The organism is Saccharopolyspora endophytica, assembly GCF_018070075.1.
Classification (GTDB): domain Bacteria; phylum Actinomycetota; class Actinomycetes; order Mycobacteriales; family Pseudonocardiaceae; genus Saccharopolyspora; species Saccharopolyspora endophytica.
Window position 1 is genome coordinate 514,868 of record NZ_JAGPXE010000004.1, and the last position, 56,199, is coordinate 571,066.

Below are 56,199 nucleotides of genomic sequence, written 5' to 3' on the forward strand. Positions count from 1 at the left end.
GGCTCTGCGCGTGGACATGCTGCCTCCGATCATGCCGTGGGGTTGGGTGTGGCGAGCAGGTCCTCGATGACGTACCGGATCTGGGCCACCGCTCTGTCGATCCGCAGCCGGCCGTCCATCGCCGGTCCCAGCACGGCGTTGAGCTCGGTCCACAGCCGCGAGCCCGAACCGGCGAACCACACGTCGGGGTCGAGCTGGACGTCGTCGATCACCGAGCGGTACTCCGACTGCGGCTGCATCCGTGCGTAGGCGTCGCCGTTGGTCACCGGCAGGTACGCCGGGATGTGCCCGCCCTCCGCCCACCTCGTGCTGTCGCGCAGCAGGGTGGCGATGAAGTCGTAGACGAGCAGGTGGTCGCGGTCGGTCCGGTCCCGGTGCGGCAGCACGAAGGCGTGCGAATCGGCCTCGGCGAGCGGTGGGCCGAAGATCCCGGGGAAGCGGGTCATGCCGAAGTTCATCTCCGCGGTGAGGAAGGTCTGCACCTCCCATTCGCCGAACCAGAAGAATCCCGCCCTGTCGCTGCTGAACAGCGCGATCGCCCCGTCGGCATCCATCTCGCCGGCGGCCAGGCCTTCCTCGTGCAGACCCTGGACGAACCCCAGCACGTCGGCGACCTTGCGCTCGTCCAGCGCCGATCGGGTGCCGTCCGGGGTGAACAGCTCACCGCCTGCCTGCCGGTACAGGCTCCAGAACAGCCGCCACGGGCCCACGCCGTCACCGGTGGTCTCCAGCAGCAGCCCGGTGGAGCCGGTCACGCCCTTGACCGCGCGGAGGGCTTCCCGGACTTCGTCGCGGCCGGTGAGGGTCCGCAGGCGGCCGTGCTCGTCGAGCAGCCCGGCAGCTCCGCAGACGTCGGTGTTGTAGTACTGGACGAACGGGTGGGTGTCCAGCGGGATCGCGAAGAGCCTGCCGTTGCGCATCGACCGCCTCCACAGGCCCGGCGGGAAGTGCTCGGGCCCGATCCCGGACTGCCGCAGCAGGTCCGGGCGCATCTCGTCGATGAGCCCGCCCGGTGCGAACGCGGGCAGCCGTCCCAAGTGCAGGATGGCGATGTCGGGTGCGCGTTCGGCGGCGCCGGCCATCGCGAGCTTGGTGTAGTAGCGGTCGCCCCACTCCAGCGTCACGTCCTCCAGCGCGACCCCGGGATGCGTGGCGCGGTAGCCGTCGAGCATCGTCTTCATCGTCTCGCCGTCACCGCCGCTGAAGAGGTTCCAGTACCGCAGCGAGTCACCGCCCCGCGCGAAACCGCACCCGCCCGCCAGCCCCGCGCAGCCCAAAGCCGCTGCGCTGAGCAGGGTTCTGCGGCTCACTCCACGTCCGATCACCAATTCCACCTCCGTGACACCGTTGTCCGGGTTTCCGACTTGCGGGCCCGACCTCGTTCGGAGCAGCTCGACGACGAGATCACGGCGAATCCGCAACGGGGAAGCCGATATCCGGCGTCCCGACCGGCGTCCAACCGAAGGCCTGAACCCGGATGTGCGGAGCGGGGACGAACAGCCGCCGCTCGGGCGAGCGCGCCGCGATGGGAGACCACAGGACCGCTCATCGTTGTGCTCCTGATGGGAGTCGTGGCGCCGCGACGCCGGGCGATCAGGGCTGGGTGGGGCGAACTCGCCGGAACGTGACGGAGTTCGGCGGGAACGTGTGGGTGAAGGTGGCGGCGCCGTGAAAGGTCGCCTCCACAGGCCGGATCTCGTCGACGGTCACGACCTGGCGGAACGTCGGCGACTCGGTGTAGGTGGAGTCCTGCGCGGCCGCGTGCAGGACGCCCACGGCGGGAACGGCTCTCGGTCGCAGTCGCGACCTGCGCGACGGACGGGGGACGTCTCTCGCCATCTTCGCTCCTCGGTTCAGCGTGAGGTTCGCGGCACGCACATCTCCGGGATTGAATGTTCGATATTTCGGACAATGTCCGACTTGAGTCGCAGAACAAGTTAGAGGCTGGATCGTGATCTGGTCAATACGCGGGTCAGACCGCTTCGCGGGACGTGGGCGGCGGCGTGCGACGCCCTCACCGACGTGGCCCGCAACCTCAGGGGTCGGACTCCGCCCGCAGCGGGCCCGTCGACGTCCGATCGGCGGCCCGTTGCTGCGTTCCAGGTCAGGAGTCGTACCCGCCAAGCCTCGCCGGGCGCGGGAGGGCGACCGGCGCGACGTCCTGTTCGCTTTCACGCGCACGGCGGTGCCGCATCCAGCGCCACCACATCACCGTGAGTGAGGGGATCGCGATCGCCGCGCACACGGGGCACATGCGGCCGAGTAGGCCGCACGCGGGGCGTCGCGTCAACGCGGCTCTTCGAACGAGTCGCCGGACAACTCCTGGGGGAGGACGACGCGATGGGGCGCGTTTCCGCGGGGACCACCCTGCCTCGGCCACCGGGCCTGCGCGGTCCGCTCACCCGGCGCCGCCTGGTGCGGACCGGTGCGCTCGGCGGTGCGTTCGTGCTGCTGGGGCTGCTGCCGACCCTGCTCGGCGGCCCGGTGTGGCTGCGAGCCGCCGGGCTCGTCCCGGGCTTCGGGATCGTCTACGCGACGCCCGTGCCGGGCTGGTCCGCCGAGCTCGTGCCGTGGCTGCTGCTGCACCTCGTCGTGCTGCTGGCGGTCGTGGCCGGTCTGCTGACGGGGGTGCAGCGCATCATGGCCAAGGGCGATCACCTCACCCTCCCGGCGGTGGTCGTCGCCTCGATGCTGCTGGCCGCGCTCCTCGCCGCCGTGCACGACGGGCACGGGCACGTGCCGCAGGAGTGGGTTCCGGTGGCGGAGGTGCTCGCGGTCGTCGGATTCCCGGCGGCGCTGCTGGTGCGGGAGCGGCGGCGGGAGCGTTCCGCGCGCCGAGTCGGCGATTCCCGCCAGGCCCGCCTGGACGTGGCCGCGCGCGAGGAGTGGCGGCCAGGCCCGGACGAGCGCGCCGACGAGGACGACCGGGCGCGACTGGCGCGGTGGGCCGAAACCCTGGCGCTGCAACCCGCGCACGAGTGGAACGGCTTCGGCCGGTTCGGCGACGAGTACCTCCTTCCGGCCATGCGCTACCGCGTCTGGGCGGTGTTCTTGATGCTCGCGACCCTGCGCCACACCCACACGCCGGCGTACTGCGGATACCGCGACGACGCGCTGCGCGCGCTCGTCCTGCGGATGACCGACAAGCCGGTCTGGCGCTACTGGCTGCGGGAGAACCGCTGGGGGATGCTGCGCGACAGCGCCGACCCGATCGGCTCTCCGGCGAACGTCATGTACTCCGGGTACCTGCTGCTGATGCTCTCGGCGTACCGGCAGGCGACCGGCGACGACAGCTTCGACCGGCCCGGCGCGCTCCGGTTCCGCTGGGACGACCGGACCGAATTCGCCTACAGCCACACCGATGTCGCCGAGCGGGTCAGCGCCAACTTCCGCCGCTCGCCGCTGGTGCTGTGGCCGTGCGAGCCGGGACTGGTGTTCCCGTTCTGCAACTCCGTGGCCATGACCGGCCTGCGGATGTACGACACGTGCGCCGGGACCCGCCACGCCGAGGAGATCGCGCCGAGGTTCCTGCACCGGCTGCGCACCGAGTTCACCGCGCCGGACGGCGACATCTGCACGTTGCAGGCCGGCAGGTTCGGCTTCACGGCCCGCTCGGCTCGGGGCATCACCAACACCGCGCCCATCGCGGCGCTGCTGTCCCCGCTCGACCCGGACTTCGCCTGGCGCACCTGGGAGCTGCTCGTCGCCGAAGAGCTCAACTCCGGCCACTACGCGCGCACCGACCGAGCCGGGAGCCCGGCCCCGACCGACGCGGACTGGGGCGGAGGCGCGAACCGCGCGAACGCCCTGGGCTGGTGCATGTTCCTCGCCCGCGCTCGCAGCGCGCCCTGGTACCGCAGGCTCCGCGACGCCGCGCGGAACCTGGAGAACCCGCCCGCGGAGTTCCGGATGTTCGACGCGTCGGTGCACGCCAACGGGATCCTCGGCCTGGGCGCGGTCACCGACGAACGCACCTGGCGGGACATGCTGCTCACCCCGTCCCGCCACACCGGCCCCCGCCTCACCGAAGTTCCCTGGCCGGACATCGCGGTCGTCACCGCGACCACCGACGGCCGGTCCCACGAGGCGATTCTCCGCGGCACCGACGCCGCTCAGCGCCGCCACCGGCTCGGCTTCGACCGCCTGATCCCGCACCGCACCTACACCGTCGACGGCGCCACCACGTGGGAAGTCACCGCGGATGCCACGGGCAGAGCGGTGGTGGAGATCGATCTCCGGCCCCGCCACCACCTCCGCCTCACGCGGGGCTGACCCGCGGGCGTGTCCGCTCCGCCTCGTCCGGGGCCGGGGCGAGAATGGAGGTCCCGTCTTAGGAGGTCGTCGTGCCGGAGGATCGCCCGCCCTACCCGCCGTTCACCCGCGAGACCGCGCTGCAGAAGGTCCAGGCCGCCGAGGACGCCTGGAACACGCGTGATCCGCAGCGCGTGGCGCTGGCCTACACGCCCGATTCGCAGTGGCGGAACCGGGACGTGTTCCTCAGCGGCAGGGAGGAGATCGTCGCCTTCCTGACCCGCAAGTGGGAGCGCGAGCTCGACTACGCGCTGCGCAAGAGCCTCTGGAGCTTCGGGGAGGACCGCATCGCGGTCCGCTTCCAGTACGAGTGCCACGACGCCGGCGGCCAGTGGTGGCGCAGCTACGGCAACGAGCTCTGGGAGTTCGACGAGCACGGCCTCATGCGACGCCGCGAGGCCAGCATCAACGACGTCGCCATCGACGAGGCCGACCGCCGCATCCGCCGCCCCCGCCCGGAGGCGGAACGCGGCCTCGACATCCCGCTCCGATAGGCAGGAGTCCCTGGTCAGGGCCTTCGCGGCCGGGGAGCGGTGGCGTGCGAGGATGACCGCCGGTGAGCGAGTGGATGAACGTGGGGGAGCTGTGACGGCGCGGATTCCGGTGGTCGTGCTGGCGGGCTACTTGGGCTCGGGCAAGACCACCCTGCTGAACCACCTGCTGCGCAACGACGACGGACGCCGGATCGGCGTGCTGGTCAACGACTTCGGCAGCATCAACATCGACGCCATGAACGTCGCCGGGCAGGTCGACATCGCGATGTCGATGGAGAACGGCTGCCTGTGCTGCGCGGTCGACGCCGACGGCGTGGACCCGATGCTGGAGCGGCTGGCCTACCCGGGTGCCCCGCTGGACGTCATCGTGATCGAGGCGAGCGGCATCGCCGAACCCCGGCAGCTGGTTCGGATGGTGCTGTCCTCGCAGAACCCGCACATCGAGTTCGGCGGGCTGGTGGAGGTCGTCGACGCCGCCGAGTTCGACGACACGCGAGCCCGGCACCCGGAGCTCGACGATCACGTGCGGCTCGCCGACCTGGTGGTCGTCAACAAGATCGACCGCGTCGGGGAGGCCGAACGGGACCGGGTGATCGCCGCGGTCCGCGAGATCGCCGACGGCGCCGTGCTGCCCGCCGAGCGGGGCAGGATCTCGCCGGGCATCCTCTTCGACGACGTCGAGGCGCGCGACTTCGGGGCGAGGCAGCTGTCCTTCGCCGACCTGGAGGAGCACGATCACGACCACGACCAGCACATGCACGCGGCCTACGAGTCGATGGAGTTCATCTCCGATCGGCCGCTGAACCCCTCGGCGTTCCTGCGCTTCCTCAACGAGCGAAGCCGGGGCGTCTACCGCATCAAGGGCCCCATCGACTTCGGCCCGTCCGGCGACGACCGCCGCTTCGTGCTCCACACCGTCGGCGTCTACGCCGCGTTCGAGAAGACCAGGTGGAAGGGCCCGCGGGCCACCAGCCTCGTCCTCATCGGCACCGGTCTCGACACCGAGGACCTCACCCGGCGGCTCCAGGCCTGCGTCGACCCGGACCCCGACACCATCGACGAGCTCGGCATCCTCAACCTCTCCCGCCACCTGGAGAACTGAGCCCACCACGGCCGATCACCGCTCGAACCGACCGGGCACACCGAACCTCGATCAACGACGGTTCGCACCCCAACCCCCCACCGCGAACCACCGACCCCGCCCGTCGCCGGTGAGGGCCGGGACGGCGTCGGTGGTGTCGAGTTCTGCAGCGATCTCCACGTCTTCGAGGTGTCCGATGGCGTTGAGCTCCCGGCCCGAGGCGCAGTTCGCCAGTGTCGAGGGGACGTCGATGGTCGCCTCGTAGGCGGCGCGCGCCGCTGCGGATTCGGGGGAGAGCGGGCCGCAGCCTCGGCCGTGCAGCGCGGCGATGATGGCTCCGGCGCCGAGCAGGTCCTCCAGAGCCGGGCGGAGGCTCCCGTCCGGCCAGCGCTCACCTGCGGCGATCACGTTCACCGGGCGGTCGGCGGTGCCCCACCCACGCGCGGACAGGGCGCGGGCGGTGGCGGTCGCGTTGCGCAGGCATCCGGCGACGACCGGGACGTCATCGGCCGCTGCGACGGCGATGGTCGAGCCGTTGGGCGAGGGCAGCACCAGCCGGTCGGCGAACGGTGCGCGCCGCAGCGCTGCGGGCGACAGCGACCAGGGCGACTCGGCGCTGACCTCGCTGCGACCCACGGCCAGCCGCGCGTCGTGCGACGCCGCGAACGCGGCCGCCGTGCCGTCCCGCCACCGGTAGGGGAAGACGTGCGTCCCGCGCTCGGCTGCGATCGCGACCGACGTCGTGAACGACAGCACGTCCACGACCACCCGGCACCCCGACGCCAGCGCGCTCGCGCCCGAAGGTCCCCACTCGGATCGCACGCCGCAGGAGGATTGCTCGGCCCACTCCGTCGTTGTCATTCCGGGGAAGCTAGTGCAGTGGCAGGCTCGGGGGACGCTGGGAGGGGATGACGTGTATCCGGTGATCGAGCCGTTCGATCCTGGGATGTTGGAGGTCGGCGACGGCCACCGCGTGTACTGGGAGGTGTGCGGAAACCCGGAGGGCAAGCCGGCGCTGGTGCTGCACGGCGGTCCCGGCTCGGGCTGCACGCCCGGGATGCGCCGGTTCTTCGATCCCTCGGCCTACCGGATCGTGCTGTTCGACCAGCGCATGTCGGGCCGCAGCACACCACACGCCGCCGAACCCGGCGCCGACCTGTCGGCGAACACCACCGAGCACCTGATCGCCGACGTGGAACGGTTGCGCGAGCACCTGGGCGTCGACCGCTGGCTGGTGGAGGGCGGGTCGTGGGGTTGCGTGCTGGCGCTGGCCTACGCGCAGCGGCACCCTGACCGCGTGTCGGAGATGGTGCTGTGCGGCCTGGCCACCGGTCGGCGCGCCGAAACCGACCTGCTCACGCGCGGACTCGGCGCGATCTTCCCGCAGGCGTGGGGACGCTTCCGCGACGGCGTGCCCGAACCCGACCGCGACGGCGACCTCGCCGACGCCTACCACCGGCTGCTGATGGACCCCGATCCCGCCGTGCACCGCGCAGCGGCGCGGGACTGGGCCGCTTGGGAGGAGGCGCTGGTCCCGGATTCCCCGCCGAACTCGATGTTCGACGACCCGGACTTCGCCCTCGGGTTCGCGCGCGTCGTCACCCACTTCTGGCGGCACGGCTCCTGGCTCGACGACGAGCAGCTCCTGAGCGGAACCGGCTCTCTGGCGGGCATTCCCGCGAAGCTCCTCCAAGGAGTGCTGGACCTGGGCAACCTGCTCGGCACCCCGTGGCAGCTCGAAGCAGCCTGGCCGGGAGCCGAACTGGAGCTCGTGGACGCCGGTCACCGCGCCGCAGGCGGTTTGGCCGAGGCCGTCGTGCGGGCCACCGACCACTTCCGCCCTCACCGGGGCACCCCTGCGAGCGGTGGGGACGATCTGTAACGTCGCGGCTGCCGTCGTTCGAACGACCAGCGCCGACGTGCGAGGTCGGACGCGACGCACCGGACGCGACGAACACCGAGAGGGGACCGAGCATGGCCGAGCAGGACCGGGGTGAAGCCTCCGGTGAAGCCGGCGACCCGGGCGGGGAAGAGCACGACGAGCGCTCCGAGGACCAGCAGGAGGCCGAACAGCTGGCCGAACGCGGCGAGCCGGAGTCGGAGACTCCCGATCGACGCCTCGGGCTGGTGGCCGACCCGGACATGCCCGAGCGCGTCACCCGTCGGCTCGCCCGCGACCTGCCCGAACTGCTCAGCGACGAGGAGCTGTCGTGGGCCGTCGAGGTCGACGTCGACCCGGTGACCGCCGGCAGGCACAACACCCGCGACATCCTGGCCTCCACCCGCGAGCGGATGGACCACCACCAGTGGGACCTCGCGATCTGCCTGACCGACCTCCCGGTGCGCGCCAACGGCCGCCCGGTGGTGGCCGAGGCCGACCTCGACCGCGACGTGGCCGTGGTGTCGCTGCCCGCGCTGGGCGGTACCCAGGTGTACCGGCGGTCCAAGCAGGTCATGCTGCAGATGGTCGACGAGCTCACCGGCCGCGACGGTGGTGGCGAGAACCGCTACGGCCTGGACAGCAAGCTCTCCAGGATCCTGGCGCCCGTGCAGCGCCAGGAGCACAACGGCGAGCACGAGGCGGACGTCCGCTACACCACGACCCGCAGGCGCGGCCGGTTGCGGCTGCTCAGCGGCATGGTGCGCTCCAACGAGCCCGCGCAGCTGGTCTTCGGGCTGCGCAGCGCCCTGGCCGCTGCTGTGGCCACCAGCGCCTTCGGCCTGTCGTCCAGCACGATCTGGCAGATCGGTGATCAGCTCGGAGCGTTCCGGCAGGTCATCGCCGCGGTGCTGTCGGTGGCGCTGCTGGTCGGCTGGATGATCCTCGCGCACGGGTTGTGGGAGAAGCGGCGCGACAACAGCGAGCACGACCGCGATCAGGTGCTGCTCTACAACACCTCCACGGTGGCGACGCTGACCATCGGGATCGGCGTCATGTACCTCGGGCTGTTCGTGATCAACCTGGTCGTGGCGCTGTTCCTCGTGCCACCGAACCTGCTGGCCAGCAGCCTCGGCCATCCCGCCGACTTCACCCGCTACCTGGCGCTGGCCTGGGGATTCACCACCATGGGAGTGGTCGCCGGAGCTCTGGGCTCCAGCCTCGAATCCGATCAGGCCGTGCGCCAGGCCGCCTACGGCTACCGCGAGGAGCAGCGCCGCCGCGAGCAGGAGCGCTAGGACAGCTCGGCGAGCCGGGCCTGCCGCCAGCGCTCGGTTCCGGCCAGGTCGTTGAAGGTGAACAGGTGGAATCCGCTGATCGCGTTGGCCGGTGAGGTGATCTGGTCGGTCAGGCCGGTGACCAGCTTGTCCGGCCGGTAGCCGCTGGGCAGGAAGAAGCGCCAGAACATCGCCGACTGCTTGGCCAGGAACCGCGCGGACTGGCCGAGGCCGAGACCCGCCGAGACCCGGATCAGCTTCTGCCGGTTCACGCTGCCCGGGATCCCCACCCGGATCGGTGTGGTGATGCCGGAGTCGTGCAGGCGCCCGGCCCAGTCGACGGTGGTCGCAGGGTTGAAGCACAGCTGGGTGACGATCTCGTCCGCGTGAACGGTCTTGCGCCGCAACGCTTCGGCGATCACCGAATCCGGGATCGTGCCGTGGCCCTCCGGATACCCGGCGATGCCGATGTGGGCGAAGTCGTGCCCGCCCTCGGCGAGCGCGACCAGCAGGCTCTCGGCGTCGGGGAACTCGCCTGCGGGCTCGGCGGCGTCACCGCCGACGACGAACAGGCGGTCCACCCCCGACTCCAGCAGCCGCGCGGCGATCTCGTCCAGTTCGGCGCGGTCGCGGACCAGCCGCGCGGCCAGGTGCGGGGCGGCGGCGTAGCCGTTCTTGCCGAGCCGGACGGCCAGGTCGACCGTCGGCTCCAGCCCCCTGGCCTCGGTGGTGGTGACGGTCAGCACCACGTCCCGGGGGACGTGGGCGAGGACCTTCTCCTCGGTGCTGGCGAAGGGCAGCACCTCGTAGGAGGCGTTGCGCAGCGCGGCGGCCGGCACCGCGCTCACCGGGACACCCACTCGTCGAACTGCGCGACGACCTCACCGATCGTGGTGCCCGGACCGTGCCCGGGGCGGACCCTGGTCCGGGCGGGCAGCGGCAGCAGCCGGTCCCGGATCGAGTCGATGATCGCGTCGCGGTCGGAGAACGAGCGCCCGGTCGCGCCCGGCCCACCGGCGAACAGGGTGTCGCCGGTGAACACGGTCGCCAGGTCCGGGCAGTAGAAGCACACCGATCCCGGGGTGTGGCCGGGGGTGTGGACGACCTGCAGGCTCAACCGTCCGATGTGGAACGTCTGGCGGTCCACCAGGCGCCCGTCCGGTGCCCGGTCCGGGTGGGTCAGCTCCCACACCGGCCGGTCCATCGGGTGCAGGTACAGCGGTGCGCCGACGGCGTCGGCCAGCTGCGGGGCCACCCGCACGTGGTCGTCGTGGGCGTGGGTGGCCAGCACCGCGACGACCTCGCGGCCCGCGACGAGTTCGAGGACGGCGTCGACGTCGTGCGGAGCGTCGATGACGAGGCACTGGTGGTCGTCACCCACGACCCACAGGTTGTTCTCGACTTCGTGGACCTCGCCGTCGAGGGAGAACTTCCCCTCGACGGCGGCGTGGTCGAGCCGGATGCTCATGGGAACGTCACCACCGAACGCAGCACTTCGCCGCGGCCCATCTTCGCGAAGGCCGCTTCGACATCATCAAGGGAGATCTCCTCGCTGACGAACTTCTCGAGCGGCAGCCGGCCCTGCAGGTGGAGCTCGGTGAGCATCGGGAAGTCCCGTTCGGGGAGGCAGTCACCGTACCAGCTGGACTTCAGCGCCCCGCCGCGGGCGAAGACGTCCAGCAGCGGCAGTTCCAGCCGCATCGACGGGTCTGGCACGCCGACCAGCACGGCCGTGCCCGCCAGGTCGCGGGCGTAGAACGCCTGCTCGTAGGTCGCGGGCACTCCCACCGCGTCCACGACCACATCCGCTCCGTGACCACCGGTCAGCTCGCGGATCGCCTCCACGGTGTCGGACTCGGAGGCGTTGACGGTGTGCGTGGCGCCGAAACCCCGCGCCCACTCCAGCTTCTCGGCGTCCTTGTCGACGGCGATGATCCGCCGCGCACCCGCCATGGCGGCTCCGGCGATGGCCCCGTCGCCGACGCCGCCGCAGCCGATGACGGCCACCGAATCGCCCGGCCCGACCTGCCCGGTGTTGACCGCGGCGCCGATCCCGGCCATCACACCGCATCCCAGCAACCCGGCCACCGCCGGTCGCGCCGCCGGGTCCACCTTCGTGCACTGTCCGGAGTGGACGAGGGTGCGCTCGGCGAACCCGCCGATGCCCAACGCCGGCGAGAGCGGGGTGCCGTCGGCGAGCGTCATCGGCTGGGAGGCGTTGTGGGTGGCGAAGCAGTACTGCGGACGCCCCCGCTTGCAGGCGCGGCAGTTCCCGCACACGGCCCGCCAGTTCAGCACGACGAAGTCGCCCGGCTCGACGTTGCGCACCCCTTCTCCGACGGCGTCGACGACACCGGCCACCTCGTGGCCGAGCAGGAACGGGTAGTCGTCGCTGATGCCGCCCTCGCGGTAGTGCAGGTCGGTGTGGCAGACACCGCACGCCTGCACCCGGATCACGGCCTCACCAGGGCCCGGGTCGGGCACGAGGATGGTGGTGACCTCGACCGGCTTGCCCTTCCCGGTGGACACGACTGCACGAGCTTCGGTCACGTCAACGCTCCTGTTCAACGGTTCTGGTGGTATTCGGCCGCCGCGTCGCGGAGCCAGTCGGCCAGGTAGCGCGCGAACGAGGCGCGCACGAAGATCCAGTAGTTCGGTGGTTCGGCGTCGCGGCACAGCAGCACCACGCCGGTGCGGGCCAGCAGGGTCTGCGCGCAGCGGTCCGGTCCGAAGCTGCGCCGGTGCATGTCCAGCGCGCAGCCCTTCGCCAGCAGCTCAGGGGCTTTCGGCCCGGCGACCTCGATGATGGTGCGGTGCGCCGAGACGTCCACGACGGCGCCGTGCTCGTCGCCGAGCGCCTCGGCCACCGTCGCCTGGATCCGGTCGGCCTCGCCTTCCGGGCCGACCAGCAGCCACTCGTCCGGTCCGAGCCAGGCGACGAGCAGCCGTTCGGTGCGCGACACCTGCCCGGCCTGGTTGGGCAGCATCGTGCCGAGCGCGGTGCCGATGCGTTCCGCGGCAGGGCTCTTCGGGTCGACGCGCAGCGTGACCTGGGCGGTGAAGGACACCTCGGACAGGCGCAGATCTCCGGGGACCGAGGAGTCGGTCAGCACGTCGGCGTGCGAGGCCAGCGGGGATTCGCCGTAGGGCTCAGCCATCGCGGCGGGCTCCTTCCTTGTCGTAGAAGACCGGTTCGGTGATCTCCACGGGCACCAGCTGGTCGCCCACGTGGCTGTAGATCGTCTGCCCGATGCGGTCGCGACCGCCGGCGACCAGCGCGAGCGCGAACGGGCGGCCCAGGGCCGCGCTGCGGTAGCTGGAGGTGACGTGCCCCAGCATCGGCACCGGCGGTTCCGGCAGCTCACCGGTGGCCACCAGCTGCGATCCCTCCGGCACGACGGGGGAGTCGGCGGGCGGGAGCAGCCCGACGAGGTGCTTGCGGTCGGAGCGGGCGGTGTCGGCGCGGGTGAACGAGCGCATGCCGAGGAAGTCGTCCTTCTTCTTCGACACCGCCCAGCTCATCCCGAGGTCGTGCGGGGTCACCGTGCCGTCGGTGTCCTGGCCGACGATGGGGAAGCCCTTCTCCGCGCGCAGCACGTGCATCGTCTCGGTGCCGTACGGGGTGATGCCGAACGGCACGCCCGCGTCGTGCAGCACCTCCCACACCTCGCGGCCGTACCAGCGCGGCACGTTGATCTCGAAGGCCAGCTCGCCGGAGAAGCTGATCCGGCACACCCGCGCCTGGCGGCCCGCGACGAGGCCGTCCTGCCAGGCCATGAACGGGAACGACTCGGTGTCCAGCTCGAAGCCGGAGGACACCGCCGCCAGCACGTCGCGGGACCGGGGACCGGCCAGCGCGATGGTGGCCCACTGCTCGGTGACCGAGGTCAGGTGCACGCGCAGGTGCGGCCACTCGGTCTGCAGCCAGTCCTCCAGCCACTCCAGCACCCCGGCGGCGCCGCCGGAGGTGGTCGAGATCAGGTACCGGTGCTCGCCGGTGCGCATCACCGTGCCGTCGTCGAAGACCATGCCGTCGGCGGTGCACATCAGCCCGTACCGGATGCGGCCGACCTTCAGGGTGCTCATCTTGTTGGTGTAGACGAGATCGAGGAACTCGGCGGCGTCCGGTCCCTGCACGTCGATCTTGCCGAGCGTCGAGACGTCCTGCATGCCCACGCCGGTGCGCACGGCGTCGCACTCGCGCAGCACCGCCGCCTGCATGTCCTCGCCCGGCAGCGGGTAGTACCAGGGCCGCTTCCACTGGCCGACGTCCTCGAACGGCGCGCCCTGCTCGACGTGCCAGTCGTGCATCGCGGTGACCCGGACCGGGTCGTAGAGGTCGCCCCGGTCCCGCCCGGCCAGCGCGGCGAATGCCACCGGCGTGTAGGGCGGGCGGAACGTGGTCGCTCCGACCTCGGAGAGCTCGACGCCCAGCAGCTGGGAGATCACCCCGGAGGACTGGATGCCGGAGGTCTTGCCCTGGTCGTGGGCGGTGCCGATGGTGGTGAACCGCTTGATGTGCTCCACCGAGTCCATGCCCGCGCCGACGGCCTTGCGGACGTCGGACACGGTCGCATCCCGCGCGAGGTCCACGTACTGCTCGTCCTCGCACGCGCCGGTGAGCAGCCACGTCGGCTGCGGCGCGACGACCGGCGGGCTCGCCACCGCGGGCACCTCGGCGAAGTCGGCGTCGAACCCGGCGTCCCGCGCCGCGTCGCTGCCCGCCTCGGAACCGGTGCGCAGGCAGTCGAAGGTGCCGAAAACCCCTGCGGCGGCGCCGACCGAGCGCACACCGCGCGTGCTGCGGTCCGGCACGAACGCGCCGATCTCCGCTGAGTAGCGCAGGGTTCCGCGCGACTGGCTGTGCAGGTGCACCGCCGGGTTCCAGCCACCGGAGACCAGCAGCAGGTCGCAGTCCAGCTCGACGGTCGCCTCCTCGCCCCGCCGCTGCACCGTCACACCGCTCACGCGGCCGGTGCCCGAGGTGCCGATCAAGGCGGAGCCGTTGCGGATGGGGATGCCGCGCTCCACGCAGCGCGAGGCCCACACCGTCGACACGACCGGCCGGACGTCCACCACCGCGGCGATGGCGACCCCGGCGTCGTGCAGGTCGATCGCGGCGGCGTAGGCGCTGTCGTTGGTGGTGTACACGACCGCGCGCTCGCCCGCGAGCACGCCGTAGCGGTGCAGGTAGGTGCGGGCGGCTCCGGCCAGCATCGTGCCGGGGCGGTCGTTGCCCGGGAACACCAGCGGGCGCTCGTGCGAACCGGTGGCCAGCACGACCTCGCGAGCCCGGATGTGCCAGGTGCGCTGCCGGACGAAGGAGTCCTCGCCGTGGTGCTCGACGGCCACGAGGTAGTTGTGGTCGTAGTGGCCGAACACCGTGGTGCGCGGCAGCGCGGTCACCTCGGGGGCGGCGTCGAGCTCGGCGACGACCCGCTGGACCCATCTGTCGGCCGGCCTGCCGGACAGCTGCTCACCGCTGCCCAGCAGCTGGCCGCCGAACTCCGGCCCCGCATCGGCGATGATCACCCGGGCTCCGCTGCGCGCGGCGCTCAGCGCCGCCGCGAGACCGGCGGGTCCGGCACCGACCACGAGGACGTCGCAGTGCGCGTGCGTCGTCTCGTAGCGGGCCGGGTCGGGCTCGGTCGCGAGCCGTCCCTGGCCGGGCAGCCCCGTGGCGGCCAGGCCGTCGCGCAGTTCGACGGTGGTCGCGGTGAGCATCGGCTCCGGGAACGGCTCGTCGATCTGCACCAGCGCGTTCGGTTCCTCGGGGCCCGCGGCCATGATCCCGCGCGGGCGGCCGTGCTTGATGCTGGTGGTGACCTGGTGGACGCCGTTGGCCAGCAGCGCCGAGGCGAGGGTGTCGCCTTCGAAGCCCTCGTACTCCCGTCCGTCGAACCGGAATCGCAGGGTGCGGTCCCGGTCGATCCGGCCGCCTTCGGCCAGCCTGAACTCGTTGCTCACCTCGTCACCGCCCCGTCGTCGTGGAGGATCTCGTTGGTCCTGGTGTCGCGGCGGAGGGTGAACCAGCGCCGGCAACCCGCCTGGTGGTTCCACCGCTCCGCGAAGGCGCCCTTCGGATTGGCGCGGTAGAACAGGAACCGAGCCCAGTCCACATCGGACACCGCCTGCGGATCGGCGGGGTAGGCGACGTCGGCCTGACCGCCGTAGTGGAACTCGGTCTCATTGCGCGGCCCGCACCACGGGCAGGGAATCAGCATCATGGGAGCCTCCTTACGGGGCTGTGGGCGGTGCGGCGGTAGCCGCTGTTTCAGGTGTGGGACTCAACTCGCACTGCCGCGGGTTCTCAGCGGTTCTCCGGGGAGGACGCCGCGACGCCGTGTATTGGCATACTCAAGGAGTGGCGCCCGGACCCGGAGGGCCGCTGAGGTTCCGCTACCCGCACCGCCGAGCAAGATGAGCGTGGAAACAGTGTTCTCAGTGCGCCACGCCGGCGGCGCCGTGTTCGTCTACCAGGGCGCCGGTGGTGAACCGGTCGAGGCTGAACGGGGCGTTGAGCGGGTGGGGTTCGTCGTGGGCGATGGTGTGGGCGTAGCACCAGCCGACGCCGGGTGTCGCCTTGAAACCTCCTGTGCCCCAACCGCAGTTGATGTACAGGCCGTCGAACGGGGTCAGGCCCATGATCGCCGAGGCGTCCGGGGTCACGTCCACCACGCCCGCCCAGGTGCGCAGCACGTGCGCGCGGGCGAACATCGGGAACAGCTCGACCGCGGCGGTCAGCTCGCGCTCGATGGTGTGGAACGACCCGCGCTGCCCGTAGGAGTTGTAGGCGTCGATGCCGGCGCCGAGGACGAGCTCTCCCTTGTGCGCCTGGCTGACGTAGACGTGCACCGCGTTGGACATGACCACCGTCGGGTGCACCGGTTCCAGCAGTTCGGAGACCAGCGCCTGCAGCGGGTGGCTCTGCAGCGGCAGCGGCAGGCCGAGCTCGTCGGCGAGCACCGAGGTGTGCCCTGCGGCGGCCAGCGCGACCTTGCCGGTGGCGATGTCACCGCGCGTGGTGCGCACGCCCACGATCTTGTCGCCCACCCGGTCGAAGCCGGTGACCTGGCAGTTCTGCACGAGGTCCACGCCCATCCGGTCCAGCGCGCGGGCGAATCCCCAGGCGACGTGGTCGTGCTTGGCGATGCCCGCCCGGGGCTGCCAGGTCGCGCCCATGACCGGGTAGCGCAGGTCCGGTGAGGTGTTGAGGATCGGGCAGATCTCGGCCACCTGCTGCGGATCGAGCCACTCGGCGTCGATGCCGTTGAGCCGGTTCGCCCCCACGCGCCGGACGCTGTCGCGGACCTCCTGCAGGGAGTGGGCGAGGTTGAGCACGCCGCGCTGGGAGAACAGCAGCGGGTAGTCGAGCTCCTCCTCCAGCCCCTCCCAGAGCTTCAGCGCGTGCTCGTAGAGCCCGGCGCTGTCGTCCCAGAGGTAGTTGGAGCGGATGATCGTGGTGTTGCGGGCCATGTTCCCGCCTGCGAGCCAACCGCTTTCGAGCACGGCGACGTTGGTGATGCCGTGGTTGACGGCGAGGTAGTAGGCGGTGGCCAGGCCGTGACCGCCGCCGCCCACGATCACCACGTCGTAGGACGGTTTCGGGTCGGCGGGGCCCCAGAGCCAGTCCGGGTGCTCAGGCAAGTCGGCGCCGGGAGTGCGCGGCATGAGAGCCCTCCGTTCGATGTGCGGTGAGCGAGTGCTCGACAGGGGGGAGAGGCACTTATGGACAACTGACATATCAGATGGATACCAAAGGTAGCAGCGCGTGCCGCGTGGTCAAGGGCTGAAGCTCGGTCGGGGTGGAGATCGTGGCGTTGGCGCTGGTAGGAGCACTCGGACGGGTGGGTGCGCGGGGTGCGGGTCGTGCCCGTCGGTGGAATTTCGGCGCCGCGTGTTGACCGCGAAACCGGCGACGCTTATTTTGATGTGCAGTTGATATATCAGTCCTCAGTCAGAGGGCGACGATCACCTCCGCGCGGCTCCACTCGGTGCCGGAACAGCTCTCCTCGCAACGCATCCCGCCTCGTCGCAGGCGGAGTCTCCCCAGCTTCACACCCGCTCGTTAGGAGACCACCATGAGCACGACCCCTCGCGTCGTCATCATCGGAGCCGGGATCGTCGGCGCGAACCTGGCCGACGAGCTCACGAGTCGCGGGTGGAACCAGGTCACCGTCGTCGACCAGGGGCCGTTGCCGCTCACCGGCGGCTCGACCTCCCACGCGCCCGGCCTCGTCTACCAGACCGGCCCGTCGAAGACGATGACCGAGTTCGCCACCTACACCGTCGAGAAGCTGCAAGGTCTCGACGACGACGGCGACCGCTGCTTCAACCAGGTCGGCGGCCTGGAGATCGCCACCACCCCCGAACGGCTCGCCGACCTGCACCGCAAGCAGGGATGGGCCACCTCCTGGGGTGTTCCCGGCGAGGTCATCGGACCCGACGAATGCGCGAAGCTGCACCCGCTGCTCGACGCGGAGAAGGTCCTCGGCGGGTTCCACACGCCCACCGACGGGCTCGCCAAGGCCGCCCGCGCGGTCGTCGCGCTCGCCCGGCGCTCGGTGGCGCGGGGAGCCCGGTTCCGGGGCGCGGTGACGGTCACCGGGATCAACCACAGCCACGGCCGGGTCACCGGCGTCGAGACCGACCACGGCGAGATCCCCGCCGACATCGTGGTGTCCTGCGCCGGTTTCTGGGGTCAGGCCATCGGAGAGATGGTCGGCATGACCGTGCCGCTGCTGCCGATGGCCCACCAGTACGCCAAGACCGACCCGCTGCCCGAACTCGCCGGGCGCAACGACGAGCGCACCGAGGCCAACCTGCCGATCCTGCGCCACCAGGACCGCGACCTCTACTACCGCGAGCACGTCGACCGCCTCGGCATCGGGACCTACGCCCACCGCCCGATTCCGGTGCGGTTGAGCGATCTCCCGCAGGACGAGGAGACCTCGGAGCGGGCGATGCCGTCGATGCTGCCGTTCACAGAGGAGGACTTCGCCGCCTCCTGGGAGCACAGCAAGCGGCTGCTGCCCGCGCTGGAGACCGCGAAGGTCGACACCGGCTTCAACGGCGTCTTCTCCTTCACCCCCGACGGCGGACCGGTCGTCGGGGAATCCCCCGACGTGCAGGGGTTCTGGATCGCCGAGGCCGTGTGGGTCACGCACTCCGCCGGTGTCGCGCGATCCGTGGCGCAGCTGCTGGTCGACGGCCGCAGCGAGGTCGAGCTGCACGGCTGCGACGTGCACCGCTTCGACGAGCTGGAGACCGCGCCCGACTACGTCGAGGAGACCTCGTCGCGCAACTTCGTGGAGATCTACGACGTCAAGCACCCGTTGCAACCGAAGTTCTCGCCGCGCGAGCTGCGGGTCAGCCCGTTCCACGCGCGCCAGAAGGAACTCGGCGCGGTGTTCCTCGAAGCCCACGGCTGGGAGCGCCCGCACTGGTTCGAGGCCAACGCTCCGCTGGTCAAGGACCTGCCGATGGAGTGGCAGCCGCCCGCACGCGACGCCTGGTCGGCGATGTACCACAGCCCCGTCGCCGCGGTGGAGGCGTGGAAGACCCGCACCGCCGTCGCGCTCTACGACATGACCTCGCTCAAGCGCCTGGAGGTCAGCGGACCCGGCGCGCTGGCGTTCCTGGACCGGCTCACCACCAACAAGGTGGACAAGTCGGTCGGTTCGGTGACCTACACGCTGATGCTCGACGAGGCCGGCGGCGTGCGCAGCGACCTCACCGTCGCACGGCTGGAGGAGCAGCGGTTCCAGGTCGGTGCCAACGGCAACCTCGACCACGAGCACCTGCGGCGCAACCTGCCCGACGACGGGAGCGTGGCGCTGCGCGACATCACCGGCGGCACCTGCTGCATCGGGGTGTGGGGTCCGCTGGCGCGCGACCTGGTGCAGCCGCTGAGCCGCGACGACCTGTCGCACGAGGGGCTGAAGTTCTTCCGCTGCAAGCAGATCCGCATCGCCGGGATCCCGGTGACCGCCATGCGGGTGTCCTACGTCGGCGAGCTGGGCTGGGAGCTCTACACCAGCGCCGAGTACGGCCAGCGGCTGTGGGACGTGCTCTTCGAGGCCGGCCGGGACCTGGGTGTGGTGGCCGCCGGGCGGGCCGCGTTCAACAGCCTCCGGCTGGAGAAGGGCTACCGCGCCTGGGGAGCGGACATGACCACTGAGCACAACCCCTACGAGGCCGGCGTCGGGTTCGCCGTCCGGCCGCAGAAGGGCGAGTTCGCGGGCCGCGACGCCCTCGCGCGCGTCGAACCCGACGCGGTCGCGCGGCGCCTGTCGTGCCTGACCATCGACGACGGACGCAGCGTGGTCCTGGGTTCCGAGCCCGTCTTCGTCGACGGGGTGCCGTCGGGCTACGTCACCTCGGCGGCCTTCGCGCACACCCTCGGAGTCCCCATCGCCTACGCCTGGCTCCCGGCGACGGCGGTGGTCGGAACCCGCGTCCGGATCAAGTACTTCGACCGCATGGTCGACGCCACGGTCGCGGCCGAACCCCTGGTGGACCCCGACATGCACCGCATCCGACGCTGAAAACCCCGGCAGCAAGGGCAGTTCTGGCCCGAACCGCCCGTGGTCGATGTCCCTTTCGCCCGGACAGTTCGGACCAGAACCGCCACCTTCCGGGTATCGAACGCTTCGCTCCGCCCCCAACCGATCAGGAGCACTGCATGAGCCTGTCCGTCTTCGACTTGTTCAAGGTCGGCATCGGGCCGTCGAGTTCGCACACGGTCGGGCCGATGCGGGCGGCGTTCCGGTTCGTCGACCACCTGCGCCGGACCGGGGCGCTGACCCGCACGACCCGGGTGCGCTGCGAGCTGTTCGGCTCGCTGGGCGCCACCGGCCGCGGGCACGGCAGCGTGAAGGCCGTCGTGCTCGGGCTGACCGGGGAACAACCGCACCTGGTCGACCCGGTGGCCGTCGAACCGCAGGTCCTCGCGGTGCGCGAAGAGCACCGCATCAGCCTCGGCGGCGAGCACAAGATCACCTTCGACGTGGACGCCGACATCGTGCTGCACCGCGATGAACGGCTCGACTTCCACACCAACGGCATGACCTTCGAGGCCTTCGACGACAGCGGAGCCCGGCTCGTGCGCCGCGAGTACTACTCCGTCGGCGGCGGGTTCGTGCTCGACGAGGACGAGACCGATCGCCCGGCGCTCGTCGAGGACGCTGCGCCGGTCGCCCACCCGTTCCGCACCGGAGCCGAACTGCTCGTCCGCGCAGCGGAGACCGGTGGGCGCATCAGCGACGTGGTCCTGGCCAACGAGGCGACCTGGCGCCCCGAGAGCGAAACCCGAGCGCACCTGCTGCACATCTGGCAGGTGATGCGGGAGTGCGTCGAGCAGGGCGTGCGCACCGGCGGCGTCCTGCCCGGCGGGCTCGAAGTCCGCCGCCGCGCCCAGGACCTGCACATCCGCCTCGACGAGGACGCCGACCCCATGGAGTGGGTGACCCTCTACGCCCTGGCGGTCAACGAGGAGAACGCGGCGGGCGGCCGCGTGGTGACCGCCCCGACCAACGGCGCCGCCGGGATCGTCCCGGCGGTGCTGCACTACGCCCACCGCTTCCTCCCGGGATTCGACGACGACGCGGCGGTCCGCTTCCTGCTCACCGCGGGAGCGGTCGGCGCGCTGTTCAAGGAGAACGCCTCCATCTCCGGTGCCGAGGTCGGGTGCCAGGGCGAGGTCGGTTCGGCCTGCTCGATGGCCGCCGCCGGGCTCGCCGAGCTGCTGGGCGGAACGCCGGAGCAGGTGGAGAACGCCGCCGAGATCGGCATCGAGCACAACCTCGGGCTGACCTGCGACCCGATCGGCGGGCTCGTGCAGATCCCGTGCATCGAGCGCAACGCGGTCGCGGCGATCAAGGCGATCACCGCCGCGCGGATGGCGCTGCGCGGCGACGGCAAGCACCACGTCTCGCTGGACAAGGCCATCAAGACGATGCGCGACACCGGCGCCGACATGAAGGACGAGTACAAGGAGACCGCCCGCGGCGGCCTCGCGCTCAACATCGTGGAATGCTGAGGAGAACCCCGTGACCAATTGGCGTAGCTTGCAAGCCCCGTTTCTTCAGGGCCGGGTTAGCGAATCAATTTCGTGGGCGACCCGGCCCGCGCAGCGGACGCTGCTGCTGCTCGATGTACTGCTTGATGATCGACAAGTGTGCCCTCCACACGGCGCGGCGAAGTAAGACGGCGACCACAAATGCCCCTTCATCGAGAACCTGTTTACCCTGCCCGTGAACTCGAACCGCAGTTTGCGGGCGGACACACCTTTGAGGCTGTTCACGGGCTTCGGCACCGCGACCTTCGGCGGAAGGTTCACCAGCAGATGAACGTGATCGGCTCGCCGTTGAACTCGGCAAATCTCGGACTCGAAGTCCGCGCACACCTCCCGCGTCACCAGCTCGCAGCAAGCCAGCATCTCGTCGGTGAACACGCCACGCGGATAATTCGTCACAAAGAAAAAATGAACGTGCATCGCGGAGACCGCGCTACGAACACGCCTATATCCGTCATCAAAAACCATAGACCAATGGCATACTTGGATCATGCAGCTTCGGTACAACTTCCGCGTCTACCCGACGCCTGGCCAGCGCGCGGCGCTGGCCAGGACGTTCGGGTGTGCGCGAGTGGTGTACAACGACGCGCTCCGCGCCCGGCAGGACGCCTACGCGGCCGGGGAGAAGCTGTCCGACACCGACGTGCAGCGCCGCGTGGTTTCCGAGGCCAAACGGACCGAGCAACGCGCGTGGCTGTCCAAGGTCGCATCGGTTGCCCTAGTGCAGGCATGCCAGGACGCACGCATGGCGTACCGGAACTGGTTCGACTCAATGTCCGGGAAACGCTCCGGACGCAAGGTCGGGCGTCCCAAGTTCAGGTCCCGCAAAGACAACCGGCAAGCCGTCCGGTTCACCCGCAACGGCTTCAGCATCAAACCAAACGGGAAATTGTACGCGGCGAAGATCGGCGAACTCAACATCCGCTGGTCAAGGGAACTCCCATCCGCGCCGTCGTCGGTCACGCTGATCAAGGACGCGGCGAGCCGCTACTTCGCGTCGTTCGTTGTCGACGTGGACCAAGAACCGTTGCCGACCACCGGCACCGAGGTGGGTATCGACCTGGGGTTGGCCACCTTCGCGGTGCTCTCAGACGGAAAAACCATCGCGTCGCCGAAGTTCCTGCGCAGTGCCGAACGCAAGCTTCGCAAAGCTCAGCACGCCCTGTCTCGCAAGGACAAGGGAAGCAAGAATCGCGCCAAGGCCCGTGTTCGCGTGGCCAAGGCGCATGCCAAAGTCTGCGACGCTCGAACCGACTGGGCACACAAGCACTCGACGGCGATCATCCGCGACAACCAAGCGGTGTACGTCGAGGACCTGTGTGTCAGCGGCCTTGGTCGGACGCGGTTGGCGAAGTCTGTGCACGACGCCGCGTGGGGCACGTTCCTGCGCATGCTGGAAAACAAGGCACAACGTTATGGGCGTGTCGTGCACCGCATCGACCGGTTCTATCCGTCGTCGCAGATCTGTTCCGAGTGTGGCCGTGTCGACGGCAAGAAACCGTTGTCCGTACGGGATTGGACGTGCCCGTGCGGCGCGCACCACGACCGCGACCTGAATGCAGCCAAGAACATCCTCACCGCCGGACGGGCGGAGAGGCTAAACGCCTGCGGAGAGACGGTCAGCCTCTCCGCCTAGCGGGGAGCACGTCTCAATGAAACAGGAACCCACCGAAGCGACGCATACGCGCGCAGTAGGAATCCCGGCCGTTCACGGCGGGGAGGACGTCAAATTCACCCTCACCCTGAGCTGCCAGAACCGCACCGGCATCGTTCAGGCGGTCAGCTCGTTCCTGTTCCGGCACGGGTGCGACATCGGCGAGTACCGCCAGTTCGACGACGCCGTGCGCGGACGCCTGTTCCTGCGGGTGCAGGCCACCGGCGACGACGCCGACCTCGACGAGCTCAGGCGCGGGTTCGAGCCGGTGGCAACGGAATTCGGCATGGACTACGCGTTCCACTCGGCGCGTCCGGCCCGCGTGCTCGTGATGGTCTCCAAGCTCGGGCACTGCCTCAACGACCTGATCTACCGCTGGCGGGCGGGCGCGCTGGGCGCCGAGATCGTCGCCGTGGTCTCCAACCACGAGGACCTGCGCCCGATGGCCGAGGCCGCCGGCCTGCCGTTCCACCACGTGCCGGTCACCCCGGAGACCAAACCCGAGTCCGAGGCGCGGCTGCTGCGGTTGGTCGACGACCACGCCGCGGACCTGGTCGTGCTCGCCCGCTACATGCAGGTGCTGTCCGACCAGACCTGCAAGGCGCTGCACGGCAGGGCGATCAACATCCACCACTCGTTCCTGCCCGGTTTCAAGGGCGCCAAGCCCTACCACCAGGCGTACGACCGGGGCGTCAAGCTCGTCGGCGCCACGGCCCACTACGTCACCCCGGACCTCGACGAGGGACCGATCATCGAGCAGGAGGTCATCCGCATCGACCACACCCACGACCCGAGAGCCCTGCAGACCGTGGGCCGCGACGCCGAAGCGCTCGCGCTGTCCCGCGCGGTGCGGTGGTACTGCGAGCACCGCGTCCTGCTCAACGGCAACAGCACCGTCGTGTTCCCCTGAACCCACTTCAGCGCTGAGGAGCCTGTGCCCATGACCACCGGTGAGCTTCCCACCACCGAGTCCCAGCTGCCCGAGAGCCTGCGCGAGACGCTGCCGGGGCACTACTACACCGAGCCGGGGATCTTCCGCCTGGAGCAGGCGACGATCTTCGAGGCCGGCTGGTTCTGCGCGGTGCGCAGCGCCGACCTGGCCAAGCCGGGCCAGTTCGAGACCGTCCAGATCGGCCGGGAGAGCGTGCTGGTCACCCGCAACCGCAGCGGCGCCGTCAAGGCGCACCTCAACGTGTGCCGGCACCGAGGCGCGCGGTTGTGCACCGAGGAGTCCGGCGAGGTGCGCCGGTCCTTCCAATGCCCCTACCACGCCTGGACGTACTCCTTCGACGGCGAGCTGATCGCCGCGCCGAACCTCAACGCCATGGACGACGTCGACCGCACCCAGTACGGCCTGCACGGGGTGCACGTGCGGGAGTGGCTCGGGTACGTGTGGCTGTGCCTGGCCGAGGAACCGCCGTCGTTCGACGACACCGTCATCGGCGACGTCACCAACCGCCTCGGCACGCCGGACGCGATCGTCGGCTACCAGGTCGCCGACCTCAAGCTGGGCAGGCGCGTCGAGTACGACGTGAAGGCGAACTGGAAGCAGATCGTCGAGAACTTCATGGAGTGCTACCACTGCGCCACGATCCACCCGGAGCTCACCGAGGTCCTGCCGGAGTTCGCCGACGGCCTCGCCGCGCAGTACTTCGTGGGTCACGGCGCCGAGTTCGGCGAGGACGTCGAGGGTTTCACCGTGGACGGTTCGGCCGGGCTGGCGAAGCTTCCCGGCGTCAACGAGGAGCAGGACCGCCGCTACTACGCCATCACCGTCCGGCCGCAGGTGTTCATCAACCTCGTGCCCGACCACGTGGTCTTCCACCGGATGTTCCCGCTGGCGCCCGACCGCACGCTCGTGCGCTGCGACTGGCTGTACCTGCCCGAGGTCGTCGACTCGGGCGCCGACATCGACCGCTCGGTGGAGCTGTTCCACCGGGTCAACCAGCAGGACTTCGACGCCTGCGAACGCTGCCAGCTGGCCATGGATTCCCGCTCCTACGCCTCCGGCGGCGTGCTCGTGCCCAGCGAGCACCACATCGCCGAGTTCCACGACTGGGTCCGCGAACGCACCGGCTGACCCGTGACCGAGGAGGTGGCCTCGCACCGGACGGGTGCGAGGCCACCTTCGCGCGTGCCGGGCTCTAGCGCGGAAGTTCCAGCGGCACGCCGTCGTCCGACAGCGGCGGGGGTGGCAGCTCGGCGCTGGAGGTCAACGGCGCGGCTCCGTCCAGCGGCTTGCCCGCGTGCTCGCGCAGGAAGTGCGTGGCCACGATCCCGATGACGCCGGCACCGATCAGGTAGTAGCCCGGCCAGTCCAGGTTGCCGGTCGCGGTGACGGCGGCCTCGATGATCGTCGGCGCGGTGCCGGCGAACAGCGACACCGACAGGTTGAAGATGACCGCGAGGCTGCTGTAGCGGATCATCGTGGGGAACAGCGCTGGCAGCGTCGACGGTGAGACCGCCGCGAAGCACATCAGGCACAACCCGATGATGAGCAGCCCGAGCGCCTGACCACCCGTTCCGGCGCGCAGCAGCCACACGGCGGGCAGCCCGAGCAGGACCAGGGCGACGCTGCCGGTCATCAGCACGGGTTTGCGGCCGATGCGATCGCTGAGCCGGCCCACGCCGACGATGGCGCACAGCATCACCACCATGACCGCGACCTGCATGCCCGTCGCGACCGCGTTGCTCGTGCCGCCCTCGCCGTGGCGGGGGAGCGTGCTGGTCAGGTAGGTCGGGACGTAGTTGGTGAGCACGTAGTTGGTGACGTTCCACGCCACGACGATCCCGGCGGCCACCATCGCGGGAGTCCGGTAGTGGCGCAGCACGATCTGCCCCGCGCGCCGCGTCGTCATCGTGGCCAGCACCGGTGAGCGCTCCATGAGCTGCCGGAACGCCGGGGTGTCCTCCAGGCGGATGCGCAGGTAGAGCCCGATGAGCCCGAGCGGGAGCGCGAGCATGAACGGCACCCGCCAGCCCCAGGTCAGCAGCGCGTCCGGCGGCAGCAGGGCGACCACCGCGCCGCAGGTGCCCGCGCCGAGGGCGTAGCCGGTCAGCGTGCTGAACTCCAGCCAGCTGCCGAAGAAGCCGCGGCGCCGGTCCGGCGCGTACTCGGCGATCAGCGTCAGCGCCCCGGTGTACTCGCCGCCCGCGGAGAAGCCCTGCAGCATCCGCACGAGCAGCACGAGGACGGGCGCCAGCAGACCGGCCGCGCCGTAGTCGGGGAGGAGCCCCAGCAGCACCGTGGCCGCCGCCATCATGAGCACCGTGGCGGACAGGACCTTGGTGCGCCCGAAGCGGTCGCCGAGACGTCCGAAGACGAAGCCGCCCAGCGGGCGCATCACGAACGCGGCGGCGAACGCGCCGAGCGTGTACACCGCGGCCCACGGGCCGAAGTCGGCGAAGAAGACCTGGTCGAGCACCCCGGCGGCCAGGTAGGAGTAGATCCCGAAGTCGTACCACTCGGCGACGTTGCCGACCGAGGCCGCCGCGACCGCGCGGTGGACCGTGCGTTCCTCTTGCACGACAGGCGGTCTCAGACCTCGCCGAGGCCGTCTGGGGCGGTCGGTCATGGGGTCCCCCGGGTGCGACGCGGTGCGCTGGGTGCCGCCGTCGGAGTGGCGGCGTCGCGGTTGTGACCGCGACCCACTACTGATATATCTGTTGGCGAGAAGGTATCCCCTCGGCATCGCCGAAGCAACACCCCAACTCCCTCATCACCCGTCCACGAGGTCGCGACGCGGCAGCGCGCGGCCTCGCGATCGAGCGCGCCCGGGGGTCGGAAACCCCTGTGAAGTCCCTGTTTCGGGCGAAAATCTCCCATTGACGAGCGGGCTGCGGACCCCCATCCTGTTGTTGCGCATAGCACGCGGTGTTCCGCTATCTGCAACAGGAGGCGTAATGATCTTGGTTGGTGAGCTGCTCGACCTGCCGCCGGGGGAGTCGGTCCGCGTGCACGGCGAGGTGGCGATCGCGGTGTTCAACGTCGACGGGGAGCTCTACGCGATCGATGACACCTGCTCGCACCAGGACGCGTCGCTGTCCGACGGATGGTTGGAGGGCTGCGCGGTCGAATGTCCGCTGCACGCCGCCTGTTTCGACCTCCGCACGGGAATGCCCAGCGGCCCGCCCGCCAAGAAGCCGGTCCGCACGCACGCCGTCACCGTCGAGGACGGGATGGTCTACGTGCACGAGTCGACTCGCGTCGGCAGCACCGTCGCGGAGGAGGTCGGTTGATGCGCCACATCACGGTCGTCGGCGCGTCCCTGGCCGGGCTCTCGGCGGTCCGCGCGCTGCGCGAGCAGGGTTTCGAAGGCGAGATCGCGGTGGTCGGCGACGAGCCGCACCGCCCCTACGACCGGCCGCCGCTGTCCAAGGAGTTCCTGGCGGGGGCGATCGACGAGGCCGACATCCGGCTCACCGACTCCGATGACGACGAGCTCGACGTGGACTGGCGCCTCGGGCAGCCCGCGAACGCGCTCGACACGGCCGGTCGCGCGGTCGTGCTCGCCGACGGCACCCGCATCGGCACCGACGGCGTCGTGCTGGCCACCGGCGCGCGGGCGCGGCAGCTGCCCGGAAAGCAGCTCCGGGGCGTGCACACCCTGCGGACCCTGGACGACGCGCGGGCGCTGCGCGCGGAGCTGGTCGCCGGAGCGCGGCTGGTGGTGGTCGGCGCCGGGTTCATCGGCGCCGAGGTCGCCTCGACGGCGGTCGCGCTCGGGTGCGAGGTCGACGTCGTCGACAACGGCCCGGTTCCGCTGCGACGAGCGCTGGGAGCAGACATGGGTGAGGTGTGCGCTCGGCTGCACGCCCGCAACGGCGTCCGGGTGCACCCGCTGTCCGGCGTCGCCGAGCTGCTGGGCGAGTCCCGCGTGACCGGGGTGCGGCTGTCCGACGGGCGGGAGCTGCCCGCGGACGTGGTCGTGGTCGGCATCGGGGCCGAACCGAACACCGAATGGCTCGCCGGGTCCGGGCTCGACGTCGACCACGGCGTCAGCACCGACGCGCGCGGCCGGACCGGGGTGCCGGAGGTCGTGGCAGCGGGCGACTGCGCGCACTCCTACCGCGACTACACCGAGCGTCCGATGCGGCTGGAGCACTGGACCAACGCGCTGCAACAACCGGCCGCCGCGGTGGCGGCGCTGCTCGGCCGGGAGCACTCGGCGCCCGCGCACCACGCGGTTCCCTACTTCTGGTCCGACCAGTACGGCCACAAGATCCAGTTCGCCGGCCACCGCACCGAGGACTGCACCGTCCAGATCGAGGAGGGCGACCCCGAATCCGGCGACTTCCTCGCCCTCTACCTCGACGCGGCGGAAGAGCCCGTCGGCGTGCTCGCGGTCGATCGCGCCCGGCCCTTCGGCCAATGGCGCCGCAAGCTCGCACAGCGCCTATAAGGCAGCTGTGGGGCAGTCCGTGTTTCAGGTGCGGGACTCAGCTTGCACCGCCGCGGGTTCTCAGACGTCGTCTGGGGAGGACGCCGCGACGCCGTGTATTGGCATACATCAGGAGTGGCGCCCGGACCCAGACGGCGTCTGAGGTTCCACCACCTGCACCGCCAAGCAGGGCCCCACAGCAATTGGCGTCAGCTACACCAGGGAGCGCATCGCCTTGTCGAAGTTGAGGACGTGCTCCCTGGCCAGCTGTTCCGCCTTGTCCGGCTTGCGCGATCCGATGGCTCGCAGCAGTGCCGAGTGCTCCATGACGTGGCTGTCGAAGTCCTGCATGCGGTCCAGGAAGACGCAGAAGATCCGCGTCGCGAGGTTGTCGTAGCGGATGAGGGTGTCTTCGAGGTGCGGGTTGCCCGCGGCGTGGTAGATCGTGCGGTGCACGTGCAGGTCCCAGCGCATGACCTCGTCGCGCGCCATCGAGCGGAAGTCCATGCCGTCGAGCTGGTCGACGAGGCCGCCGATCTCCTCCAGATCGGCGTCCGAGGCGATCTCCGCGGCTCGCCGGGCGGCCAGCGGTTCGAGGTGCACGCGCAGGTCGGAGATGTAGGCCAGGTCGGTGATGTCCACGGCCGTGGCGAAGGTTCCCCGGCGCGGGTAGGACACGACGAGCCGGTCGATCTCCAGGCGCTTGAGCGCCTCGCGCACAGGGGTGCGGCCGATCTCCAGCGAGCGCGCCAGCGCCGCGTCGTCGATGGCCGTCATCGGCGGGATGTCCAGCATGATCAGCCGGTCTCTGATCGCCAGGTAGGCCTTCTCCGCCATGGACAGGTTGCCCGGTTGCTCCTCGCTCGCAGCAGTCATCATCGCCCCGACTTCATCAGAACGGAGTTCTGACACATCGAATTCTGGTACATCAGTAGTATAGCAGAAAGAATTCCGGCATCATTCGAAGTTTTTGGAGTGCGCGGTGAAATCATTCTGAATTGTGATTTCCGCGGCGCCGGACTTGCGATTCACGAGAATCGATCCGGATTCGCCGTGCGGCTTCACCGCGCGGGGATCGACAGCCAGGTGAGGGCTTCGTCCGCCGCCGCGGCCGCGCGCTCGTGGGATCCGCTCTCGCTCCAGGCGACCAGGGCGGCGAAGGTGGCCGCCTGGTACCCGCTGGCCAGGGCGGAGGCGGCGGCGGGGGTGATGCCGGTGACGCGGTGCTCGATGAAGCGGGCGAGTTCGGCGATCCAGGGCCGGTAGGCGGTGGGGGCGGTGCCCGCGATCTCGGGTTCGGCGCACACGACGCGGATCCAGTCGGGGCCTGCGGGTGTCATCGGATCGTCCGAAATGGACGCGACGATCGCGCGGCGGACGGCGTCGCTGACGGGGGCGTCCGCGGGCGTGTCGTCGAGGGCGTCGCGCAGCCGGCGGGTGGCGACGGGCACGCCGATCCATGCGATGTCGGACTTGCGCGCGAAGTGCCGGACGAGCGTGCGGACGCTGATGCCGGTGGCCTCGGCGATGTCCTTCCAGCCCACGTCGTCGTAGCCGCGCTCGGTCCAGAGCCGGAAGGTCTCGGTGGCGATGGCGGCGCGGTCGAGCACGGTCGGGCGGCCGCGCTGCGGTGCGGAGGCGTCGCTGTTGCTCACCTCGCCGACGATAGTCGACCGAGGTCTCCGCGCTGGTCAACCGCTGGTCAGAAGTTTTGGCGCGATGCGACAAAATGCTGGTAGGGTGCCGATCGCAACGCTGGACTTCCGACGAGGTGAGGACGAAGCGATGCGCGAGAAGGTCATGCCCGACGTGCTCGCCCCGGTTGTGCTGGGGCCGTTGCGGCTGCGCAACCGGGTGCTCAAAGCCGCGACCTACGAGAAGAGGGCTCGTCGCGGACTGGTCACCGACGAGCTGATCGACTTCCACGTGCGGCACGCGGCCGGTGGTGTCGGCATGACCACGGTCGCCTACTGCGCGGTCTCACCCGAGGGGCGCACCGACGGGCACCAGATCGTCTGGCGCGACGAGGCCGTCCCAGGCCTGCGGCGGTTGACCGAAGCCGTGCACGCCGAGGGCGCTGCGATCTCCGCGCAGGTTGGCCACTCCGGGCCGGTCGCCGACTCCACCAAGACGAAGCTGCCCGCGCTCGGGCCGAGCAGATCGCTGAGCCTGCAATCGTTGCGCCCGGTCAAGGCCGCGACGCCGGCCGACATCGACCGGGTCGTCCAAGCGCACGGCGACGCCGCGAGAATGGCCGTGGCAACCGGTTTCGACGCCGTCGAGATCCACTTGGGACACAACTACCTGGCCAGCTCGTTCCTCAGCCCCAAGCTCAACAAGCGCACCGACTCCTACGGCGGAAGTCTCGCGAACCGGGCCCGGTTCGCGCTGCGGATCATGCGCGCCGTCCGTGAAGCGGTCGGCGACCGGATCGCGATCCTGGCCAAGCTGAACATGGATGACGGTGTGCCCGGCGGGTTCTGGCTGGACGAGGCGATCGCGGTGGCGCAGTGGCTGGAGGCCGAGGGCACCGTCGACGCGCTGGAGATGACGGCGGGCAGTTCGCTGCTCAACCCGATGTACCTGTTCAAGGGCGACGCACCGGTCCGCGAGTTCGCCTCGGTGATGCGCGAACCCATCCGCACCGGCGTGAAGCTGGTCGGCAGCAGGTTCTTGCGCGAATACCCCTACCAGGACGGCTACCTGCTGGACGACGCCCGCCAGATCCGCGCGGCGGTGGACCTGCCGATGGTGCTGCTCGGAGGCGTCACCAACCGGGAGATCATGGACACCGCGATGCGGGAGGGCTTCCAGTTCGTGGCGATGGGCCGGGCCCTCCTCCGCGAACCCGACCTGATCAACCGCATCGCCGCGGACTCCGGCACCCGGTCGCTGTGCAACCACAACAACCGCTGCATGGTCACCATCTTCACCGGCTCCCGCTGCGTCCTGACCCCGGACAACCCACCCCAACCCTGATTCCAGCGGAACCCGCGAACCGGATTTCAGTGGAATTCGGGGGCCGGTCTTCAGTGGAACTCGGGGACCCGATTTCCACTGAAATCCGGGATGGCAGTGGCGTGCTGGTCAGCGGCCCTCGAAGTGGCCCGGGCGCTTGTCGAGCACGGCGTTCATGGCTTCGGCGTGGTCGGCGGTGTGGTGGGAGAGGGCCTGCATGGTGGCCGAGAGCTCCAGCACGTGGCGCAGGTCGTTGGTGCGGGACTCCTTGAGCAGCCGCTTGGCCATCCGGGTGGCGTGCGGCGGGTTCTTGGCGATCCGGGCAGCCAGCGCGCGGGCTTCGTCGAGCAGCTGCTCCGGCTCGACGACGTGCGCGACCATGCCCCACTCGAGAGCCTTCGCGGCCGTGACGCGGTCGCCGGTGAGCGCCATCTCCGCCGCGCGCTGCGGGCCGATGGCCTGGGTGAGGAACCAGGCTCCGCCGTCGCCGGGGATGATGCCCAGCTGCACGAAGGACTCGGCGAACCAAGCATTGGTGGAGGCCACCCGCAGGTCGCACATCATGGCCAGGTCGCACCCGGCTCCGACGGCGGGTCCGTTGACGGCGGCGACCATCGGGACCTCGCACTCGGACAGGGCCAGCGGGATCCGCTGGATGCCGTCGCGGTAGCCGTTGCGCATCTCCCACGGGCTGCCGCTGAACATGCCGGCCTTCTCCCGCATGTCGTTGACGTTGCCGCCGGCGGAGAACGCCTTGCCCGCTCCGGTGAGCACCACGCACCGCACGTCGAGGTCCTGCTGCACCCGCCGCGCGTTGTCCTCGAACGCCTCGATCAGGTCCGCACCGGAGATCGGATTGCGCTGATCGGGCAGGTTGATCGTCCAGGTCTCCACGTGATCGGCGCGCTCGACCAGCAGCACATCGGACATGAGAAGCGTTCCTCCAAAGCAGCCGGGCCTGACTCGGCGACACCCTACGTGCACGTGCGCCACCAGGTCATCGGCAAGGCCCGTTGACCTGGGACGTGCGTGCCGGTTACGTGGTGAGCGCAACCGTTCCGGATCCAGTGCAGGAGTGGCCGATGCCGTCGTTGATGCCGCCGCCCGTTCGCGAGGACCAGGAGCTGGGCGCGGTGCGCCGGGAGGTGCGGGCTTTCCTCGCCGAGCAGGTCGCCGCGGGCGCCTTCGAGCCGACCGTGGACAGCTGGTTGAGCGGGTGGGACGTGGATTTCACGCGCGCGCTCGCCGAGCGGGGGTGGCTGGGCATGACCGTGCCCACCGAGTACGGCGGCCACGGCAGGACGTTCCTGGAGCGGTTCGCGGTCACCGAGGAGCTGCTGGCGGCCGGTGCGCCGGTCGCCGCGCACTGGATCTCCGACCGGCAGGTCGCGCCGAACCTGCTGCGCTTCGGCAACGAGCGGCTCAAGCGGGAGTACCTGCCGCGCATCGTGACCGGCGAGGTGTTCTTCGCGATCGGGATGAGCGAGCCGGATTCGGGCTCCGACCTGGCCGGCGTGCGCACGCGGGCGGAACGGATCGACGGCGGTTGGCGGGTGCGCGGCACCAAGCTCTGGACGTCCGGAGCGCACGTCGCGGACGCCTTCATCGCGCTCGTCCGCACCACCCCGCAGGGGGAGGACCGCCACGGCGGGCTGAGCCAGCTGCTGGTGCGGCTGGACTCCCCGGGCGTGGAGATCCGGCCGGTCATCTCGGCGAACGGGTCGCACCACTTCAACGAGGTCCACCTCGACGAGGTGGTGGTGCCCGACGATCACGTCGTGGGGGAGATCGGGGCGGGCTGGCACCAGGTCACCTCGGAGCTGGCGTTCGAGCGCTCCGGGCCGGAGCGGTTCCTGTCCACCTACCAGCTGGCGAAATCCCTGGTGGGAAGCGTGGAATCGGCCGAAGCGGGCAGGATCACCGGCAGGCTGGCCGGGCTGCACCAGATGTCGCTGTCCATCGCCGCCGCGCTCCAGCGCGGCGACCGGCCGGACGTTCCCGCAGCGCTGGTGAAGGTGCTCGGCACCGTCCTCGAAGGCGACATCGCCGAGCTGGCCGACCTCGAGACCCCATCCGGTGAGACCGGCGACGTCGCCGCGCTCACCCGCCGGGCCGTGCAGCAGCGGCCCGGGTTCACGCTGCGCGGCGGGACGAACGAGATCCTGCGAGGCGTCATCGCACGCGGATTGGGGATGCGCTGATGACCACCGTCGACCCGGAGCTGCGCGACGTGCTGCGCGAGGTGCTCGCCGGCGATCTCCACGACCGGCTCGACCAGACCACCGGCGGCTTCGACGCGCAGCTGTGGGAACGCTTGAGCCGACTCGGTTTCACCGCCCTGACCGCCCCCGAGCAGCAGGGCGGTTCGGGCGCGGGCTGGCTCGAAGCAGCAGCCCTCCTGAGCGAAAGCGCAGCAGCAGCAGCACGACATCTCCCGTTCGCCGAAAGCGACCTGCTGGCCCACTGGCTCCTCCGCACCGCCGGAACCCCCGCGGACGACCCGACAACGCCGCTGACCCTGGCGATCGTCGAACCCGACGGAACAGCCCGCGCGGTCCCCTGGCTCGGCCAAGTCCCCGCGGTCCTCCTCTTCCGCCGCCCCAACGGCACCTGCGCCGTAGCCGAAACCCCCTCCCCACCAAACCCGGATTACTCCCGTAATCAGGACCCCGAAAACGGCCGTAATCGGGGACCCGACCACAGCGGTCCTCCGGACCCGGATTACTCCCGTAATCAGGGACCTGATTACGGGAGTAATCCGGGTGCCCGGTCCGGGCTGCCTCGGGGGGAGATGCGGGGGGTCGAGGAGCCTCCTGGGGTCGTGGAGGTGGGGGCGGGGGTTCTGGACGAGTTGGTGCTGCGGGGGGCTGTGGCCCGGGCGGTGCAGGTCGTGGGGGCGTTGGACGCGGTGGTTCGGCTTTGCGTGGAGCACAGCCGGAGCCGGGTGCAGTTCGGGCGTCCGATCGCGAAGTTCCAGGCCGTGCAGCACCTGGTGGCCGAAGCCGCCGCTGAAGCAGCGCTGGCGCGGGCTGCTGTGGACGCGGCGGTGCTGGACGCGGCCGAGACCGGTGCGCTCTCGGCGGTCAAGGTCGCGGCGGCGCGGTCCTGCGCCGGACATGCGGTGTCGGTCGTCGTGCGCAACGCCCACCAGGTCCACGGCGCGATCGGCACCACCCAGGAGCACCCGTTGCAGCTGTTCACGCTGCCCGCGCTCGACTGGCGAGGCGAGTTCGGCACCACCCGCGACTGGGACCGCTTCCTCGGTGAGACCACGAGGACCTCGTCGCTGTGGGACGTCGTCCTCGGCGGCCCGGCCGACACGCCCAGCCTCCCGGGAGGTCACCGATGAGCGGGGAACTGCTGGCCGGTGTGCGGGTCCTCGACCTGTCCACGGTGTTCATGGGGCCCTATGCGGCGCAGGTCCTCGCCGAGTGGGGCGCCGACGTCGTCAAGGTCGAATCCTTGCGCGGCGACCAGGTGCGGGGAGTCGGCGACACCTCGGGAGCCGGCGCGGGGCCGATCTTCGTCAACGCCAACCGGGGCAAGCGCTCCCTCGCCGTCGACCTCAAGAGCGACGACGCCCGCGACGTGCTGCACGCGCTGGTGCGCGATGCCGACGTGCTGCTGCACAACATCCGCCCGCCGGCGGCGGCCCGGCTCGGACTGACCTGGGACGACCTGCGCGAGGTCAACCCGGCGCTGGTGCTGTGCGCGTTCCGCGGCTACGGCAGGCACGGCCCGCACGCCGACCGCCCCGCCTACGACGACGTGATCCAGGCGGCCTCCGGCATCGCCGACGCCCAGGCCGCCGCGGGCGGTGAGCCGGAGTACTGGCGCTCGGCGGCGTCCGACAAGGTGATGGGCCTCTACGGTGCCGCGGCCACCTGCGCCGCCCTCCGCGCTCGCGAGATCGACGGTGCCGGCCGCTCGGTGGAGGTCCCGATGTTCGAGGGCATGGCGTCGTTCATGCTGCTCGACCGGCAGGGCGGCTGGCTCACCGACCCGCCATCAGGCCCCACCGGCTACCCGAGGACCGACTCCGCGCACCGGCGCCCGTACGCCACCGCGGACGGTCACCTGGCCGTCATGATGTACGCCGACAAGCACTGGATCGCGTTCTTCGACCTGATCGGCCGCCCGGAGCTCGCCGAGGACCCGCGCTTCCACGACATCGGCGCCCGCACGACCCACATCGACGAGCTCTACGCGCTGCTGGCCGAGGAGATGGTCCACCGCACCTCGGCGGAGTGGAGCGCGGCGTTCGCACGCGCCGACATCCCGCACGGGCCGGTCAACTCGATCGAAGACCTCTTCGCGGATCCGCAGCTGGTGGCGACCGACTTCTTCCAGACCGTCCATCAGCCGGGCGTGGGCCCGGTCCGGCTGGCCCGGCGACCGATCGACTTCGGAACGCCCCCGCCACCACCGCGACCGGCCCCGCTGCTGGGCCAGCACTCCCGAGAGGTCCTGGCGGAAGCCGGGATCGCCGAGGAGGACGTGCAACGCCTCGTCGACGCGGGAGTGCTCCGCACCGACGAGATCACCCGGCCGGGCTGAGGATCGCGACGAGGAAGTCCGAGTCCGCTCGGCGCGGGCGCAGGTCCCAGGTGGCCAGGGCGACGTCCTGCGTGAGCCCGGCGGCCTCCACGTCGGCGAAGAACTCGTCGGGTTCGTACCCGCGTCCGGTCCCGAACCCGATGGCCACCCGGCCTCGCGGCGCCAGGTGCTCGCGGAACCGCTGCAGCACGGTGCGACGCGTGCTCGGGGCGAGGAAGGTCATCACGTTCCCGGCGCACACGATCACGTCGAACGGTTCGTTGATGCCGTGCGCTGCGAGGTCGAGTTCCGCGAGGTCGTCGACGATCCAGCGCGGCCCCGGGTGGTCTTCCTCGGCGGCCTTGATCAGCGCCGCGTCGACGTCCACACCGACCACGTCGTGACCGGCCGCCGCGAGGGCGCCGGCGACCCGGCCCGGGCCGCACCCGGCGTCGAGGATGCGCGAGCCGCGCGCGGCCATCGAGTCGATCAGCCGAGCCTCACCCGCGAGGTCCTCACCGGCCTCGGCCAGACCGCGCATCCGGCCGATGTACCAGGCGGAATGTCCCGGGTCAGCCGCCACCTTCTGCATCCACACGCTCTGCTCGACCATGCCCCCATTGTGCAGCGCCGCAGCGACGCGGGGCTCACGGCCCGACGGGTCGGAGCCTCTCCGCTCGGAGGGGGCCGGCCGGCGTCGAGCGCAGCGGGGGCGCGCCCCCGCCCCCGCGATCCGACAACCACCTCCTTGCCGTATTGAACTGATCGGGTGCCTGGTCGACTCTGTCGGACGGTGGCGCTCTGCTCGGCGAGATCCGCCCGCCACCTCCCCTCGCCTGATCCCGCTCGGTTGGAAGGAGCTGATGTGGCCACGTCCAGCGCCGAATCGTCGAGCAGGCTCGTGCCGGATCAGCTGGGCACCGCCGGAGTGGTGTTCCTGGTGCTGGCGGCGGTCGCGCCGCTGACCGCCGCCATCGTCGTCGCGGGCCTGGCGATCGGGCTCGGCGGTGGCGGTGGAACCGTCGTCGCCTACCTGGCCGTGGCGGTCGTGCTGCTGCTGTTCGCGGTCGGCTACGCCCAGATGTCGCGGGAGGTCGTCAGCGCGGGCGGGTTCTACGCGTTCGTGGTGCGAGGACTGGGCCGGCCCGCGGGTCTGGTGGCCGGGTTCATCGCCACCACGGGCTACAACTTCTTCGTCGCCGGAGCGATGGGCACGGCCGGGTTCTACACGTCGTCGGCGCTGGCCGACCTGCTGGGGATCGATGTGCACTGGTACCTCAGCGCCCTGGTCATCATGTTGGCCGCGTTCCTGTTCGCCCGATCGGGGATCAGCATCAGCGCCAGGGCTCTGGGCATCGCGCTCGTGCTCGAAGTCCTCGTGCTCGTCGCCTTCAGCGCCTCGGTGCTGATCCGAACCGGCTTCAGCTTCGACGCGTTCAGCGTCGAGGCCATCACCGGAGGAGCGCCGGCCGTCGGCCTGCTGCTGGCGTCCACCGCCTTCCTGGGCTTCGAAGCGACATCGCTGTTCAGCGAGGAGGCCCGGCGACCGGAACGCACCATCCCGCGCGCCACCTACCTCGCGATCGCGCTGATCGGGCTGATCCACGGGGTGACGGTGTGGGCCGTGGTCAGCGCGGTCGGCGTGGCCGACGCTCAGCGCGTCGCCGAGCAGCACCTGGCCGACGGCGACCTGCTGTTCGCGCTGATCGATGAGTACCTGGGCGGGTTCCTCCTCGGGGTCGTGGTGGTGCTGCTGGTGGTGAGCCTGTTCGCCGCGCAGCTGGCCTTCCACAACGTCGCCGGGCGCTACCTGTTCTCCCTCGGCCGCGCGGAAGTGCTGCCCGGCGGGCTGGCGCGCACCCGCGACAACGGCGTGCCGCAGCGGGCGCTGTCGGTCAACGCGGGGTTCGCCGCCGTGGTCGCCGGGGCGTTCGCCGCGTTCGGGCTCGACGTGATCACCACGCTGGTACCGGTCATGGTCGGCTTCGGGACGCTGTGCATCATCGTGCTGCAGGCGCTGGCGGCGCTGTCGATCGTCGTGCACTTCCGGCGCGCGGCCGATCCCCGGGTGTGGTCCACGTTGGTGGCACCCGGGCTCGGTTTCCTCGGCCTGCTCTCGATTTCGGTGATGGCTGTGGCCAATTTCGGACTGCTGGCCGGATCCGAGGCCTCCTACGTGACCGCACTGCCGTGGCTGCTGCCGGTCGCCGCGCTCGGCGGGTTCGCCCACGCGGCACACCTCCGGGCGAGGCGCCCGGAGGTGTACGAGGGGTTGGACGCCGACCTGGAGCGGTTCGGCGGTACCACTCCCACGAGCTAGCCCATGCGGCCCAGTGCCTTCACGACGGCCGAAGTCCGGTCGCCCACACCGAGTTTCGTGAAGATGTTTCGGAGGTGATTCTTGACCGTGCGTTCGGATATCCCCAGTGATCGTCCGATCTGCCGGTTGGAGCAGCCGCGAGCGAGGTGATCGAGGACCTCGCGCTCCCGCTTGGTCAGCGGTGAAAGCACCTCGGTCAGCGTGGTTTCGGAGGAGTCCGATGATTCGAGCATGTTGATCCTTAATGAAGCTAACTGACCGACTTGGTTCAGAACCTGACGCATCGCACGCGAGTGCTCGACGGCCTCGTGCAGCAACGCGGTGATCGCCCGGTCCAGAGCCCGGTCAGAGGAACGGGCCATGAAATGCCTCCACTCGGGCGGATCGTCCGGGGGCACCCTGCACCCGTCCTTTCCTACTTCCCATTTCGCCACAGCATTACGCGCGAATTACGACCCTGTCCGCGAATCCCTCGTATGAGTGGGGAATTGCCCCGTGTGGACCAGTCCGAGCGGCCTGGAACTAGTTCGGATGATCTGGGGCGAATTGTTCATGGCACCTGGGTCCTGCCTGGTCGTAGCGTTGATCGTGTTTCGCACACAACCAGGAACAGGAGCATTCGACGATGTCTGCTTTGCCGAAGGCGTTCGAGGAATCGTCGGGTTGCTCGACGCAACTTCGGGGCGGTATCCCTCTATTCGGAATGGATGCGGATGAGGCTTTCAACGCCGTCACGGAAAGGCTGAGCGGAGACGGCCCGCCGGAGCGCAACCTCGCGACCTTCCTGACCACATCGATCGAACCGGAGGCTCACCGGCTGTACCGCGAGTACCTGAACTACAACCTCGTCGACCGAGAGCAGTACCCGGCCATCGACGCGCTGCTGCGCGAGTGCGTCGACATCATCGGTGCGCTGTGGCACGGAGATGCGAGCGAGGTCGTGGGCAGTGCCACCACCGGGTCCAGCGAGGCGGCGATGCTCGCCGGTGCGTCCTTGCTGCGGGCCTGGCAGGACCGCACCGGAGATCGGCTGACCCGGCCGAACATCGTCATGGGGGCCGGCGCGCACGCCTGCTGGAAGAAGTTCTGCCGCCACTGGGGGGTGGAGGCGCGCGTCGCCCCGGCGACCGGCGATGGACCCGCGCTCGACGGCAGCGCGGTCGAGCGACTCTGCGACGAGCGGACCATCGGAGTCGTCGGGATCCTGGGGTCCACTCTGGACGGCCGCTACGAACCCATCGCCGAGATCGCCGAGCGGCTGGACCAGCTGGAGGAGCAGCGCGGTATCGACGTTCCGCTGCACGTCGACGCCGCATCGGGCGGGTTCATCGCGCCGTTCCTGGATCCCGAGCTGCTCTGGGACTTCCAGATCCCGCGAGTGGTCTCGATCAACGCTTCCGGTCACAAGTCCGGCATGGTGCTGCCGGGCCTGGGCTGGTTGCTCTGGCGGGACCGCAGCCGTCGCCGTCCCGAACTGGGGGTTCGGATCAACTACCTCGGCGGCGACGACGCCCACTACGAGCTGACCTTCTCCAGGTCGGCGGCCCCCGTGGTCATCCAGTACTACAACTTCGTGCGCCTCGGGTTCGCCGGTTTCCGCGCCGTGCACGCCCGGTCCCGGTCGCTCGCGCAGCGGCTGGCCACGCGGTTGCAGGCGACCGGACGGCTCCGGGTGCTGGGCGACGGCAGCGAGTTACCCGTGGTCGTGGTGACCGCGGAACCACCGGTCGACCTGCGGGAGGTGTCCAAGCGACTGGCCGACATCGGCTGGTCCGTACCCGTCTACACCTTCCCGCCCAAGCTCGACGACGTCGAGGTGATGCGCATCGTCGTGCGCGGTGATCTCACGTCGGAAGCGGTCGAGAACCTCGCGACCGCCGTCGAGGAATTCGTTTCCCACGCGAACTGATCGGAAAAGGAGAACATCCATGCGTCCCGTCCGAATCGTCAGCCGGTTGACCGACCGCGAACCACCGCGGGCCGGCACCGGGATTCGCCTCGCGCTGTTCCAGGGCGAGAACCCCTCGGGAACGCCCGAGGCGGTGGCGGAGAACCTCCTCCGGATGGAGGAGGTGTTGGCGCTCGCCGCCGGCTACGGCAGCCAGCTGTGCGCCTTCCCCGAATGCTTCAACACCGGCTACGCGCTCAACCGTGAGCTCTGCGAGCAGCTCGCCGAGCCGAGTGACGGAAGGAGTGTCGAACTGGCCAAGAAGCTGTCCACGCAGCACGAGATCGCCGTCGCCCTGCCCTACGTGGAACGGGGCGCCAACGATGCGCTGCACGACTCGGTGGCCCTCGTCGCCGACGGAGAGCTCAAGGCCAACTACCGCAAGACCCACCTCTACGGCGACGCCGAACGGGTGAACTTCACGCCGGGGCACGACCTGCCGCCCGTCGTTCAGGTGAACGGGTTCCCGGTCGGGTTGCTCAACTGCTACGAGTGCGAGTTCCCGCCGCTGTACCAGAGCCTGGTGCGGCGGGGAGCGCGGCTGATCGTCGGTCCCACGGCCGCCGACCGGCACTTCACGCTCCAGAACGGGAACCCGACGCTGGTGGCCTACCCCGACGCCACCGAGCACATCATCCCCGCGATGGCCGCCGTCTGGCGGGTTTTCGTTGCCTACGCCAACCGGCGCGGATGGGAGGTGTCCGACCGCGGGCAGTGGGAGTACCGGGGCAACTCCGGCATCTGGGCGCCGGACGGCTCCCCGGTGGTCAGCGCGGGCCCGGAGGAACGTGCGGTGGACTCGCTGCTGCTGGCCGACTGCCTGCCGGAAGCGGTGCCGCCGTTCAGCCCGGAAGGTGATCACCTGAGCGATTCGCGGATGGCCGAATCCGAGAGGCTGCTGCCCGCAGGCTGATTCAGCCCCGAGCGTCCGCCACTTCGGCCATCGGGGCCAGACGGACACCCGCGGAGGCGAACCGCTCGCGGATCGCCTCCGCGATGTCCACCGCGTTCGGCCGGTCGCCGTGCAGGCAGATCGTGTCGGCGTCCACCGGGATGGGGTTGCCCGTCACCGAGCGCACCTCGCCCCGCAGGACGGCCTCCGCCTGGTCCGCGCAGGTCTGCGGCGACTTCGGCAGCGGCTCCGGTTCGATGATGATGTGCCCGGAGTCGTCGTAGTCGAGGTCGGCGAAGGCCTCCCGCACCACCGGGAACCCGCGTTCGGCGAGGCGTTCGGACACGGGTCCGGCCAGCAGCACGATCCGCACGCCGGGAGCCGCGGTCGCGATGGCCTCCACGATGGCTTCGGCGACCCCCTCGTCCTTGAGCGTCAGCCCGTAGAACGCGCCGTGCGGCTTGACGTGCCGGATGGTCTCACCGCACCGAGCGGCGATCGCCTGCAGTGCCCCGAACTGGTACAGGCAGGCGCGCGCGGCGTCCTCCGGGCTCAGAGCCATGGCCCGCCTGCCGAAACCGGCGAGGTCGGGGAAACCGGGGTGCGCGCCGACGGCGGTGTCGCCGTCGCGTGCCAGTTCGACGGACCGCTGCATCGTCGCCGGGTCCCCGGCGTGCCAGCCGCAAGCGATGTTCACCGACGTCACGAGGGGGATGAGGCGGGCGTCGTCACCGAGACGCCACCGCCCGAAGCTCTCCCCGGCATCAGCGTTGAGGTCTACGAGAGTGCGCATGACTCACCTCCGGATCCGGGCGCCCACCTTAGTTTCCGGTGATTGCGCACGCAGATCAATCAGCCTATCCTCTCACTCGAAGGTGGTCGATTGGTGACCGACGCGCTGCGTCGAGCCGTCCTGCGGCGCATTCTCGACTGGCACTCGTCGGGGGATGCGGAGGTGCGCCGTGACCGTGATGGAGGTTCAACTACCACCGGCTCGGTACGAATTCGGCGGGGATGAGTTCATCTTCGTCGAAATCGACCGCGAGATGAGCCTGGAGGCCAATCTCAAGGCCATGGCCATCACCGGCGCGTTGCGCCGGGAGAACATCGACGGGGTCATCGACATCTGCCCGTCGAACGCTTCATACCTCGTTCGGTTGGATCCGGATCGTCTGCATCCGACCGAACTCGTCGAGGAACTGCGCCGACTGGAGCGCACGGCCGGCGAGCTGCGCAGCGACGACGCTGTGAGCACCCGGATCGTGGACGTGCCGGTGCTCTTCGACGACCCGTGGACGCGCGAAACCCTGATGAGGTTCCGCGATCGCCACCAGGACCCCGAGGTCACCGACCTCGAATACGCCGCCAGGATCAACGGGTTCTCCGATGTGCCGTCGCTGATCGAGTCGATCACCTCGGCGCCGTTCCTGGTCACGATGCTCGGGTTCGTCCCGGGGCTTCCGTTCTGCTACCAGATGGTTCCGCGCGACCGGCAGATCGAGGTGCCCAAGTACGTGCGCCCGCGCACCGACACGCCCGAGCGCGCTTTCGGCTACGGCGGCGCGTTCTCCGTGGTGTACCCGGTGCGAGGAGCCGGTGGGTACCAGCTGTTCGGGATCGCCCCGGCGCCGGTCTTCGACCTGGCGCAGCGGCTTCCCGACTTCGCTGACGACATCGCGTTCCCGCGGCCCAGCGATGTGCTGCGGTACCGGGCGATCGACCGGGACGAGTACGACCGCACGCGCGTGGAGGTCGAGGAGGGCCGGTTCCGCTACCGGATCCGCGAGGCGGAACTCCTTCCGGCGGAACTGCTCGCCGACCCGGACGCGGTCAACCGCGGGCTGTTGGAGGTGCTGTACAGATGAGTTCCTTGATCGTGCGCACGAGCGGCCTGTCCACGACGGTCCAGGACTCGGGCCGGGACGGCCAGTACGCCATCGGCATGCCGCCTTCGGGCGCGATGGACCAGTACTCCTACGCGGTCGCGAACCTGCTGGTCGGCAACCCCGACGGCGCCGCCGTGCTGGAGGCGACCTACATCGGGCCGGAGCTGGAGTTCACCGATTCCCGCAGCGTCGCGGTCACCGGTGCCGACAGCGTCGTCACCATCAACGGCGAACCGGCGCCGACCTGGCAGACGCTGGGGATCAAGGCCGGGGACGTCCTGGCGGTGAAGGCCGTGCGCGCGGGCGCCCGGCCCTACATCGCGATCAGCGGCGGGGTGGACGTGCCGCTCTACCTCGGCTCGCGCTCGACCTACATGCTCACCGGTATCGGTGGTTTCGAGGGCCGCGCGCTGGTCGACGGCGACCGGCTCCCGCTCGGCGGGGCGGTCGAATCGCCCGCGCTGGGCACCGAGATCCCCGCCGAACTCATCCCGGAGTTCCCGGACGCGACCGTCCTTCGCCTGGTCGTCGGGTTGTGCGCCTACCGGTTGACCGAGCGAGCGCTGGAGTCGTTCCTCACCACGGAGTGGAAGGTCACCAAGGACGCCGACCGGGTGGGCTACCGGTTGCGCGGCGGCTCGCTGGAGTTCGTCGAGCGGGAGCAGCCGTTCGGCGCGGGGAGCGACCAGGCCAACGTCGTCGACCTCGGCTACCCGGTCGGATCGGTGCAGGTTCCCGGCGGTGACGAGCCGATCGTGCTGCTCAACGACGCGGTCACCGGTGGCGGGTACGCGACCATCGGCACCGTGATCTCGGTGGACCGCGATCGGATGGCCCAGGCCAGGACCGGCAGCAAGGTGCAGTTCGAGCGGGTGGACATCGATGGTGCGGTGGCCGCCCGGTCGGAACGGCGTGCACGTCTTGAAAAAGCGCGGGTGGCGGTAGCCGGCGCCTAGAGCCGGCGGAGGGGGAAACGATGTCCACAGTGGATGCTCAGATGCCCGGTGTCTTCTACCGGCGCCCATCGCCCGAAGCGGACCCGTACATCGAGCCCGGAACCGTGGTGCGGTCCGGGCAGACGATCGGGCTCATCGAGGTGATGAAGACCTTCAACGAGGTCAAGGCCGACCGCGAGTGCCGGGTCAGCAAGATCTTGCTCGACGACGGTGACGAGGTGGACATCGGCCAGACGATGTTCGAGGTCGATGACGTATGAGCGGCCTGCGGCGAGTGATGGTGGCCAACCGCGGTGAGATCGCGGTTCGGATCATCCGTGCGTGCCACGTTGCGGGTGTCGAAGCGGTGGCGGTCTACTCCGACGCCGACGAGCACTCGAAATGGGTTCGGATGGCCGATGATGCGGTGCACATCGGCCGTTCCGCCGCGCAGAAGTCGTACCTGGATCCGGACGCGCTGCTCAAGGCGGCGCGTGCCACCGAGGTCGACGCGGTGCACCCGGGTTACGGCTTCCTCTCCGAGAGCGGCGCTTTCGCCAGGGCGATCGACGAGGCGGGGCTGGTGTTCATCGGTCCTCGACCGGCGGTCCTGGAGCAGATGGGTGACAAGGCGGCCGCGCGCAGTGCGGCCGCTTCCGCCGGTGTGCCGGTGGTGCCCGGCACCGATCCGATCGAGGATCCGGCCGACGTGCCCCGGCTGGCTGCGGAGATCGGATTCCCGTTGCTGCTCAAGGCGGCAGCAGGCGGCGGTGGGCGCGGCATCCGGCCGGTCCACGACCTCGAAGGTCTCCTGGACGCACTTCCCGCCGCGCAGGCGGAGGCGCGTTCGGCGTTCGGAGACCCGGCGGTCTACCTGGAGCGCGCCGTGGCCGACGCCAGGCACGTGGAGGTGCAGGTCCTCGCCGACGACCACGGCAACGTGGTGCACCTCTTCGAGCGGGACTGCTCGGTGCAGCGGCGCAGGCAGAAGCTCATCGAGGAAGCACCGGCACCGTCGCTGCACGAGGAGACCCGGCAGGCCATCACCGCCGCGGCGGTGCGGCTGGCCGAGCACGTCGGGTACCGCGGTGCGGGCACGGTCGAGTTCCTGGTCGACGGTGACGGCAACTTCTACTTCATCGAGATGAACGCGCGGGTCCAGGTCGAGCACCCGATCACCGAGGCGATCACCGGCGTGGACATCGTCGCGGAGCAGTTGCGCATCGCCGCGGGCGAACCGCTGTCGATGGACCAGGGCTCGATCGAGCGTCGTGGCGCGGCCGTCGAACTGCGCATCAACGCCGAGGACCCGGAGCGCGATTTCGCCCCGACCCCAGGCGAGATCGCCGTCCTGCGACTGCCGGGAGGGCCCGGAGTCCGGGTCGACACGGGCATCTCGCAGGGCGACCGGATCAGCCCGTTCTACGACTCGCTCATCGCGAAGATCATCTGCTGGGGCGCGGACCGGGACCAGGCCTACGCCCGAGCCCGGCAGGCGCTCACCGAGTTCCACGTGGAAGGCGTGGCCAGCACAGCAGCGCTGCACCGAGAACTCACCAACGACCCGGAACTGGCAGCGGGCCCGGTCCACACCCTGTGGCTGGAGCAGCACCTCAGCACGGGCCGCTGATCCACCGGCTTGCGGGTGCGAACGTCCCTCGGCGGCCGAGGGGCGTTCGCACGCGTCAACGGGGCACGTCGGTGCCCCTGCGGGCCGTGATGACGGTGCGCAGGGGGAGCGCGGCGAGCAGCGCTAACGCGGCGAGCAGCGCTAACGCGACGAGCAGCGCTAACGCGACGAGCAGCCCGCTCACCCAGAACGGGCCGAGCTCCCCGACCCCGGTCCGTCGCGCCTTGCGGTGGAGCACCCTGACCGAGTTGACCTGAATACCGCCGCAATCGGATACCGGAATACGGCCGTAATCGGGTACCGGAATACTGCGGTAATCGGGTACCCGAATACGGCAGTAATCCGGGTTGCGAGTGTCGCTGCGTCCGGGTCTCGGCTGGATCTGGGGTTGGGGAACGGGTCTGGCGGGACTGGGGGACGCTGCGTCAGGGGTCGTTGGAATCGGTTGTGCCTCAGGTGTTATCGCAGTGGTTGCTCCGCCTCGGCTCGGGTCGGTTGCTGGAAGCCTCCGAGGTGTTCTTCGAGCAGCTCGGCTAGGCGCAGCGGGGTGCGGTCCTCGTGCGTCGGACCGATGAGCTGCACTCCCACCGGGAGGCCCTCGGTGGAGCGGCCTGCGGGAATCGCGGTGGCGGGTAGGCCTGGCATCGTCGCCAGACCGGCCCAGACGAGCTGGTCGAAGTACGGGTGCTCGACGCCGTCGATGTCGAGCCGACGGTCCAGCAGATCCGGGTTGTGGTCGTGCGGGAAGGCGGGAGTCGGCGTGATCGGGCACGCCACGGCATCGAACTCGTCGAACAGCTGCCGCCAACCGTGGCGGTGGAGTTCGCGACGGTGGTTCACCTCGATCCAGTCGCGGTGGCTCAGCACCATCCCGCGCAGTCGTGCTGCGTCGAGGCTCTGGTCGTCCGCGCTCAGGGCGGCTGCGCGGGACCGCAGCTGCTCGTAGGTGTCGATCGGAAAGCGCGCCGCGGAGCCGGAGAAGAGCAAGCGCGTGTAGAGCGTCGCGGCTTCGGCGAGATCGGGCAGCAGGGGGCTGTGCCGTTCGACGCGGGCGCCACCGGCGACGAGCGCGTCGGCCACCCGGTTCACGCCCGCTCGCACCGCGGCGCTGGTCGCGATGAAGGGGTGCTCGTCGAGGACCAGGACCCGGAAGTCGCGGAGCCGATCGTGGCGCGAGGGCGGCAGCGTCAGCTGGTGCGCCTTGCCGAGCGTCAGCGGGTCCGGTCCGGCCATGACGTCGAGCAGGAGCGTGAGGTCGCGGGCGGTGCGCGCCATGGGACCGACGACGGCGAGATCGTGGTCGATCGGCAAGGCGGGGCCTGGCGGCGGGACCATGCCGCGGGTCGCCGCCAGCCCGAGCGTCGGCTTGTGGGCGTGGACGCCGCAGAAGTGCGCGGGGGTGCGCAGCGAGCCGGCGAGGTCGGAGCCGATGGACAGCGCACCGAACCCGGACGCCAGAGCCGCCGCCGATCCGCCGGAGGACCCGCCGGACGTGCGGCCGTGATCCCACGGGTTGTTGGTGGTGCCGTAGATCTCGTTGAAGCTCTGCAGATCCTGCAGGCCCAACGGCACGTTGGTCTTGCCGAGCACCACGGCACCGGCGGCCTTCAGCCGCGACACCTGCACCGCGTCCTCGGCCGGTGCGAAGTCCCGGTGCTGCGGCATGCCCCAGGTCGTGGGCATCCCGGCCACGTCGAAGCACTCCTTGACCGTGACCGGGACACCCAGCAGCGGCCGGTCCTCGCCCCGGCGCAGCGCCTGGTCGGCATCACGCGCAGCCGCCCGGGCGCGATCGAAGTCGGGCACGCAGATCGCGTTGATCTCCTCGTCGTGCCGCTCGATCGCGGTGATCGCCGCCTCGGTCAGTTCCGCCGAGGACACCTCGCCAGCGCGCAACGCGGTCGCCAGCTCTCCGGCCGGCCGAAAGTTCTCATCCATGGATCGGACGCTAGCGGCATGCCGGGGAGGCCATAAAATCCCAGCTCCCGCAACGGAAAACCGGTCTCAGCCGTCGAAGAACTCCAAGGCCGCGGTCTTGAAGGCCCGGCTCGACACGGCGTTGAAGTGGTTGCGGCGGCCCAGCGAGACGTGCGGGGCGTTCAGCGTCGCTGCGAAAGAGCGCGCGTCCCCGGCGATGTCGTCCTCGTCTCCCGTTGCGAGCAGGACGGGTGCCGGGGGCCGGCCGGAGAGGCGTTGGCCCGCCATGCCTTCGACGCAGGGGCCGAGGTCCTCGCCGGAGAGGGCCTGCTGGACGCGGAGCATGGATTCGCGCTCGACCGGGCCGCCGCCGATCCCGCCGAGCGCGAGCGCGCGAACCCGCTCGCGAGCCAGCCGGGCCAGCGCCCAGCCGACGACGCCGCCCATCGAATAGGTCACCACGTCCACCACGGGAACCTCCGCCGCGTCGAGCACGGCGAGGACGTCGCGGGCGAGATCGTCGGGGGAGTAGCCCGTCTTGGCGCGGTCGCTGTGGCCGTGTCCGCGCAGGTCGGTGACCACGTGGCCGCGATCGGCCACCGCGCGGAGCCAGCCGGTGCGCTCCCACGTCTGCTCCGAATCGGAGGCGAACCCGTGCAGGAGCAGCACCGGCCGGGGACCGGGTTCGACGTCGTACCAGAGCTTCACGCCGTCACGAGCGGTCGCGGGCATCGGTCAGTCCTCCGGCGGGGTCAGGCGGACGCGTCGTTGCGGCTTGTGGTCGACCGGAACCGTGCCGACGATGCCCGCGTGGTCCTCGACGGTGAACGTCACCAGCGGGGCGCCGACGGCGAGCTCCTCGTCCTCCCCGACGTGCAGCCGCGACACGCGGCCTGTCTGCGGCGAGGGGATCTCGACCGCGGACTTGGTGGTCTCCAGCTCCACCAGCGGGGCGTTGCGCTCCACCCAGTCGCCCTCGGCCACGAGCCATTCCAGGATCCTGGCGCTGATCAGCCCTTCGCCGAGGTCGGGCAGCGGGAAGGTCACTTCAGCCACGGCGGTACTCCAATGCGGTCTGCACGGCGGTCAGGACGCGGTCGATGCTGGGCAGGTACTCGTCCTCCAGCGAACCCGACGGGTAGGGCACGTCGAATCCCGCGACGCGCTGCACGGGGGCGCGCATCTCCCCGAAGCAGCGCTCGGTGATCAGCGCGGACACCTCGCCGCCCAGACCGGCGGTCAGCGGAGCCTCGTGCACGACGACGGCGCGGCGGGTGCGGGCGACGGATTCGGCCAGCCCCTCGGCGTCGATCGGCTTGAGCCAGCGCAGGTCCAGCACCTCCAGCTCGACGCCGTCCTCCGCGGCGAGCTGGGCGACCTGCTCGCAGCGCGACACCATCGCGCCCCAGGCGACGAGCGTGGCGTGCCTGCCCCGGCGAACGACCCGGCTGCGCCCGACCGGCAGCGCCTCGACCGGGGCGGCCGGGTCGAAGTTCTCGCGCTGCCAGTAGCGGGACTTGGGTTCCATGAAGATCACCGGGTCCGGGTCGGCGATCGCCTGGCGGAGCAGGTGGTAACCCTCCGACGGACTCGACGGCGAGACGACCTTGAGGCCGGGGACGTGCGCGAACAGCGATTCCAAGCTCTCACCGTGGTGCTCCGGTGCCCGGATCCCGCCGAAGCTGGGCAGCCGGAGCGTGATCGGCATCCCCAGCGTTCCCCGGCTGCGGTAGTGCATGCGGGCGACCTGGTTGACGATCTGGTCGATCGCCGGGTAGCTGAACCCGTCGAACTGGATCTCCGGGACCGGGCGCCAGCCCGCCATCGCCAGACCCACCGACATGCCCATGATCGCCGACTCCGCCAGCGGGGTGTCGAAGACCCGCTGCTCGCCGAACTTGTCCTGCAGTCCGTCGGTCACCCGGAACACGCCGCCGAGGGTGCCCACGTCCTCGCCGAAGATCAGCACCCGGTCGTCGTCCTCGCATGCGTGGCGCAGCGCGGTGTTGAGCGCCTGCTGCAGTGAGAGCTCAGGCATCCTGCGACTCCTTCCAAGCGCGGTGCTGATCGAGCAGGGCGGCGGTGGGCTCCCGGTAGACGAAGCTGAACAGCTCGTCGGCGGGTGGCGGCTGCATGGCGTGCAAGCCCGCGGTCGTCTTGCGCACGACGTCCGCGGCGTGCTCCTCGACGTCGGCGATCTCCTCGGCGGACAGCGATCGCATCGCCCGGGTGATCGGGTCCTGCTCGGCGCGGAGGCGTTCCTCCTCGGCGCTGCGGTAGCGGCTCGGATCGTCCGATGTGGAGTGCGGGCCGAGCCGGTAGGTCATCGCCTCGATCACCGTGGGCCCGCCGCCCGCGCGGCCGTGTTCGAGCGCGGCCCGGGTCGCCTCGAACACCGCGGTGACGTCGTTGCCGTCCACGCGCACGCCCTCGATGCCGTACCCGGCGGCGCGCGCCGCCACCGAACCGCCCGCGACCTGGGAGCCGGTGGGCAGCGAGATCGCCCAGCCGTTGTTCTGGCAGAAGAACACCACCGGCAGCCGGTAGACGCCGGCGAAGTTCATCGCCTCGTGCACGTCGCCCTGCGAGCTGGCGCCGTCGCCGAAGTAGGTCAGCGCCGCCCCGCCGGTGTCGTCCAGCTTCGCGCCCATCGCCCAGCCCACGGCGTGCAGCACGGGCCCGCCCACGACGGCGTTCGGCGGCGCGAGGCGGGCGACGTTCGGGTCGTAGAGTCCGCCGTGCCAGATGTTGAGGTGCATCGCCATGTAGGCGACCGGATCCACCCCCAGCGCGACCGCCGCGCCCAGCTCGCGGTAGGTGGGGAAGGCGAAGTCGCGGGCGCGGTCCAGCGCTGCCGCGCTCCCGATCTGAGCGGCCTCCTGGCCCCTGACCGGGGCGTAGGCGGGCAGCACGCCCTGCCGCTGCAACGCGACCGCCTCCTCGTCGAGGCGGCGCGTCACCACCATCAGGCGGAAGAGCTCGCGGAGATCTGCGTCGTCCATGAACGAAAGAGTGCGCACCGGGTCCCCGACCGTGCAACAGTGCGATTCTCCACTGCTCAGGTTGTCCGCTCTGCCGAGCAGCAGCGGCATCGCGCTGTACAAGTTGCCCACCTCCGAACCCCCGGTACTCCGATCGTGGAAGCGCTATCGTCGTCCGCGTGGACAGCGATGAGCGGAGCCCGCGGGAGCGGACGACCACCGGTGTAGGCGTGCTGGACCGCGTGGTCGCGATCCTGGACGCGGTGGAGGAAAACCCAGCAGGGGCAAGCGACCTCGCGCGCGAGCTCGGCCTGTCCGTTCCCACCGCCCACCGCCTCGTGTCGGCCATGGTCAAGCACGGCCTGCTCAACCGCGACGACGACGGGCGTCACCACATCGGCCCTCGCTTCGCTTCGTCGGCGCTCACCGCGGCGTCCGCGCCGGTGCTCCGCCGCCTTCGCGAGGAGACCGGTGAGACCGCGCAGCTGTGGGTGCTGCGCGGCGAGGACCGGTTGTGCGTGGCCAGCGAGGAGTCCGCGGCCGAGCTGCGGGCGGCTGTTCCGGTCGGAACGCTGCTGCCGCTGTCGGCGAAGGGGTCGGCGGCCCAGGCCCTCGTCGCACCGCCCGCGCGGACGGGTTCGCCCTGGTTCACCAGCGTTTCCGAGCGGACCCCCGGGCTGGGCTCGGTCAGCGCGCAGGTGCGGTACCGGGGCGACGTGGTCGCCGCGATCTGCCTGGCGGCACCGCTGTCGCGCGTGCTCGACGAGGATCCGGGCGCCCAGTACGGCGATCTCGTCCTCGAGGCCGCTGATCAGCTCGCCGGCGCCCTGCGCTACCGCTGAGGCGATTTCGGGGGTTGTCGGCCTGGGAAGTCGCGCCTTATGGTCCTTCTCGATAAATGACATGGCTTGTCATTATTTGAGAAAGGGCGGCATCGTGACCGACTTTCCACTTCAAGGCATTCGCGTTCTCGAACTGGGCAACTTCATCGCAGCCCCTTTCGCCACGAGGATCTTCGCCGACTTCGGTGCGGAGGTGATCAAGGTCGAACGTCCGGGGGTCGGCGACGAGCTGCGCGGCTGGCGGCGCACGCGCGGCAGCACCTCGATGATGTTCCGCACGATGGCGCGCAACAAGAAGTCCATCACCCTCGACCTCTCCGGCGAGCAGGAGCGCGAACTGGCCCTGGAACTGGCTCGCACCTGCGACGTCGTGGTCGAGAACTTCCGGCCCGGCACGCTGGAGCGCTGGGGGCTCGGCCCCGAAGCCCTGGCGGAGGAGAATCCGGACCTCGTGCTCGTGCGGATCTCCGGCTACGGCCAGACCGGGCCCTACCGCGAGCGGGCCGGATTCGGCGGCGTGGCCGAGGCTTTCGCCGGACTGCGCCACGTCACCGGCCACGCCGATCGGCCGCCGGTCCGCTCGGCCGCACCCATCGCCGATGCTGCCGCAGGGCTCTACGGCACCGTCGGTGCGCTGATGCTGCTGCTGGGCAAGGCGCGCGGGCAGGCGCACGAAGGCCCTCGGGTCGTCGATGTAGCGCTCTACGAATCGGTTTTCATGATGATGGAGTCGCTGATCCCCGATTACGACGCCTACGGGACGGTGCGCGAGCGGACCGCGGGCAATCTCCCCGGCGTCGTGCCCAGCGGCGTCTACCCGACCTCCGACGGACTTTCGGTGATGATCTCCGGCAACTCCAGCGGCGCGTTCGGACGCCTCATGACCGCGATCGGGCGGCAGGACCTCGCCAACGACCCGACGTTGGCCGACGGGGACGGCCGCGTCGAGCGCGAGCACGAGCTCGACGCCGCGATCACCGCCTGGACCTCCGCGCACTCCGCGCCGGAAGCGGTGCGGATCCTCAACGAGGCGGGCGTGCCGACCGGCCCGGTCCACGACGCCCGCGCCATCGCCGAGGACGAGCACTTCCGCGCCCGCGACATGCTCCGGCCGCTGAAGGTGGTGGTGGACGGCGAGCCAGAGGAGATCCGGTTCCCCGGTGTCGTGCCGAAGCTTCCCGGTTCCCCGGGGGCGGTGCGCAGCGCAGGACCCGAACTGGGGGAGCACACCGAGCAGGTGCTCACCGAGCTCCTCGGGGTCGATCGCGCCGACCTGGCCGCCTACCGTGAGCGGAAGGTGATCTGACATGACCGTCACCATCACCGAAGTCGTGCTGCGCGACGGACTTCAGGACGAACCCGTCGTTGTCGGAGTCGCGGACCGGATCGCGATCGCCGAAGCCCTCGCGGATTCCGGGATCCGCCACATCGAAGCGGGTTCCTTCGTCAACCCCGAGCGAGTACCGCAGATGGCCGGAGCCGACGAACTCGCAACCGCGCTCCCGCGAGCCGGCGAGGTCCGCTACTCGTTCCTGGCGCTCAACGGGCGTGGCGTTCGCCGCGCGGTCGAGGCCGGTGCCGAGAACGTCCTCGTCGTGGCCTCGGCGAGCGGTGGCCACAGCCGCGCCAACGCCGGACGGGACGTCGACGCGGCGATCGAGGACGTGGCGCGTGCGGTCGGCGAGAACCCGGCAACGTCCTTCATCGCCGGTGTTTCGACCGCGTTCGTGTGCCCGTTCGACGGCGACGTCCCAGCGGACCGACTGCTCTCGGTCGCCGAGCGGTTCGCAGCGATGGGCGTCCGCCGCATCGGCCTCGCCGACACCCTCGGCACGGCCACCACCGACCACGTCGTGCGATCACTGGGAGCGGTGCGCGACGCGCTCCCGGACGTGGAGCTGTCGCTGCACCTCCACAACGCGCGCGGCCAGGCCCTGAGCACCGTGGACGCCGCGATCGACCTGGGCGTCGTCCACTTCGACAGCGCGACCGACGGCTACGGCGGATGCCCGTTCGCCCCCGGCGCGCACGGCAACATCGCCACGGAAGACCTCGTGGCGCACCTGCACTCGCGCGGAATCCCCACCGGGGTCGACGAAACCGCGCTCGCCACCGCCTCGGAGCTCCTGGAGCGGGCACTGGCACGAGCGGTGCCCGCGGTCTGACCCGGACCCGCGCACCAGCCTCCGCACACCTGATCCCTCGTCAACGGTGACGTGGTCCGCGCAAGCGGGCATGCGTGATCAGAAATGGTCGGACATGGTTCACTCGATTTCCCTCGTCGTCCTCGCACTCGTGTTCCTGCTCGCGACGATCCTGCCCATCAACATGGGAATCCTCGCCTTCGTCGCGACGTTCCTGGTCGGAACCATCTCCGGAGTCACCGTCGACGACATGGTCGGCGGCTTCCCCGGTGACGTGTTCATCCTGGTCGTGGGCATCACGTTGCTGTTCGGAGCGGCCAAGGTCAACGGCACCATCGACCTGGTGGTGGCCGCCTCGCTCCGTCTGGTCCGCGGTCGCCGCTGGGCGATCGTGTGGTTGATGTTCGTCCTCGCCGCGGTGCTCATGGCGCTCGGTTCGGTGCTGGCCGTGGGCATGCTCGCGCCCATCGCCATGCCCATCGCCGCGCGCTACCGCATCAACCCGCTGCTGATGGGCATGATGCTCAGCCACGGCGCCCTGTCCGCGGCGTTCGCCCCGATCACCGTCTACGGCGTCTTCGCCTCGAGCCTGGTCGGCGAGGCGGCGCTTGACGTCAGCCCGTTCGTGCTGTTCGCGGTGCCCTTCGGGCTCAACGTGGCGATCGCGGCCGTGCTGTTCGTCGTGCTCGGACGCGACCTGCTGCGCGGCTCCGAGGTCGTGACCGCGGGCGGGCCGGGCGCTGCCGGAGCGGACACGTTCGCCCACCGGCCGGTGGCCGCGCTTCCCCAGGTCGAGGTCACACCCCTGCGCGTGCTCACCCTGCTCGGCATGTGCGGGCTCCTGGTAGCCGGATCGCTGGGCGTGGACGTGGGTCTGGTCGCGTTCGCCATCGCCACCGCGCTGCTGCTGGTGGCGCCGACGCTGCACGAGAAGTCCACCGACCACGTCGCCTGGTCCGCGGTCCTGCTGGTGTGCGGAATGCTGAGCTACATGGAGGTGCTGGAGCGCAACGGCACCCTCGACGTGCTCGGGGAAGCCGCAGCCGCGCTGGGATCACCACTGCTGGCGGCGTTGCTGCTGTGCCTGGCGGTGGGCGTGGTCTCGGCGTTCGGGTCCTCAATCGGCACGCTCGGCATCGCTCTGCCGCTGGCCCTGCCGCTGCTGGAACTCGGTGGTCTCGGGGCTGCCGGGTTTATCGTCGCGCTGTGCTTCTGCTCCACGGTCGTCGACGTGAGCCCGTTCTCCACCAACGGGATCATCGTCCTCGCCCAGGCCCAGGTCGACGACCGGCGGGCGTTCCAACGCAGGATGCTCGCCTACAGCGGACTCGTCGTGGTGGGCGCGCCGCTTCTGGCTTGGGCCGCCGTGGTCCTGCCGACGTCTCTCTAGATCACCGCGGGTGTTCGCGCTGTTCGCCGAGGTGTCTCCGCGGCTCGCGCGGTCCCTCGATGAGCAGGTGGACCCGGGCGGGTGATTTCCTCGCGGGTGGTCACGCGCGGAGGTGGAGCTCGGCGTTGGTGGGCGAGTCCTCGTCGAGTGCGAGGCGGGTGGTCCCGAATCGCCGGAACCGCGCTTCGCGGAGGTCCGGGACGGTGTGGCGCTTGTGCGCCGGGCGCAGGTGATGGTCGACGTCTCACCCGTTCCGGTGAGGACGACCCCGGACCTGCGCTCGGGGCTGCAAGCCTGATCATGGGTGCATGGTCAAGCTGGACCGACTGATCAACGTCCTCGGTGGTTACGGGGCGCGGCTGGTGTGCTCGCCGCGCAGCCGGTCGACCGAGTTGCGCGCGGTGGCGCTGCACGACCCGGACGAGCAGGTGCCGGGTGGTGATGAGGTGCTGCTCGCCGTCGGCGTCGACGAGGGGCGAGCCGCGGAGGTGCTGGCGGAGACCAGCGCCGTGGTCGTGGTGTTCCGGCTCGACCGGATCGAGGACGACGCGCTCGCCATCGCCAGGCAGCGGAAGGTCGCGGTGCTGCTCGTCGACCCCGCCGTGTCCTGGGGGCAGCTCGCGGGCGTGGTCTACGGGCTCGTGCTCGAAGGGCGCGAGACCGAGGCGGGCCGGGGACCGACGGACCTGTTCGCGCTGGCGGACGCGCTGGCCGAATCGGTCGGCGGTCCGGTCACGATCGAGGACCATCGCTCGGGTGTGCTGGCCTACTCGCAGCGCCAGGAGACGGCCGACCAGGCCAGGTTGGAAACGATCCTGGGCAGGCGGGTGCCGGAGGAGGTCCGCCGCGAGCTCAGCGAGCGCGGGGTGTTCCAGCACCTCGCCGAGTCCGACGAACCGGTGTTCGTCGAGCCCTCCGGTTCCCGGCGGGGACGGGCCGTGGTCGCCGTCCGCGCGGGCAAAGCGCTGCTCGGCTCGATCTGGGTCGGGACCTCGTCGCCCCTGGACGCCGAGCGCCAGGCCGCGCTGGTGCAGGCGTCCCGCACCGCTGCCGCGCACCTGCTGCGCACCCGCGCCAGCGCGGACCTGGAGCGGCAGGTCGAATCGGACCTGGTGATCGGGCTGGTCGAGGGCCACTCCGACGTCGCCACCGTGCTGAGCCGGCTGGGTTTCCGCGGCGACCGGTTCCGCGTCGTCGCCGTCCAGGCGCACAACCAGGGCGAGCACGACTCGGCGGCGCTGCTCGTCTTCGAACTCGCGACCGTGGGTTTCGGCTGGTCGCGACCCGGGCGCAGCGCCCTGTTCGCCAACACCGTCTACACGATCCTGCCCCACGAGGACGGGGAAGCCGCGTGCGAATGGGTGCGGGCGCTCGCGCGCGAGATGCCGGAGGGCGTGGAGGTCTTCGCCGGGATCGGCGGCCCCGCGAGCCCGGACGAGCTCGTCGACAGCAGGCGGGAGGCGGACGAGAGCCTCGCCGTGCACGCCGCGAAGCCCACGGGGTCACCTGTCGTGGTCTACGACGATTCCTGGCACGAGATCCTGCTGCGCCGCCTGCAGCACGTCGCCGCGGGCGGACGCACGCCCGAGCGCGGACCGGTGGCCGAGCTGCGCCGCCACGACCAGGAGCAGGGGACCCGGCTGATCACGACGCTGCGGACCTGGCTG

Annotated in this window: 52 protein-coding genes and 1 pseudogene (2 of these 53 only partly in view); 28 read left to right on the forward strand and 25 right to left on the reverse strand. The window is 70.4% G+C overall.

The genetic code is table 11. The features are described from left to right. The 3 genes from KBO27_RS12980 to KBO27_RS12990 form a co-directional block, all read right to left on the reverse strand. Positions 1-18 carry the 5' end (the start) of a carbohydrate ABC transporter permease gene (locus KBO27_RS12980; protein WP_246536929.1) on the reverse strand. The gene continues 861 nt to the left of window position 1, outside the view, so the window shows 18 of its 879 coding nt (coding positions 1-18); its start codon is at positions 16-18; its stop codon lies beyond the left edge, outside the window. A gap of 11 nt (positions 19-29) precedes the next feature. After that, a complete protein-coding gene (locus KBO27_RS12985; protein WP_210970214.1) occupies positions 30-1,325 on the reverse strand; it encodes an extracellular solute-binding protein in 1,296 nt (431 codons plus the stop codon). 268 nt (positions 1,326-1,593) lie between these two features. Next, entirely contained in the window at positions 1,594-1,839 is a 246-nt protein-coding gene (locus tag KBO27_RS12990) for a hypothetical protein (protein WP_210970215.1), read from the reverse strand. Positions 1,840-2,340: 501 nt separating this feature from the next. Here KBO27_RS12990 and KBO27_RS12995 point away from each other — a divergent pair. From KBO27_RS12995 to KBO27_RS13005, 3 genes are all read left to right on the forward strand, one after another. Next, positions 2,341-4,272, forward strand: coding sequence for a linalool dehydratase/isomerase domain-containing protein (locus KBO27_RS12995; protein WP_210970216.1), 1,932 nt, complete (start codon positions 2,341-2,343; stop codon positions 4,270-4,272). Positions 4,273-4,343: 71 nt separating this feature from the next. Next, positions 4,344-4,805: a nuclear transport factor 2 family protein gene (locus KBO27_RS13000; protein WP_210970217.1), complete on the forward strand. Its 462-nt coding sequence runs from the start codon at positions 4,344-4,346 to the stop codon at positions 4,803-4,805. A gap of 52 nt (positions 4,806-4,857) precedes the next feature. Further along, complete coding sequence (locus KBO27_RS13005; protein WP_210970218.1) at positions 4,858-5,907, forward strand: CobW family GTP-binding protein; 1,050 nt, start codon at positions 4,858-4,860, stop codon at positions 5,905-5,907. Positions 5,908-5,958: 51 nt separating this feature from the next. Here KBO27_RS13005 and KBO27_RS13010 read toward each other — a convergent pair whose 3' ends face one another. Further along, positions 5,959-6,747: a 2-phosphosulfolactate phosphatase gene (locus KBO27_RS13010; RefSeq protein ID WP_210970219.1), complete on the reverse strand. Its 789-nt coding sequence runs from the start codon at positions 6,745-6,747 to the stop codon at positions 5,959-5,961. A gap of 52 nt (positions 6,748-6,799) precedes the next feature. Between KBO27_RS13010 and pip the strand changes: the two genes are divergently transcribed. Continuing rightward, complete coding sequence (pip, locus tag KBO27_RS13015; RefSeq protein ID WP_210970220.1) at positions 6,800-7,768, forward strand: prolyl aminopeptidase; 969 nt, start codon at positions 6,800-6,802, stop codon at positions 7,766-7,768. Positions 7,769-7,860: 92 nt separating this feature from the next. After that, a complete protein-coding gene (locus tag KBO27_RS13020) occupies positions 7,861-9,063 on the forward strand; it encodes a hypothetical protein (protein ID WP_246536932.1) in 1,203 nt (400 codons plus the stop codon). Here the strand turns inward: KBO27_RS13020 and KBO27_RS13025 are convergent. The 7 genes from KBO27_RS13025 to KBO27_RS13055 form a co-directional block, all read right to left on the reverse strand. Continuing rightward, entirely contained in the window at positions 9,060-9,890 is an 831-nt protein-coding gene (locus KBO27_RS13025) for a methylenetetrahydrofolate reductase (RefSeq protein WP_307870387.1), read from the reverse strand. The genes KBO27_RS13020 and KBO27_RS13025 overlap by 4 nt on opposite strands. Then, the gene (locus KBO27_RS13030) at positions 9,887-10,510 is read right to left on the reverse strand and encodes an MBL fold metallo-hydrolase (protein ID WP_210970221.1); all 624 of its coding nucleotides are present in this window, start codon (positions 10,508-10,510) and stop codon (positions 9,887-9,889) included. Before KBO27_RS13030 ends, KBO27_RS13025 begins: the two co-directional genes overlap by 4 nt. Further along, the gene (locus tag KBO27_RS13035; protein WP_210970222.1) at positions 10,507-11,592 is read right to left on the reverse strand and encodes an S-(hydroxymethyl)mycothiol dehydrogenase; all 1,086 of its coding nucleotides are present in this window, start codon (positions 11,590-11,592) and stop codon (positions 10,507-10,509) included. Before KBO27_RS13035 ends, KBO27_RS13030 begins: the two co-directional genes overlap by 4 nt. 14 nt (positions 11,593-11,606) lie before the next feature. Next, positions 11,607-12,200 (reverse strand): sarcosine oxidase subunit gamma, encoded by a 594-nt coding sequence (locus KBO27_RS13040; RefSeq protein WP_210970223.1) that lies wholly within the window; start codon positions 12,198-12,200, stop codon positions 11,607-11,609. Then, positions 12,193-15,009 (reverse strand): sarcosine oxidase subunit alpha family protein, encoded by a 2,817-nt coding sequence (locus KBO27_RS13045; RefSeq protein ID WP_210970224.1) that lies wholly within the window; start codon positions 15,007-15,009, stop codon positions 12,193-12,195. The genes KBO27_RS13040 and KBO27_RS13045 overlap by 8 nt, the downstream gene beginning before the upstream one ends. Next, positions 15,006-15,269, reverse strand: a complete 264-nt coding sequence (locus tag KBO27_RS13050; RefSeq protein ID WP_132673143.1) for a sarcosine oxidase subunit delta — start codon at positions 15,267-15,269, stop codon at positions 15,006-15,008. The genes KBO27_RS13045 and KBO27_RS13050 overlap by 4 nt, the downstream gene beginning before the upstream one ends. A gap of 214 nt (positions 15,270-15,483) precedes the next feature. Beyond that, positions 15,484-16,713 carry a sarcosine oxidase subunit beta family protein gene (locus KBO27_RS13055; RefSeq protein ID WP_210970225.1) on the reverse strand — a complete coding sequence of 410 codons (1,230 nt, stop codon included), beginning with the start codon at positions 16,711-16,713 and terminating at the stop codon, positions 15,484-15,486. A 410-nt stretch (positions 16,714-17,123) separates the two neighbouring features. Here KBO27_RS13055 and KBO27_RS13060 point away from each other — a divergent pair, with 410 nt between their 5' ends. Both KBO27_RS13060 and KBO27_RS13065 read left to right on the forward strand, forming a co-directional pair. Beyond that, the gene (locus tag KBO27_RS13060; RefSeq protein ID WP_210970226.1) at positions 17,124-19,589 is read left to right on the forward strand and encodes a GcvT family protein; all 2,466 of its coding nucleotides are present in this window, start codon (positions 17,124-17,126) and stop codon (positions 19,587-19,589) included. A 137-nt stretch (positions 19,590-19,726) separates the two neighbouring features. Beyond that, positions 19,727-21,082, forward strand: coding sequence for an L-serine ammonia-lyase (locus KBO27_RS13065; protein WP_210970227.1), 1,356 nt, complete (start codon positions 19,727-19,729; stop codon positions 21,080-21,082). A gap of 64 nt (positions 21,083-21,146) precedes the next feature. On the opposite strand, the pseudogene tnpA reads toward KBO27_RS13065, so the two are convergent. Continuing rightward, positions 21,147-21,586: pseudogene (tnpA, locus tag KBO27_RS13070) on the reverse strand (IS200/IS605 family transposase). Positions 21,587-21,608: 22 nt separating this feature from the next. On the opposite strand from tnpA, the gene KBO27_RS13075 reads away from it, so the two are divergent. The 3 genes from KBO27_RS13075 to KBO27_RS13085 are packed head-to-tail and all read left to right on the forward strand — an operon-like array spanning position 21,609 to position 24,852. After that, entirely contained in the window at positions 21,609-22,754 is a 1,146-nt protein-coding gene (locus tag KBO27_RS13075; RefSeq protein WP_210970228.1) for an RNA-guided endonuclease InsQ/TnpB family protein, read from the forward strand. A gap of 16 nt (positions 22,755-22,770) precedes the next feature. After that, positions 22,771-23,682, forward strand: coding sequence for a formyltetrahydrofolate deformylase (purU, locus tag KBO27_RS13080; RefSeq protein ID WP_210970229.1), 912 nt, complete (start codon positions 22,771-22,773; stop codon positions 23,680-23,682). Positions 23,683-23,712: 30 nt separating this feature from the next. Further along, positions 23,713-24,852, forward strand: a complete 1,140-nt coding sequence (locus tag KBO27_RS13085; protein WP_210970230.1) for an aromatic ring-hydroxylating oxygenase subunit alpha — start codon at positions 23,713-23,715, stop codon at positions 24,850-24,852. Positions 24,853-24,916: 64 nt separating this feature from the next. On the opposite strand, the gene KBO27_RS13090 is transcribed toward KBO27_RS13085, so the two are convergent. Continuing rightward, positions 24,917-26,299 (reverse strand): MFS transporter, encoded by a 1,383-nt coding sequence (locus KBO27_RS13090; RefSeq protein ID WP_307870388.1) that lies wholly within the window; start codon positions 26,297-26,299, stop codon positions 24,917-24,919. 376 nt (positions 26,300-26,675) lie between these two features. Between KBO27_RS13090 and KBO27_RS13095 the strand changes: the two genes are divergently transcribed. Next, the gene (locus KBO27_RS13095) at positions 26,676-27,011 is read left to right on the forward strand and encodes a bifunctional 3-phenylpropionate/cinnamic acid dioxygenase ferredoxin subunit (RefSeq protein WP_132683435.1); all 336 of its coding nucleotides are present in this window, start codon (positions 26,676-26,678) and stop codon (positions 27,009-27,011) included. Continuing rightward, positions 27,011-28,174: an NAD(P)/FAD-dependent oxidoreductase gene (locus KBO27_RS13100; protein WP_210970232.1), complete on the forward strand. Its 1,164-nt coding sequence runs from the start codon at positions 27,011-27,013 to the stop codon at positions 28,172-28,174. The genes KBO27_RS13095 and KBO27_RS13100 overlap by 1 nt, the downstream gene beginning before the upstream one ends. A 192-nt stretch (positions 28,175-28,366) precedes the next feature. Here the strand turns inward: KBO27_RS13100 and KBO27_RS13105 are convergent, their stop codons facing one another. Both KBO27_RS13105 and KBO27_RS13110 read right to left on the reverse strand, forming a co-directional pair. After that, positions 28,367-29,029 (reverse strand): GntR family transcriptional regulator, encoded by a 663-nt coding sequence (locus tag KBO27_RS13105; RefSeq protein WP_210970368.1) that lies wholly within the window; start codon positions 29,027-29,029, stop codon positions 28,367-28,369. A 185-nt stretch (positions 29,030-29,214) separates the two neighbouring features. Beyond that, positions 29,215-29,808 (reverse strand): TetR/AcrR family transcriptional regulator, encoded by a 594-nt coding sequence (locus tag KBO27_RS13110; RefSeq protein ID WP_210970233.1) that lies wholly within the window; start codon positions 29,806-29,808, stop codon positions 29,215-29,217. Positions 29,809-29,953: 145 nt separating this feature from the next. Here KBO27_RS13110 and KBO27_RS13115 point away from each other — a divergent pair, with 145 nt between their 5' ends. Continuing rightward, entirely contained in the window at positions 29,954-31,132 is a 1,179-nt protein-coding gene (locus KBO27_RS13115; RefSeq protein WP_210970369.1) for an NADH:flavin oxidoreductase, read from the forward strand. A gap of 108 nt (positions 31,133-31,240) precedes the next feature. On the opposite strand, the gene KBO27_RS13120 is transcribed toward KBO27_RS13115, so the two are convergent. Further along, a complete protein-coding gene (locus KBO27_RS13120; RefSeq protein WP_210970234.1) occupies positions 31,241-32,041 on the reverse strand; it encodes a crotonase/enoyl-CoA hydratase family protein in 801 nt (266 codons plus the stop codon). A 152-nt stretch (positions 32,042-32,193) separates the two neighbouring features. Here KBO27_RS13120 and KBO27_RS13125 point away from each other — a divergent pair, with 152 nt between their 5' ends. From KBO27_RS13125 to KBO27_RS13135, 3 genes are read left to right on the forward strand one after another with little or no spacing between them, the layout of a single operon-like run. Continuing rightward, the gene (locus KBO27_RS13125) at positions 32,194-33,312 is read left to right on the forward strand and encodes an acyl-CoA dehydrogenase family protein (RefSeq protein WP_210970235.1); all 1,119 of its coding nucleotides are present in this window, start codon (positions 32,194-32,196) and stop codon (positions 33,310-33,312) included. After that, positions 33,312-34,460 carry an acyl-CoA dehydrogenase family protein gene (locus KBO27_RS13130; RefSeq protein WP_210970236.1) on the forward strand — a complete coding sequence of 383 codons (1,149 nt, stop codon included), beginning with the start codon at positions 33,312-33,314 and terminating at the stop codon, positions 34,458-34,460. Before KBO27_RS13125 ends, KBO27_RS13130 begins: the two co-directional genes overlap by 1 nt. Next, complete coding sequence (locus KBO27_RS13135; protein ID WP_210970237.1) at positions 34,457-35,668, forward strand: CaiB/BaiF CoA transferase family protein; 1,212 nt, start codon at positions 34,457-34,459, stop codon at positions 35,666-35,668. The genes KBO27_RS13130 and KBO27_RS13135 overlap by 4 nt, the downstream gene beginning before the upstream one ends. On the opposite strand, the gene KBO27_RS13140 is transcribed toward KBO27_RS13135, so the two are convergent. Further along, positions 35,652-36,260 carry a class I SAM-dependent methyltransferase gene (locus KBO27_RS13140; protein ID WP_210970238.1) on the reverse strand — a complete coding sequence of 203 codons (609 nt, stop codon included), beginning with the start codon at positions 36,258-36,260 and terminating at the stop codon, positions 35,652-35,654. The two genes, KBO27_RS13135 and KBO27_RS13140, sit on opposite strands and share 17 nt — an antisense overlap. Positions 36,261-36,512: 252 nt before the next feature. Between KBO27_RS13140 and KBO27_RS13145 the strand changes: the two genes are divergently transcribed. After that, positions 36,513-37,967, forward strand: a complete 1,455-nt coding sequence (locus tag KBO27_RS13145) for an APC family permease (protein ID WP_210970239.1) — start codon at positions 36,513-36,515, stop codon at positions 37,965-37,967. Here KBO27_RS13145 and KBO27_RS34230 read toward each other — a convergent pair. After that, positions 37,964-38,329, reverse strand: a complete 366-nt coding sequence (locus KBO27_RS34230) for a response regulator transcription factor (protein WP_281420736.1) — start codon at positions 38,327-38,329, stop codon at positions 37,964-37,966. The two genes, KBO27_RS13145 and KBO27_RS34230, sit on opposite strands and share 4 nt — an antisense overlap. A gap of 263 nt (positions 38,330-38,592) precedes the next feature. On the opposite strand from KBO27_RS34230, the gene gad reads away from it, so the two are divergent. Continuing rightward, entirely contained in the window at positions 38,593-39,876 is a 1,284-nt protein-coding gene (gad, locus tag KBO27_RS13155) for a glutamate decarboxylase (RefSeq protein ID WP_281420737.1), read from the forward strand. A 19-nt stretch (positions 39,877-39,895) separates the two neighbouring features. Beyond that, positions 39,896-40,828: a nitrilase-related carbon-nitrogen hydrolase gene (locus KBO27_RS13160; protein ID WP_210970241.1), complete on the forward strand. Its 933-nt coding sequence runs from the start codon at positions 39,896-39,898 to the stop codon at positions 40,826-40,828. A 1-nt stretch (position 40,829) separates the two neighbouring features. Here the strand turns inward: KBO27_RS13160 and KBO27_RS13165 are convergent, their stop codons facing one another. Beyond that, positions 40,830-41,600 carry a LamB/YcsF family protein gene (locus KBO27_RS13165; protein ID WP_210970242.1) on the reverse strand — a complete coding sequence of 257 codons (771 nt, stop codon included), beginning with the start codon at positions 41,598-41,600 and terminating at the stop codon, positions 40,830-40,832. Between the two features lie 178 nt (positions 41,601-41,778). Here KBO27_RS13165 and KBO27_RS13170 point away from each other — a divergent pair, with 178 nt between their 5' ends. From KBO27_RS13170 to KBO27_RS13185, 4 genes are read left to right on the forward strand one after another with little or no spacing between them, the layout of a single operon-like run. After that, on the forward strand, positions 41,779-42,672 hold the full coding sequence (locus tag KBO27_RS13170; RefSeq protein ID WP_207918939.1) for a 5-oxoprolinase subunit B family protein: 894 nt from the start codon (positions 41,779-41,781) through the stop codon (positions 42,670-42,672). Then, on the forward strand, positions 42,669-43,649 hold the full coding sequence (locus tag KBO27_RS13175; RefSeq protein ID WP_210970243.1) for a 5-oxoprolinase subunit C family protein: 981 nt from the start codon (positions 42,669-42,671) through the stop codon (positions 43,647-43,649). Before KBO27_RS13170 ends, KBO27_RS13175 begins: the two co-directional genes overlap by 4 nt. A 20-nt stretch (positions 43,650-43,669) precedes the next feature. Next, positions 43,670-43,909: an acetyl-CoA carboxylase gene (locus tag KBO27_RS13180; protein WP_210970244.1), complete on the forward strand. Its 240-nt coding sequence runs from the start codon at positions 43,670-43,672 to the stop codon at positions 43,907-43,909. Continuing rightward, positions 43,906-45,258 (forward strand): acetyl-CoA carboxylase biotin carboxylase subunit, encoded by a 1,353-nt coding sequence (locus KBO27_RS13185; RefSeq protein ID WP_210970245.1) that lies wholly within the window; start codon positions 43,906-43,908, stop codon positions 45,256-45,258. The genes KBO27_RS13180 and KBO27_RS13185 overlap by 4 nt, the downstream gene beginning before the upstream one ends. A gap of 55 nt (positions 45,259-45,313) precedes the next feature. On the opposite strand, the gene KBO27_RS13190 is transcribed toward KBO27_RS13185, so the two are convergent. The 6 genes from KBO27_RS13190 to KBO27_RS13215 all read right to left on the reverse strand — a co-directional run bounded on the left by KBO27_RS13190 (position 45,314) and on the right by KBO27_RS13215 (position 50,177). Beyond that, positions 45,314-45,496: a hypothetical protein gene (locus KBO27_RS13190; RefSeq protein WP_210970246.1), complete on the reverse strand. Its 183-nt coding sequence runs from the start codon at positions 45,494-45,496 to the stop codon at positions 45,314-45,316. 221 nt (positions 45,497-45,717) lie between these two features. Continuing rightward, positions 45,718-47,196 carry an amidase gene (locus KBO27_RS13195; RefSeq protein ID WP_210970247.1) on the reverse strand — a complete coding sequence of 493 codons (1,479 nt, stop codon included), beginning with the start codon at positions 47,194-47,196 and terminating at the stop codon, positions 45,718-45,720. A gap of 66 nt (positions 47,197-47,262) precedes the next feature. Then, a complete protein-coding gene (locus KBO27_RS13200) occupies positions 47,263-47,907 on the reverse strand; it encodes an alpha/beta fold hydrolase (protein WP_210970248.1) in 645 nt (214 codons plus the stop codon). Positions 47,908-47,910: 3 nt separating this feature from the next. Continuing rightward, entirely contained in the window at positions 47,911-48,231 is a 321-nt protein-coding gene (locus KBO27_RS13205; protein ID WP_132673111.1) for a biotin/lipoyl-containing protein, read from the reverse strand. Next, a complete protein-coding gene (locus KBO27_RS13210) occupies positions 48,224-49,213 on the reverse strand; it encodes an alpha-ketoacid dehydrogenase subunit beta (RefSeq protein ID WP_210970249.1) in 990 nt (329 codons plus the stop codon). The genes KBO27_RS13205 and KBO27_RS13210 overlap by 8 nt, the downstream gene beginning before the upstream one ends. Then, positions 49,206-50,177, reverse strand: coding sequence for a thiamine pyrophosphate-dependent enzyme (locus tag KBO27_RS13215; RefSeq protein WP_246536934.1), 972 nt, complete (start codon positions 50,175-50,177; stop codon positions 49,206-49,208). Before KBO27_RS13215 ends, KBO27_RS13210 begins: the two co-directional genes overlap by 8 nt. Positions 50,178-50,335: 158 nt before the next feature. Between KBO27_RS13215 and KBO27_RS13220 the strand changes: the two genes are divergently transcribed. The 5 genes from KBO27_RS13220 to KBO27_RS13240 form a co-directional block, all read left to right on the forward strand. After that, positions 50,336-50,998: an IclR family transcriptional regulator gene (locus KBO27_RS13220; protein WP_210970250.1), complete on the forward strand. Its 663-nt coding sequence runs from the start codon at positions 50,336-50,338 to the stop codon at positions 50,996-50,998. A 94-nt stretch (positions 50,999-51,092) separates the two neighbouring features. Continuing rightward, positions 51,093-52,304: a CaiB/BaiF CoA transferase family protein gene (locus KBO27_RS13225; RefSeq protein ID WP_307870389.1), complete on the forward strand. Its 1,212-nt coding sequence runs from the start codon at positions 51,093-51,095 to the stop codon at positions 52,302-52,304. 1 nt (position 52,305) lies between these two features. Next, complete coding sequence (locus KBO27_RS13230; RefSeq protein ID WP_210970252.1) at positions 52,306-53,163, forward strand: hydroxymethylglutaryl-CoA lyase; 858 nt, start codon at positions 52,306-52,308, stop codon at positions 53,161-53,163. A gap of 94 nt (positions 53,164-53,257) precedes the next feature. Next, entirely contained in the window at positions 53,258-54,532 is a 1,275-nt protein-coding gene (locus KBO27_RS13235; RefSeq protein WP_210970253.1) for an SLC13 family permease, read from the forward strand. 308 nt (positions 54,533-54,840) lie between these two features. Beyond that, positions 54,841-56,199, forward strand: the 5' portion of a protein-coding gene (locus KBO27_RS13240; RefSeq protein WP_210970254.1) for a PucR family transcriptional regulator. Its footprint extends 159 nt past the window's final position; the window shows 1,359 of its 1,518 coding nt (coding positions 1-1,359); its start codon is at positions 54,841-54,843; its stop codon lies off the right edge, out of view.

What these genes read in the sequence shown, in the direction of transcription:
- KBO27_RS12990 (WP_210970215.1), bottom strand. Translation starts at nt 1,839, where the DNA reads ATGGCGAGAGACGTCCCCCGTCCGTCGCGCAGGTCGCGACTGCGACCG.
- KBO27_RS12995 (WP_210970216.1), top strand. Translation starts at nt 2,341, where the DNA reads ATGGGGCGCGTTTCCGCGGGGACCACCCTGCCTCGGCCACCGGGCCTG.
- KBO27_RS13005 (WP_210970218.1), top strand. Translation starts at nt 4,858, where the DNA reads ATGACCGCCGGTGAGCGAGTGGATGAACGTGGGGGAGCTGTGACGGCG.
- KBO27_RS13010 (WP_210970219.1), bottom strand. Translation starts at nt 6,747, where the DNA reads ATGACAACGACGGAGTGGGCCGAGCAATCCTCCTGCGGCGTGCGATCC.
- KBO27_RS13020 (WP_246536932.1), top strand. Translation starts at nt 7,861, where the DNA reads ATGGCCGAGCAGGACCGGGGTGAAGCCTCCGGTGAAGCCGGCGACCCG.
- KBO27_RS13030 (WP_210970221.1), bottom strand. Translation starts at nt 10,510, where the DNA reads ATGAGCATCCGGCTCGACCACGCCGCCGTCGAGGGGAAGTTCTCCCTC.
- KBO27_RS13040 (WP_210970223.1), bottom strand. Translation starts at nt 12,200, where the DNA reads ATGGCTGAGCCCTACGGCGAATCCCCGCTGGCCTCGCACGCCGACGTG.
- KBO27_RS13050 (WP_132673143.1), bottom strand. Translation starts at nt 15,269, where the DNA reads ATGATGCTGATTCCCTGCCCGTGGTGCGGGCCGCGCAATGAGACCGAG.
- KBO27_RS13055 (WP_210970225.1), bottom strand. Translation starts at nt 16,713, where the DNA reads ATGCCGCGCACTCCCGGCGCCGACTTGCCTGAGCACCCGGACTGGCTC.
- KBO27_RS13060 (WP_210970226.1), top strand. Translation starts at nt 17,124, where the DNA reads ATGAGCACGACCCCTCGCGTCGTCATCATCGGAGCCGGGATCGTCGGC.
- KBO27_RS13065 (WP_210970227.1), top strand. Translation starts at nt 19,727, where the DNA reads ATGAGCCTGTCCGTCTTCGACTTGTTCAAGGTCGGCATCGGGCCGTCG.
- KBO27_RS13075 (WP_210970228.1), top strand. Translation starts at nt 21,609, where the DNA reads ATGCAGCTTCGGTACAACTTCCGCGTCTACCCGACGCCTGGCCAGCGC.
- purU (WP_210970229.1), top strand. Translation starts at nt 22,771, where the DNA reads ATGAAACAGGAACCCACCGAAGCGACGCATACGCGCGCAGTAGGAATC.
- KBO27_RS13085 (WP_210970230.1), top strand. Translation starts at nt 23,713, where the DNA reads ATGACCACCGGTGAGCTTCCCACCACCGAGTCCCAGCTGCCCGAGAGC.
- KBO27_RS13095 (WP_132683435.1), top strand. Translation starts at nt 26,676, where the DNA reads ATGATCTTGGTTGGTGAGCTGCTCGACCTGCCGCCGGGGGAGTCGGTC.
- KBO27_RS13100 (WP_210970232.1), top strand. Translation starts at nt 27,011, where the DNA reads ATGCGCCACATCACGGTCGTCGGCGCGTCCCTGGCCGGGCTCTCGGCG.
- KBO27_RS13105 (WP_210970368.1), bottom strand. Translation starts at nt 29,029, where the DNA reads ATGACTGCTGCGAGCGAGGAGCAACCGGGCAACCTGTCCATGGCGGAG.
- KBO27_RS13115 (WP_210970369.1), top strand. Translation starts at nt 29,954, where the DNA reads ATGCCCGACGTGCTCGCCCCGGTTGTGCTGGGGCCGTTGCGGCTGCGC.
- KBO27_RS13120 (WP_210970234.1), bottom strand. Translation starts at nt 32,041, where the DNA reads ATGTCCGATGTGCTGCTGGTCGAGCGCGCCGATCACGTGGAGACCTGG.
- KBO27_RS13125 (WP_210970235.1), top strand. Translation starts at nt 32,194, where the DNA reads ATGCCGTCGTTGATGCCGCCGCCCGTTCGCGAGGACCAGGAGCTGGGC.
- KBO27_RS13130 (WP_210970236.1), top strand. Translation starts at nt 33,312, where the DNA reads ATGACCACCGTCGACCCGGAGCTGCGCGACGTGCTGCGCGAGGTGCTC.
- KBO27_RS13135 (WP_210970237.1), top strand. Translation starts at nt 34,457, where the DNA reads ATGAGCGGGGAACTGCTGGCCGGTGTGCGGGTCCTCGACCTGTCCACG.
- KBO27_RS13140 (WP_210970238.1), bottom strand. Translation starts at nt 36,260, where the DNA reads ATGGTCGAGCAGAGCGTGTGGATGCAGAAGGTGGCGGCTGACCCGGGA.
- KBO27_RS34230 (WP_281420736.1), bottom strand. Translation starts at nt 38,329, where the DNA reads ATGGCCCGTTCCTCTGACCGGGCTCTGGACCGGGCGATCACCGCGTTG.
- gad (WP_281420737.1), top strand. Translation starts at nt 38,593, where the DNA reads ATGTCTGCTTTGCCGAAGGCGTTCGAGGAATCGTCGGGTTGCTCGACG.
- KBO27_RS13160 (WP_210970241.1), top strand. Translation starts at nt 39,896, where the DNA reads ATGCGTCCCGTCCGAATCGTCAGCCGGTTGACCGACCGCGAACCACCG.
- KBO27_RS13165 (WP_210970242.1), bottom strand. Translation starts at nt 41,600, where the DNA reads ATGCGCACTCTCGTAGACCTCAACGCTGATGCCGGGGAGAGCTTCGGG.
- KBO27_RS13170 (WP_207918939.1), top strand. Translation starts at nt 41,779, where the DNA reads ATGGAGGTTCAACTACCACCGGCTCGGTACGAATTCGGCGGGGATGAG.
- KBO27_RS13175 (WP_210970243.1), top strand. Translation starts at nt 42,669, where the DNA reads ATGAGTTCCTTGATCGTGCGCACGAGCGGCCTGTCCACGACGGTCCAG.
- KBO27_RS13180 (WP_210970244.1), top strand. Translation starts at nt 43,670, where the DNA reads ATGTCCACAGTGGATGCTCAGATGCCCGGTGTCTTCTACCGGCGCCCA.
- KBO27_RS13185 (WP_210970245.1), top strand. Translation starts at nt 43,906, where the DNA reads ATGAGCGGCCTGCGGCGAGTGATGGTGGCCAACCGCGGTGAGATCGCG.
- KBO27_RS13195 (WP_210970247.1), bottom strand. Translation starts at nt 47,196, where the DNA reads ATGGATGAGAACTTTCGGCCGGCCGGAGAGCTGGCGACCGCGTTGCGC.
- KBO27_RS13200 (WP_210970248.1), bottom strand. Translation starts at nt 47,907, where the DNA reads ATGCCCGCGACCGCTCGTGACGGCGTGAAGCTCTGGTACGACGTCGAA.
- KBO27_RS13210 (WP_210970249.1), bottom strand. Translation starts at nt 49,213, where the DNA reads ATGCCTGAGCTCTCACTGCAGCAGGCGCTCAACACCGCGCTGCGCCAC.
- KBO27_RS13215 (WP_246536934.1), bottom strand. Translation starts at nt 50,177, where the DNA reads ATGGACGACGCAGATCTCCGCGAGCTCTTCCGCCTGATGGTGGTGACG.
- KBO27_RS13230 (WP_210970252.1), top strand. Translation starts at nt 52,306, where the DNA reads ATGACCGTCACCATCACCGAAGTCGTGCTGCGCGACGGACTTCAGGAC.
- KBO27_RS13235 (WP_210970253.1), top strand. Translation starts at nt 53,258, where the DNA reads ATGGTTCACTCGATTTCCCTCGTCGTCCTCGCACTCGTGTTCCTGCTC.